Below are 55,887 nucleotides of genomic sequence, written 5' to 3'. Positions count from 1 at the left end.
GGTAGAATCGATTTGTACCCGCTTCAACAATGGCGACAGGTCGGTGACCGATCCAGGTCGAGAAGCCAGTCTCCGCAGTGCCTGTACGCCACTGAGCAACTATTTCAATATCCGCAATAGCCGCGTCAAATCGAGCGTAGCTGCCGAAATCATCCAAGTCGGTGCCCGTTCCGTTCGCGGCAACCAAAATACCTGTAGTGCCAGCAACCCCAATATTGCCACCTTCCCCAATCCGCCTTACTCCGCCAATCAGTATGATTCAGCCCTCTCCCTTTACCTGAGATCGACTCTCGCTGCTGGCAAGTTTCCCCAACTGACGACGCACTTTATCCTCGACACTTTCGATCCAGAAGGACATTGCGATCCGCGCTGTTTCAATCTCAACAAGCTCTACAATACGATCGCGTCTACGATGGGACACGCTCAGGGTAGTAGTTATGGGATCGCGCCTAGTTATGGTACGCGATCGGGTACCAATAATATCTGGTGGCACGATCGGATCTGTCACGGTTCGGCACCCTCATAGTTAGCCAGAGTTGCAACCTAGAGATGCCTACGATTAAAATCGTGGCCAATGTTGCAAAGTCCGCCTTCGCAGACTGATTAACTAGTCCGCGAAGGCGGACTTTGTACTATGAGCAGCGGTTTCTAACCGCTGAGGTTATAGGTAGCAACTTGGGTTAGTTAGCTGTAATCAGACCAACCTACTGTAAGATCTTTCCAGCGATATTAGATAGTATATGGACCCCCAATTAATTGTAAATGGCATTGCCCTGGGTAGTATCATCGCTCTGGGCGCAGTTGGTTTGACGCTGACGTATGGCATTTTGCGCCTGTCCAACTTTGCTCACGGTGACTATATGACGATCGGGGCATTTGTCGCCTGGACGCTAAATATGAGTCCGATCCCAGTATTGAACAATATCTGGGTATCGATGGTAATCGGGATTGTCGCCACTGTCGGGGTAGCCTTGCTAGCGGAAACTGTTTTATGGAACCGAATGCGCCGCGTCCGCGCTACCGCCACGACGCTGGTGATTATTTCGATCGGATTGGCGTTATTCCTCCGCAATGGGATTCTGCTCGTTTTCGGTGGTGATGCCAAGCGGTATAATTTGCCAGTGAGTGAAGCGATCGATCTATTTGGGATCAAGATTAAGTTCTATAATTTGGTTGTATTAGGGCTGGCAATTGTCGCGATCGCCGGATTGCATTTTCTGCTCCAAAATACCAAAATTGGTAAAGCTATGCGCGCGGTAGCTGATGATATCGATCTCGCACGCGTGACGGGCATCAATGTCGAAGAAGTAGTGCTGTGGACGTGGATTATCGCCGCGAGTTTGACTGGATTGGGTGGTCAAATGTATGGTTTAGTGACCAATGTTCGCCCCGATATGGGTTGGTTTCTGATTATGCCGATGTTTGCGGCGGTGACTTTGGGCGGGATTGGTAATCCGTACGGGGCGATCGCGGGAGCCTTTATTATCGGCATCGCTCAAGAAGTTTCCGTCCCAATTGTCGGCTCTCAATACAAACTCGCGATCGCACTTATTTTAATGGTATTAACGCTGTTATTCCGTCCCCAAGGATTATTTAAAGGTACGGCTTAAATTAATTGATAATTGGGTTGTTAGGCTAGGATTCCAACCTTTCAACCCCTGTTCTTAGTTAATTGAGATCGTGTTCGACAAAAGCAAATCTCACACCCCTAGTTTCGAGATCGGTGAGAATGCGATCGTATGCTTCGAGATCCCAGAGCATCCACTTGGCAGTATCTTGAGGATCTTTGCCTGGAAAGATGTACGGATTGGTGGCTAGGAACTCCTTCAAGCTGTGGATTGTTTGACGCGCGATCGTCGGTTCGTGCCAGCGCGGTTGTGCGGCGAGGGTGGAGATTTCGGCGCGCATGGCAGATGCGAGGACGGCATTGCCTTCGGCTTCGGCTTCTTTGAGCAAACGGCGATAGCCTGTGGTGTCTTTGTAGATAAAGTTTTCGAGCCGCGCTACTCCCAGTTTTTGGGTGATGCGATCGAGTTGTGTCAATAGTTGTGGTACTGTGGTGCCGTAGACCAATCCTGCCGATTCGGTATCCATGGTGGCGGGGAGTGGAGCGATCCAGCCATGTTCGAGTTCGATTGTCAGCCAGTATGCCATAAGAGTCGCTATCTATTGCTATATGGTTTAGGTTACCCAGAGATAGATCTGAATTATCCTTGCCACAATATCCGCCGCCATCAACTGGCTAGCCGTTCGAGAAATATGGTGGTGGGTAAAAGAGTGGTGATTAAGACTTACTCTCAATCATAACTAAGTAGACTGGGAAAGATCGGCGATCGTTCCCGATATCGCTCTATTAAGCCAGTGGTGATGATGACTATTGATGGTGGTGGGGAGACATCTAGTTAGCAATCGGATCGTCCCAATATTGATGCAATTATTCACTGCTGCATATTTTGCTACAGGTGCCTAGCGATACTCGTGCTGAAATCGGATCTTGACGCTCATCAGTCGGTATATTTGTACTTAAATACTGTCAGCGTTAGACTAGTAGGGATCGAACCAAATCTAAACAAGTATGCACCTGCTATGGTTTCGCCGTGACTTACGATTGACTGACAACGAGAGCGTCACTCTAGCGACTGCCAACAACACCCCAGTTTTACCGTTCTTCATCATCGATCCCTGGTTTTATACTTGGGAAGATGTCGGCACAGCCAGGGTCAGATTTTTATTTGAATCGTTGCTAGATTTAGATCGTCAACTGCAAGAGCGAGGGAGTCGCCTATTCATATTTGAGGGCAACTCCACTCAAATCATCCAAGACCTCACCACACAGCTCATCGGGCAAGGAGATCGACCCCAGCTATTTTTCAACCGTGATGTCCAAGTAGAATATGGGATTAGTCGCGATCGAGAAATAGTGGAGTTTTACCAGGAATTAAACCTCGATTGCCATCTGGGGTTAAATAACTTTCTGCAAACGTCAGATCGCCGCCAGGAGTGGTTTGGCGAGTACTATACCTATCAGCGGCAACCTCAATACCAGCCGCCACAATCGATCGATTTACCCACACTGGCAATTGACATCCCCCAACTGACTTTTGCAGAACTCACCCAAAAATACTCACAGTTTTGGAACGTCGAGAAGGTTTATTTTCCTGGGGGCGAAACCAATGCCCACGATACATTAGACTCATTTCTCGCCCATAGATTCCACGGTTATCACTGGAAACTGTCGCGCCCGTGGTTGACTCAACAGGGAGCAACTTCTCACCTATCGCCACATCTGACTTTTGGGACGATTTCGACTCGGACTGTCTATCAGGCTACCAAAGCCAAAGTAGCCGCACTTGCAAGTCAACCTAAAGCTGAATTCTCGCTCAAAGCCTTTCGCGACAGATTGCGGTGGCACGATAGTTTTGCCCAACGGTTGTACTTCCATCCTGAAGTAGCTTACCAGAATCGCTACCCTGAATTTGATGATTGGTACAATTGGGACGAACTCAGCCCGAACCAGCTCGAACTGTATCAAGCTTGGCAGGAAGGGATGACGGGTTTTCCCCTCATTGATGCGAGTATGCGGCAGCTTCAAACGATGGGCTGGATGAACTTTCGGATGCGGGCAATGTGCGCGACTTTCTTGACTATCAATTGTGGTGTGTCTTGGCATCATGGAGCCAAGCATTATATGAACTATCTAGTTGATGGGGATCTCGCAATTGATAACTGGCAATGGCAGATGCAAGCAGGTATCACCAATCCCCTGAGCGAAACGTTTCGGATCTATAACCCCAACAAGAATATTACCGAAAAAGACCCCGATCTGAGTTTTATTCACCACTGGATACCGGAATTACAAGGTTATAGTCTGGGCGAAGTAAGCGCAGGTCAATATACAGACAGTTATTATCCACAGCCAATTCTAGATTGGTCGCAGACGCGCAAGGTCAATGGCAAGATCGTTTCAGACCTGCGCAAGCAAGTTCGAGCCAGACTAGTCGCTCAAGGTGGTGCTGAGTATGATAATGCGATCGCTGCAAAGGAGACTGTGGAGAAGTATTGGGAGTACAAGAATCGGGAATATCTTAAAAAGTTGACAGTTGACAGTTGACAGTTGCGGATGCAATCACGCGGAGGATACCTGGCGCATGTGTTGCACCAGCGGCTCGCGTTCCTCGGCTCTGCCGAGGGTTTAGCGAGACAAGACAAGCAGACAGTTGACAGCAATTCGCGATACGTAGGCTCTGCCGAGGGTTTAGCGAATCAAGAGAGCGAAGTTTTTAGGATGGGGATTTAGCACGCGCAGCCACTAACTCTACTGCCAGTTGGATTGCCGCTCTCATACTGCGATCGTCCGCAATTCCCAGTCCTGCAATATCAAACGCCGTGCCATGATCCGGTGAAGTCCGTACGAATGGTAACCCAATCGTCGTATTGGTCGCCCGATCGAATGCCATCAACTTCACTGGAATCAACCCCTGATCGTGATACAAAGCCAAATAAGCATCGGCGGCTTGCGGCTGGGGATGAGTCCCAAACCAAGCTTGTCCAGGTTTTACCCACATCGTATCTGGCGGCAATAGTCCCAGCAATTGATAATCGGGATAGTCATCTCGCGCAGTTTGGAGCCAATCCTCCATCCACTGCACTTCTTCTATGCCCAATTGTCCCCCTTCGCCACTATGTGGATTGAGTCCCGCGATCGCGATTGTCCCCGACTGCAACCCAAAATCCGCCCGTAAACACTCAACTAATAACCCTAACTTGAGACTGAGCAATGCTGGTGTCAGAGCTGAGGAGACTTCAGCTAGGGGAATATGCGTCGTCGCCAACAAGGCTCTCAACGTCCAGCCAGTATGTGGCGACACCCCCACAAATAACATCCCAAAGCGGTCTACATTCGCCTTGGAGGCGAGCAACTCGGTTTGTCCTGGAAAATGATGTCCCGCTGCCTTCCAAGCCGATTTGGCAATGGGTGCAGTGACGATCGCGTCAAACTCCCCTGCCAATGTGAAATCGATCGCTAGATCCAAATATCCAAAACTCGCTGCCCCACTAGCAGCATTACCCTGCCCAATTTTGATGCCAGTGCGGATCGCTGGGGAGAGTGGGACATCGATAATATCTAAGTTTGCGGGATTGGCAAGCTCGATTGTGGTGGGGATTTGTTGGCGCAAGTACTGATAGCGATCGATTAATAAGTCACGATTGCCGATGAGAGTGAGCTTGTCAGTTGCCAGAGAGCGATCGCTCAACGCCTTGAGGATGACTTCGGTACCAATTCCGGCTGGATCGCCTATAGCGATCGCGAGTCTCGGTTTACTCATGATTTTTCCAACTTGTCAGCATCCTGGCTGCGCCACTCCTGACGGAGCAGAGCATACACATCATGGTCTACAAATCGATCGTAGAGCCATTCCGCTTCCCGAGCAACACCTTCATGGGTAAAACCCAGCCGGAGGGGAATCGCTCGACTCCGCTCATTTTCTGTGGCGCAAGTGATTACCAAGCGATTGAGGTGACGGATTTTGAAGGCGTATTTGATGAGGCTTTGACACGAAGCCGTCATGATGCCATGTCCTTGGTGGGATCGTGCCAACCAATAACCGATATAACCGACGCGATTGTGTCGATCGATCCGATTAAAACCGATCGCCCCCACGATCCGGCGATTGTCACAAATAGCGGCAACCAACCCCTGTCGATCGGTAAACTGTTCCAGCGCAGACTCGATAAAGTTGTGCGTATTGGCAACCTCGGCGATCGAGTCTAGCCACGGCAACCATTGGCGCAGATGAGTCCGATTGAGATTGGTAAGTGCAAACAATTCTGGAGCATCAGCCGTCTGCAACAAGCGCAACTCATGTCTGTCGCTCAATTTGTCATAAAACATCGATTTTGTCCCGGCTTGATGTCTCTCGCTGCTGGCAGCGGACACTGGACTAAAAACATTGCCGATCCTCAGCTATCCTGGCGATCGCCCATACCCGATAACTGTTACGATACACTAGGCGATCCCGACAGTTTTGGATACCATAAGTTTACCATTTAACCATTTTTAAGGAGTATATCCGTCATGGCTGGCGAAATTTTTAACGCTGCGATTTTATCTTCAAGCTTGATTCTGGTCGGTTTGAGCCTGGGATTCCTCTTTCTCAAGATTCAAGGTCCAGAAGAAGAATAATCCTAACGTGGCGGATCGGGTGGCAAGCTGGCTCCGACATCCACCCGCTGGTGTAAATTTTTGTGAACGAACATGAGACATTTCTGCTAATATTTTAAAAAATAGCTTTAATAATTTTTAATTATTCTTGATAAATGACAATTTTAATTGTTGGTGCCACAGGTACCTTGGGTAGACAGATCGCACGCCGCGCCTTGGATGAAGGCTACAAAGTCCGCTGTCTAGTTAGAAATCCGCGCAAGGCGACTTTTCTGAAAGAATGGGGAGCTGAGGTAGTTGTAGGCAACATCTGCACTCCGAGTACCCTGGCACCCGCACTAGAAGGTGTGACAGCAGTGATCGATGCTGCGACCGCACGAGCGGCTGATATCTCCAGCTTCGAGCGAGTTGATTGGAACGGCAAAGTTAATCTGATTCAAGCTGCTGTCACAGCGAAGGTCGATCGATTTATCTTTTTCTCGATTTTGGGTGCGGAAGACTATCCCGAAGTGCCGCTGATGGAAATCAAAAGATGTGCAGAACTATTTTTGAAAGAATCTGGACTAAACTACACGATTTTACGTCCCTGCGGATTTATGCAAGGCATCATTAGTCAATTTGCGATTCCGATTTTGGAAGGGCAACCCGTATGGTTGACAGGTGATTCTTCACCGATTGCCTACATGGATACTCAAGATATTGCCAAGTTTGCGATTCGCGCCTTGGCTGTCCCAGCAACCAGCAATCGCAGCTTTCCGATCGCCGGACATCGCGCTTGGAGCGGGCGAGAAATTGTCAGTCTGTGCGAACGTCAGTCGAGTAAAGATGCGAAAGTCACTACTTTACCAATTGGCGTAATTCGGGCGATCCGCCAAACATTTCGCTTTTTTGAGTGGAGTTGGAATGCGGCAGACAGGCTCGCCTTTACCGAAGTATTGGCGACAGGGAAACCACTGACCGCCAACATGGATGAAGTATACCAAGTCTTTGGCATCGAGCCTCAAGAAATTGGGACCTTGGAAGCGTACTTACAAGAATACTTCAGTCGCATTCTGCGGAAGATCAAAGAACTCAATTATGAGAAAGACAAGCAGAAAGAAGCCCAAGCAGCAAAACAGAAAAAGAAAAAAATCATGTACTAGCACCGCACTGGGTAAAGATTGTTATCTTTGGTAGCCATCCCCCAGCCCTCAAGCCAATCGCATCCAGCTAGTATGCGATAATGGTCGGCATCATCAAAAATCTGGCTTGAATCCCCCACTGCTAGATCCTGATGTTCTAGCGGCCGCCGCGATCGCATCGCCCAGCGCGTTAAATCACACCCGCGATCGGCGGAAAGTTGTCACCCGAGCAAATTTGAAGTAGGACTGCATTTGTGCCAAAAATCGGCATTATTTACAATGAGGGCAAACCTGTCGCTTGTCGGATTGCCCAAGAAATCGATGACAAGTTGACAGCTCTAGGATGGGAAGTTGGCTCCGCCGCAGCCAAAGGTGGTATTTTGGGCTACTGTCATGACGATCGACCGATTACCTATCGCCCGATCGATTCGCTGTGCCCTCCTGGTTTTGAAGACATGAGTTTGGCGATCGTCTTGGGTGGTGATGGCACAGTCTTGGCAGCTTTTCGGCAGGTGGCACCCTATGGTATCCCCCTGCTGACGGTAAATACTGGGCACATGGGCTTTTTGACCGAAACTTATCTCAACCAGTTGCCAGAAGCGATCGATCGCGCGATCGCTGGTGAATATCAGATCGAGCAGCGGGCGATGCTGAGTGTCCGAGTTTGGGAAGGAGATCGACTATTATGGGAAGCATTGTGTCTCAATGAAATGGTGATCCATCGCGAACCACTCACCAGCATGTGCCACTTTGAAGTCACAGTCGGCAGACATGCGCCTGTAGACATCGCCGCTGATGGCGTGATCCTCTCTACGCCGACAGGCTCTACCGCCTATTCGCTCAGTGCTGGCGGCCCCGTAGTTGCGCCGGGAGTAGATGCCCTCCAACTAGTCCCGATCTGTCCGCATTCACTCGCATCCCGCGCCCTAGTGTTCTCCGACACCGAACCCGTCATCATCAACTCCGCCAACCCCAATCGCCTCGTTATGGTAGTAGATGGCAATGGTGGCTGTTATATCCTCCCCGAATTTACACTCCAGATCGAGCGATCGCCCCATTCAGCCAAATTTGTCCGGTTGCATCCGCCAGAATACTTCAAGGTCTTGCGCGAAAAGCTCGGCTGGGGGCTACCACACATCGCCAAACCCACATCAGTAGAGTTACCGTAGATCCAAGCGGAGCGATTCTTTATCCCCTATCCCTAAGATTATGGCTGAAAATACCCCAATCATCCTCGTCGAAAACGATGCCGTCTTAGCCGAGCGTATGAGCCTCGATCTGACCAAAGCTGGTTATCAAGTAGCGATCGCCGAAACTGCCCGCATCGGCTTAGAACACGCCAAAAAAATGCACCCATCACTGATCGCGATCGATCGCTCTCTACCTGGAGAATCAGCACTGGCACTGGTACCACAATTGCGGGAAGTGGGATGTGTCGCCCCGATTTTGTTGCTCATGTCACATGATTCGATCGCCGATCGGATTATTTGCCTAGAGTCAGGAGCCAATGACTACTTCCTCAAACCCTATCACGCTCCCAATTTTTTGCACACGATCGGGTTGTATCTCCACTCCAATGTCAATGCTGGGGAACAACTACGGTTTGGCGATCTCAGCTTGGATCTAGTCACTCACCGCGTATTGCGGCACGAGCGCGCGATCGAATTGACAGTCAAAGAGTTTGAACTGCTCCGCTATCTGATGTCTCATCCCGAAATCGAACTCACTAGAGAGCAAATTTTGGAAAACGTGTGGGGATATGATTTCTTGGGCGAGTCCAATGTGATCGAGGTGTATATCCGCTATCTCCGCCTCAAATTGGAAAAAGACGGCGGTAAGCGGATCGTGCAAACAGTCCGTAGTGTCGGCTATGTATTGCGTGACTAGTGCCCAGCAATTTGGCTGGGGAAAGTGAATGGAAAACTGACCATCAGAGGGCAACTATCAATTATCAACTATCAACTAATTATCATCCCTGTCTGAGCATCGTGAATCAAAACTACCTGAAATTTGGCATAGTCGGGATTTTGCTGCTCGGCTGTTCCATGCCCGTTGTGTCCGTACCACCAGTCCAGTCACCCAACTCACGATCGCCGTCTGGATCGGAGCCGATCGTCCCACAAGGGCAAAAACTGCCTGTAAGTGCCCAAACTACCATCAATGGTCAAACGATCCTCTTGGAGGTCGCCCGCACCCCTGAGGAGCAATCTATGGGGCTGATGTATCGCCCGAATTTAGCTGCCGATCGCGGCATGTTATTTGTGTTTTCGCCCGCCCGCCCAGTCGGCTTCTGGATGAAAAACACCCTCATGCCACTGGATATGGTGTTTATGTCCAATGGCGTAGTCAGATACATCAGTAAGCAAGTCCCGCCTTGCACAGCCGATCCTTGTCCGAGTTATGGTCCAGACTCCAAAATTGCCATCGATGGGGTCATCGAACTACGTAGTGGTAGAGCCACAGAGCTGCGCCTCAAAGTTGGCGATCGGATCGAAATCCGCAATTACTCAGCCAAAAGGCTTAAATAATTGGAGTTTTACTCAGAAGCGGCGATAGCGGTGTTATAATCCATTCCTAATAATAAAAATACCAAAATTTACGGATCTTTCGATCTCAACTTTGATAAAACCCCGTGTTTACACGGATTTCAAACAGCCATTAACAAGGTTAAATGTTTGTTACTGCCATCATCCAATTTCCTCATTTGGACAATTGAGATTACTGAATTTATACCAACATAAATATTCTGGGCACCGATCGGTAAGTCATCGCTGAATTGAAACACAGCACATCCTGTCGATTTTATGGTCATCACACTCACTTTTTCTCGATCTGTCTCGATCGGTAGATGACTTAAAACGTCACTCAATTTAAATTTAACTAGAACCTTTCTGTAATCTAAATCAGAGCTGGTGAAGCTCTAGATTGAAGTTTGCCGTCGTCAATTTTTGACTGAGGCTGAATGGCTCGGTGCAGATTGGCAGCTCGATTAGATAACTACTTTTTTTACTTTTTTTAAACATTTAGCCGGAGGTACGGCAGTGATCGCATCTACTCATTTAACAAAATTAATTCGATTCTTACAAGACGATCTAGCGATCTCTGCTTCATCGATGGCGATCGCGCTCAAGCAAGTAGAGCACAACCCTGGCCCCTTGCCCATGATTTTGTGGCAATATGGACTAGTGACGATCGAACAACTCGACCGGATTTATGATTGGATGGAAGCTCCTTAGAATTAGTTGACAGTTGACAGTTGACAGTTATGGCTGGCATTTGTGGCGGTTTGCTCCAGGTCGAGAAAGACAGCGCAGTTTGAGGATGTATAGCCTTAGCTCTCGCGGGTGAGCAGTGCCCACCCGCGAGACGATGGGAGCAGAGCCTCACATCCAAACTTGAACTCGGATCTTTTTGCTAGGTTTTTAAAAATGAATCGACCTCAAACCCACATTATTCGTGCGATCTTTGCCAGATTTACACGGTGATTAATCTCGCCAAAAGTGGTAGATCGACATAGGTGGAGCCTTGAGTATCCCCTCGGAGAATTTGACAAGGACGATCGGGTTCGCCGAGATCGGATAATACTAGTTTGGCGCGATCGAAATTGTGAAGTTGAGTATAGTCATTAATCGTCACAATCGTCAGAATTCCGGCATCCACCGCTGAGATCGTACCATTTTCCGAATCTTCAAATGCCAGACAATTTGCTGCTGGCAAATCCATCTGAGCGAGGACATAATTATAGATATCAGCCGCTGGTTTCTTCTTGGGGGCGATATCGCCAGCCGCGATGACCTCAAACCAGCTAGCATCGATATTGCCAGCCAACAGTGCGAAGACATTTTCAGGCGTAGTAGTAGTCGAGATCGCCAGCCGGAGATTGGCGGCTCTGGCAGCCGCTAGCAGCCGTCTGACGCCAGGACGGAGCGGAATACCACCTTGGGCTAGCAACTGAGCGTAATATTGATTCTTGGCTTTGTGGAGATCGGCAATCGCGGCATCGTCCATCCGCACATCGGGACGGTAAGTATCTAGATAAAAGCGCATCCGCTCCTTCCCCCCAGTGACAGCCAAGAGTTTGCCATACAACTCGACCGACCAATCCCAGTCTAGTCCCGCACTCACAAAAGCTTGATTGAAGGCGACCCGATGTCCATCGCGCTCGGTATCGGCTAAAGTCCCATCGACATCAAAAATTAGTGCTTGTAATTCGCTCATCTTGATAACCCCATTGTTTCACGCTCGTATTAGTGATGTTATCACTCATATCAGTGGCGCGATCGCGGCGATCGGATAGATGTAGAGCAGAGCACCAGTGTCATTGACTCCTGCCTGCGATCGGTGTCAAACCCTTATAATATAAGAAGAGGCATCCGTGGCAAATACTGATGCTCCGCCGTCTGTGGCAAGCTCTAGTAATTAGTAATAGTTCATTTCAAAACGCGATCGCAACCAGAGATTATGGCACAACTCGAAACTAGAACCGAACCGATGGTGCTGAACATGGGGCCGCACCACCCATCGATGCACGGGGTCATGCGGCTAATCGTCACCCTCGATGGTGAAGATGTCGTCGATTGTGAGCCTGTCATCGGCTATCTGCACCGAGGGATGGAAAAAATCGCTGAAAACCGCACGAATATCATGTTTGTGCCCTATGTCAGCCGCTGGGACTACGCAGCAGGGATGTTTAATGAAGCCATCACCGTCAATGCGGTTGAAAAATTAGCCAATATCCCCGTTCCCAAACGTGCGAGTCACATCCGCGTGATCATGCTGGAACTCAATCGGATTGCCAACCACCTGCTCTGGCTCGGTCCATTTATGGCAGATGTCGGCGCACAGACGCCCTTCTTCTACATCTTCCGCGAACGGGAGATGATCTACGATCTGTGGGAAGCCGCGACTGGCTATCGGATGGTGAATAACAACTACTTCCGCATCGGTGGCGTAGCCGTTGATTTGCCCTACGGGTGGATCGATAAATGTCTAGATTTCTGCGACTACTTCGACCCCAAGGTGGACGAGTACGAGCAACTGATTACCAATAACCCGATCTTCCGCCGTCGCGTCGAAGGTGTTGGGACGATTAGCCGCGAGGAAGCGATTAATTGGGGCTTGTCTGGCCCGATGCTGCGTGGTTCTGGTGTGAAGTGGGATCTGCGGAAGGTAGATAAGTACGAGTGCTACGATGATTTTGAATGGGATGTCCATTATGAGACGGCGGGTGACTGTCTAGCGCGGTATTTCGTCCGCATTCGCGAGATGCGCGAGTCGGTGAAGATCCTGCGTCAAGCCATCGCGGCTCTACCAGGCGGCTCCTACGAAAATCTTGAAGCCAAACGCCTCGCCGCTGGGCCAAAATCTGAGTGGGATGCGATGGAATATCAATATATCAGCAAGAAAGTCGCCCCGACATTCAAGATCCCCAAAGGTGAAAACTATGTGCGGATTGAGAGTGGTAAAGGTGAGCTAGGGATCTTCATCATGGGTGAGGACAATATCTTCCCGTGGCGATGGAAGATTCGCGCTGCTGATTTTAATAACGTCCAAATTTTGCCCCATCTGTTACGTGGTGTGAAGGTAGCCGATATCGTGACGATTTTGGGTAGTGTGGATATTATTATGGGTTCTGTCGATCGCTAAATTCGATCTGTTATTTTTGTGGTTATCGATCGACTAATTCGAGGTTACGTTGGATTAGTCGATCGATGATTCTAGGATTAACCAGCATGAGAAGCTAATTATGCAAACAAAGATCGACTACGAGCAAATCATCCTAAGGAATTTAAGACAGCTATCACCTACTCAACAGCAGGAGGTTTTAAACTTTACGGAATTTCTGCGCCAGAAATTTGCTTTGACAACGACGGCATCTGTATTATCACTTCAACAGCTTGCCAAACTCTCGATTGCAGAGCGGCATCAATATCTTAAAGCATTTATTCCGGCAACTGTCGATGATTTTTTGACAGATCCAGAGCTGACAGAATTCTCCATGCTCGATAACGAAGATTGGGAAATCGAGTATGACTAATGCAAAACGTGGCGAAGTCTGGTTAGTCGATCTCAATCCAACAAGAGGACAAGAACTTCAGAAAACTCGCCCTGTTATCATCATTAGTTCGGATTTATTCGATCTCATTTCTTTAAAAATTGCTATTCCGGTTACAAGCTGGCAAGATAAATTTAGAGAACGCCCTTTTATGGTACGAATTGATGCCAATCCAGACAATAGACTCGATCGAGATTCGGCAGGAAATATTCTCCAAGTTCGTAGTCTCTCGACAGATAGATTTGTGAAGCGATTGGGGCAGATGTCTACAGAAGTTTTACAAGAACTTTTATCGGGATTGATTGTTCGTACTGATTACGAATTAAAGTCCTAAATATCGATACGTATCTGTTAACTGCCTACTGATTCAATGCTTCCTACAGTTATTTTACCTGGCTATCTCGAAAGTGCGGATGTCTATCTGCCGCTTCAGCAAGCTCTAACCGCACTGGGAACGCCCACAATGACAGTACCACTCCGCAAACGAGATTGGCTACCGACACTCGGCGGTCGATCGATGATTCCGATTTTGCGACAACTCGACATCACTGTTAATTTAGCTTTAAATCATAACCAAGCTACCCAAATAAATCTGATCGGACATTCCGCTGGCGGCTGGATTAGTCGGATTTATATTGGGGAGATACCGTATATTATTCATGGCGATGTTACTGAAACTGAAGAACTATGGAACGCTAAATCCAAAGTTGCAAACTTGATTACACTGGGAACTCCACACATTAGTGGCGAACGCTGGACGAAGAAAAATCTTGATTTTGTGAACGATAATTATCCTGGCGCGATGTACCCAGATGTCAAGTATATTTGTGTGGCAGGTAAATCGATCTATGGCGCGCAAAAGCTCGGGCAATGGTTGGCATATAGTAGTTATCAGCAGACTTGTGGCGAGGGAAATACTTGGGGTGATGGGATTACCGCGATCTCAGCGGCGCATTTGGCTGGTGCGACTAATCTTACGATTGAAGGGGTGAAACATTCACCACGTACTGCGGGACTGTGGTATGGTTCGCCAGATATTTTAGCTCAGTGGGTTGGTTACCTGACTTGACTCAGGAGTATGAATTAAATTAAATGCTTACTTTTGGAGCTGGGTCGAGTACACCAAAACCCACTATTTATAGAGTACTATGGTGAGATTAATTACACAAAAAGTCACCTCTAACCCACCCGATCGCACCATAGAAATTCACTTTTTGCCAGGTATAATTGCCAACGACTCTAGTATTGCCAATCAAAACAACTTCCCTGCCAGGTGGAACTCTTCTGACTACTTGAAATTGTTGTCCGGCACGAGCGCGCAGATTGATCGGATCGCCATCACGACTACAACTATAGACTCTGCTAACGTTGCCATAGCCACCAGGACCGCTTTGGGCAAAGCTAGGGGTGACGAGCATCAACATTGAGGAAGTCAACATTGTCAAACAGATGAGGCGATCGATTGTGGGAAATTTCATGGTTTTCTCCTGTTAATTTAATTATGCTCGATGCGTACTTCTAGAGAGCGAGGACGATATTTCAAAACAAAATCTCTGACTCGATGATAATCGCCCTTAGTGGTAAGTGCGATACAACCAGAGGTACCATCCTCCTTTTTGTCTTTATTAAAACTAGGGTCCCAGTGAATACCGAGTGCAGTTCGTCTCATCCGCGCATCGAAACCAGGCTTGGGGAAGATCGGTACCATCGTACCGCCAACCTCCCAGATCGTTCCGACAACTGTTCTGGCTGAGACACTATAAGATCCATCTGGTAGAGGAGCCTCTGTATTGCTCTGATAGCGATTCCTAGCTTGAGTAAATCCTCTGCCAGCCACGGCATCGAGCTGAAACAAATAATCCGATGTCCGATCTCGATACGCAGTCAATTTATAAGTAGGGTTGTTAAATCTATTGTGAGCATGGCTGGGATCTAAGCTCAAAATCAGACAGGGGAAAGCCCGACAGATACTCGATCGCGATCTCGGATGATTCACCACTTGAGGATCTTGTCGAGTTAGTGCTACCGCCTTGTGTGGCTGTGATGATAAAATGTTGCCATCAGCGTTTGGATGAATTTGAGGCGTTGGGCTGGTGATTGGGGGTGATGAGGGATGAGCTTGAGCACCGACACTACACATTAAGAGCACAATTGCGCTCCAGCCGCTAAATCGAACAGTAATTGGCACCGTTGACATCTATTGGTTGAATCAGCGATGTAATAACTACTTACGATCGCTAGTGGGATGACTTAATCTACAATAGCCCTCAGTATTTTCCGCACACTTAACTGACTTTTTGGCGAAAAGTGCGGATCGTCATGCCACGAGGATCGCTTGATGAGATTGTCACCTCATTACGCTCACAGAGCCAGTAGGGTTGTTCCCCTATTGTAGCAAACTCAGCCAACTTCACAAGTCATCGCCAAACCAGTCGCCAACTCCAAAACCCATGCTCCGACTCAATTGTAGACTTGATGCCAATCGTAAGGCAGCGGTGGCTCCGATGTTGGTTTCCATCACCGATGAAAAAACTACGTCGAGCTGATGTCGAGTAATAAATGCTACCAATCGCCAGGGAAAACCTGCAATTCCAGGTTTGATAATATAGATACCACGCCAACCGCGATCGTAAACAAGCTGGAGCCGATCGAATGTCGCTACAGATTCATCAAGAGCGATCGGGGTATGATATTTCTGAGCCAACTCGATCGTGCGATCGATCGCATCTGGTGCCAGCGGTTGCTCGATAAATTCGATCCGGATCTCTCCACTACAAAGTTCCAGCCACTGCTCGGCGGCTGGCTCAGTCAACCCGCCATTCGCATCGAGTCGGAGCTGGGCACTATGAGGAAGAGCCATCATTAATTGTGTCCAGATTGCCATCTCCTGGGCGATCGGTAGCACTCCAATCTTCCATTTGAAGGTAGAGTATCCCTGAGCGGATAACGCCTGTATTCGCTCGATCGCGGCTGCACCTGAAGGTAAGAGCGCGCTGATATCGATCGGAGATCGATCGCTAGTCGCAGAATCGGCGTCGAAAGCTATCAAAGCACTTCCAAATCCAAATTGACAGGCGGGTAAATCGTCGGGAATCTGGTAGATTTGGGCGGTGGTAATCTGCTCTCCGACTTGTTGACAGCATGATATTGCGCGATCGATCGCTTCTGAGCCAAACCAGGGGATCGGGGCGATTTCTCCTTGTTGCGATCTACCCGCACTATCTGTGAGTTTGATGATGATTCCTTCCCGAATTTTCCACGCACCATGACTAGTTTTGAGTGGTTGTCGAAATGGCCGTTGGTAAATTGAATAGTTAAATTGATAGGTGTTCATGTTTGTCAGAGTTCCTAGAGTTTCAGCGGTTAAAACCGCTGCTGGTGATGCAAAGTCCGCCTACGCAGACTAATATTAGCTCTGTAGCATCGATCGCGTGGTGCGTTACGGCTGTCGCCTAACACACCCTACATCAACTAAGAAATTGACAACCCACTTAGCAATATTTGCTGTTCTGCTGGTGTCAACCCTTGACTTTGAATTAATATCCCAAACTTACCCAATCCCATCGGCTCGATTAATTGATGTAGATTTTGACGACGCTGGAGTAAAGACTGGATATCGCCGCCACTAGTCGAAATTGCGGCTATTCGCTCACCCAACCCCAACGCCATGAGGAATATTCCTTGCTGAGTAAATCCGACTGTCTGTAGACCCAATAACTCGCCCTGGTTTTGAAGTGCGGTAAAATCGACATGTGCGGTGAGATCTTGGTTGCCGATATTGATGTAAGGGTTGTTGTGATGGGCGTGCTGGTAGTAACATTGCAACGTCCCCTGGCGCATCGGATTGTAGTAGCGATCGGCATGATAGCCGTAATCGATCGAGATAATATAACCCCGCTGCAACTTTTTAAAAACTAGTTCCAACCACTCTAAGGCTGCTAAATTTACTTCAGTACGATATCGATCTGGATATTTGCCACTAAGTAAATCGATATTATTTAGTTGCCAATAAGTTTCTAGTTTCGCTGTAGATAGTTCGGCGATCGTCTCTCTAAATACTAGCTCATCGCGATCGAATACGAGATAAACTTCTTGTAATTTTCGCTCGGTAACTACGACTTGATGGACTGGGAAAGCATCGATCAATTCGTTCGATAAAAAGCAACCGCAGATCGATCCATCGGGTATTTCTGCCCAATTGCACCAGCGCACGGGTAAATCCGCCAATCTCCGCTGTTGTGCTACAATCATCGCGGGTGCAGTTTCGATGATGATGTAATCGATCGATCGCCAGAAGTCGGGATATTCTCGATGTGAGTAATCTAAAATTTGAGCGGCTAATAAACCTTGCCCAGCACCCATTTCTACAATCGTAAATTGCTGTTGCTCACCTAAGATCTGCCAAATTTGGTATAACTGAATTGTCAGCATCTCCCCAAAATCAGCGGCTAAATGCGGCGATGTCAAAAAGTCACCGCGTGTGCCGATCTGCTCGGCTTTGCTGGCATAATAACCATACTGTGGGTGATACAATACCAAGTCCATGTATTCAGCAAAAGTAATCTGTTGCTGCGGGCAATTATCGATCCGATCGCGGATGACTGCGAGTAACTCTATATTATAATTCATACTTAACTACTAACCGCTCTCACCTACTCATCATACCTAAATTAATGGAACTGCATCGGACGACAGGTAATTGGCGGTTGGGATTGGGATTGTCGCTAATCACGGTAACTTTATGGGGCATCTTACCAATTGCTCTAGCTATTATCTTAAAAAAGCTTGATATTTATACAATCAATTGGTTCCGATTTGTCACTGCCTTTATCTTGTTAAGTTGTTACTTATTGAAGCAAGGAAATATTCCTAAACTTTCGCAACTAAGATCGGTACCTCTATATCTATTCGCGATCGCCATCCTCGGCTTGACTGCCAATTATATTTTCTTTGTGATGGGTTTAAAAGCAACTTCTCCTTCTCATGCGGAAGTATTGATTCAGTCAGCGGGCTTATGTTTGAGCTTGGGGGGATTAGCAATCTTTAAAGAACGCTACACGCGCTATCAATGGATGGGTGTCAGCATTCTAATTGCTGGATTTATGGGTTTCTTTTACGAACAATTAAAAGTATTAGCCACTGAAAGCGTTGGCGGAGCCTCTCCTTTGGAGAATCGCTACATCAACGGTAGCATCATCTTACTCTTGGCTGGAATTACTTGGGCAATCTATGCACTGGCTCAAAAACAATTATTAACTCAATTGGACTCCACACACATCATGTGGACGATCTATGGTGCGTGCGGCTTAATTTTTTGGACTGTGGCTAAACCCCAAACCTTAATCGATCTTAACGCGATCGAGTGGATCGCATTGATTTTTTGTGGCTTGAATACCGTCATCGCCTATGGAGCTTTTGCCGAATCTTTACAACATTGGGAAGCTTCTAGAGTCAGTGCGATTTTAGCTCTAGCTCCAATTTTTACGATCGTTTCGATGAGTATCACCGCTTGGTTAGCACCTGGATTAGTCACACCCGAACATCTCACCAGCTTCGGCTTATTCGGTGCAATCCTCGTTGTGGCTGGCTCGATGTCTATCTCTTTAGGTAAGAGTTAGGCTTTAGGCTTTAGGCTTTAGGCTTTAGGGATGGAAATGTATTTAAAGCAGCAACTGTCAACTGTCAACTGTCTTCTTCGATATCAATTTCTGGTTTAACTCGCTTGGAAAAAAGCTTACCTGCATCCCAAGGGTATGTAGTGAAATTGGGTAAGATTTCTTGAGCGAAAGCTTCAGCCGCTTTGGAACGATAGCGATTGGGATTGACGATCACAGAGAGCATCCGATCGATCGCCACACCATCGATATATACGCGACTGAGCGTACCATTTTCGACCTCACGTTCGATCGCCGATGAAGATACAAAAGCTGCGCCCAAACCTGCTTGGACGGCATTTTTGATCGCCTCGATCGAATTGAGTTCCATCTCGATTTTCAGCCGATTGGGATCGATACCGCAGCGAGTCAAAACGCGATCGATTACTTTGCGAATTGTCGATTGGGAATCTAGTGAAATAAAGTGCAATTTGTACAGATCTTCTTTCGGGATACTTTTCATCCCCGCGAAATTATGCGTAGTCGGTAAAATTAGGGCAAATTCATCCTCAGCATAGGGCAAAATATCGAGAGATTCTTGTAACTCTGCTGGAATCTCACCGCCGATAATCGCCAGATCTACCTGTCCATTAGCGACACTCCAAGCCGTGCGCCGCGTCGAGTGGACGTGTAACTGAACGGAGACATCAGGATATTTTTGTCGAAATACCCCAATCATCCGAGGCAATAAATACGTCCCTGTAGTTTGAGATGCCCCCACGATCAGCGTACCACCTTGGAGATTTTGGAGATCCTCGATCGCCCGACAGGTTTCTTGACACAGGGTGATAATTTTTTCGCCATAACTGAGCAACAGATGTCCGGCTTCAGTCAGTTGCGCCCGTCGCCCACCGCGATCGAACAACGGCACATCCAATTGACGTTCGAGATTCTGTACCTGTAAACTGACCGCAGGCTGAGAGACATACAAACTATCCGCAGCGCGCTTGAAACTTCCCTCCGCAGCAATTGCCTTGAGAATCCGTAACTGATCCAGGGTGAAAGGCAGGTCAGACATAGCAATGAGCTGGTAAGAATTAGTAGCGATAGACTATCGACTCACATTGACCTTACCATATACTGCTAATACTTAGGCTCCAGCCTCGTAATTATTGATGTTAGGGATTGGGTATTAGGCTTTAGGGTGAATGGTGGATGGTGAATGGTGAATGGTGAATGAACGACTCCCCGTCTCCCCAGCTAAAATTGTAGGGTGGGCACTGCCCACCAGCTAGGTTATAGGCTGATATGAGGCGAGAAAGACTTGATTCGACCTACTTTTGGTGATGCTGAGATCGTCACACACATTATCTCTGTCCCCACACTAGATTTGACGGCACAAAAATTGCATCATCGGGGCCTTCATCTGGGCGTACCAATGCTCCTGGGGATAGTGCGCGGCAGTAGGTAAGGTAACTAATTCCCCTTGTTGCATAGATTTCACACAAGCTTCTGCCTGAGCGAGATCCAGCCACGGATCTGCGGCTCCCCAAATTACCTGAATCGGGATATCTAGCGTAGGAAGTCCAGCCGCGATCTCTGGCAAAACTTCGCCCAATCTGAGATTGCGGATTGTCGCGAGTAACGCGCGTCCAGGGGCGGAGCTTTTGAGATATGGTTTGCGGTAAGCTTCTAGATACTGGTCTTCGATGACTTGCTTGCAGCCAGCTTCCAGGGTGCGCTCCACCGAGAGCGGATCTTGCACGAGCATCTCACCCGCCACAGGTAAGCCCAATTGCCGCAACTGCCAAGGTAGTTTGATGCCAGTCGTCAGTGGTGCATTGAGAATGACTAATCTGTCCACGCGATCGGAATTACGCAAGGCATATTGAATGCCAGCCGTACCCAGAAAGCCCTGCACGACTAGCGAAAAGCGATCGACCTTCAAACTATTCACCAGCTCGCTCAAAGCAGTCACAAAGGCATCTGGAGTGTAGTCAAAATCCCGCTGGTCAGGCTTACTAGAATTACCAAACCCAATCCAATCAGGCGCGATCGATCGTATCCCCTGTTCGGCTAGAGGTGGCATCAGCCCCGTCCAAGTCAAACTTTGAGCTGGCAATCCATGTAAAAAAATTACCGTTCGCAGACTGTCCCCGCCGACGGGCGCGAGTTCGCCATAAAACCACTCTAGAGCACCCACTTTAATCGTATTTTTAGTAATTTTAGCCACAAGTCAGATTTATAAAATAAGCCATTCTCAGTCTAGACTGGGACTGCGATCGTCTAACGCCGCTGGTGACGATCGAGTCAGTTCTGGTGATGCTAAGGTCTACAAGGTTGGTAAGATCGGTGGGTAGGTGACAGGAACCTTGGTGCTTATGCGGCGATTACCTCTCGGCGCGGCTCCGCCAACGCCTCACACACCCTACACTCTGCCAAAAAATTGAGTGATGACTGCATTAGCATCCCTGACCACCAATAATTTTATTTAAAGTCAAATCAATGGAAACTAAACCACCACTGCCGCCATTTACCCTCGAAACTGCCCTTGCCAAAGTGCAAGCGGCTGAAGATGCTTGGAATACCCGCAATCCCGAACGGGTAGCACTTGCCTACACCGAAGATTCCGAGTGGCGCAACCGATCGGAATTCTTGAATGGACGCGCCGCAATTGCTCAATTCTTGACCCGTAAGTGGGCAAAAGAGCTAGATTACCGCCTGAAGAAAGAACTCTGGTGCTTTATGGACAATAAGATTGCCGTGCGATTTGAGTATGAGTATCACAATCAGGCTGGTGACTGGTATCGGGCTTATGGAAATGAGAACTGGGAATTTGCACCCAATGGGCTGATGATGCGACGGTTTGCTAGTATCAATGATGTGCCAATCACTGAAAGCGATCGCCAGTTTCGCTGGGAAAGAATTTAATTGATAAGTTGCCCCTACCTGGGGATAGATGAAGAAGCGTAAAAATTGGGGACAAATTCGATCGAGAACTCGATCGATCGGTAATAGTAGGTAGAGATACTCGCGATTGTGCTTGGCACAGGCAGCGCGAACGACGTATATCAAACCTAATTTATTCAAAATGTCTACAGCAGTCACCGAAAATCGGACAGTTTTGTCCCAACCAGTATTAGGTTCGCGCCGTTTTAGTAACTTCTTTTGGGCGATAGTCGTCTCGATTGGGGGGATTGGATTTTTACTGGCTGGACTCTCTAGCTATTTCAAAGTCAACTTGCTACCTGTGAGCAATCCACTGGCATTAGCATTCATCCCCCAAGGGATCGCGCTGACTTTTTATGGTGTCGCTGGTACCTTACTCGCCACCTATCTGTGGGTGGCAATTAGTCTCGATATTGGGGGCGGGTACAATAAATTCGATCGCGAGGCTGGTGAGATTACGATTTTTCGGAATGGTTTCCCAGGTAAGAATCGCCGGATCGAACTCAAAAGTCAACTCGCTGATGCCCAAGCTGTCCGCGTCGATATCAAAGATGGACTCAGCCCCCGCCGTACTCTCTATGTGCGGATCAAAGGTCGTCGAGAAATCCCCCTCACTCGTGTGGGCGAACCGATTTCATTGACTGAGCTAGAAACTCAAGGTGCAGATTTGGCACGGTTTTTAGGAGTACCGTTGGAAGGGTTGTAAATTAGTGGATAGTGGATGGGGTTTAGTACAACTTAGGTGTGGATGTGGTTGAATGAAGATAAAGTCCAAAATCCCCAAAATTTAACCGTCAACTCTCTTTTTCCATTCACCACCCACCATCCACTGTCTCGATTCGCTGCTTGGTGCGCTTCCATGGTCGGGTTCCCCGACCGGAGCGCATCCGCTAAACCCTCGGGGAACCCGAGGAGCGCGAATCGCCATCCACCTTTCACCATTGAGGAGTTGAATCCGATGCAAGTTGCGCTCGAAACCGTCATCAGCGATCCGCAGGTAGATATCAGTCAAGGTAGTACGCAGCGACAGCTATCGATCGAGGTATCAGCTCTCGCCGAACCTCAAGATGGCCAATTACCGCTGAATTTATGTTTGATTTTAGACCATAGCGGCTCGATGAAGGGTACGCCATTGAGTACTGTCAAAGAAGCGGCGCGAGAATTGATTAAAGGACTAAAACCGGAAGATCGGTTGTCAGTAGTAGCATTCGATCATCAGGCGGAAGTGATTGTCCCCTGTCAGCAAGTCACCGATCCTACTGAGATTTTTGCCAAAATCGATAAATTGCAAGCCGCTGGCGGTACGGCGATCGATGCGGGGATTAAACTTGGAATTACACAGCTCATTGAAGGACGCCAAGATCGCGTCTCTCACGCCTTTATCCTCACCGATGGCGAAAACGAACACGGTGATGACGACAGGTGTATCAAACTAGCAGGATTTGCCACGGAGAGCAATATTACGCTCAATACGCTGGGGTTTGGTGAGAATTGGAACCAAAATATCCTCGAAAAAATTGCGGATACTGCCGCAGGTACTCTCGCCTATATCGAAGCAGCATCCCAAGCCGTGAGCGAATTCGGACGGATCTTCAACCGGATGCAAGCAGTCGGCTTAACCAATGCTTATCTCCAGCTCGAACTCAAGCCCAAAGTCCGACTCGCCGAACTCAAACCCGTCGCGCAAGTGGCTCCAGAGACGATCGAGTTAGCGATTGAAGATGCGGGCAATCTCCAGATCGTCCGCCTTGGCGACTTGATGAAAGATCTCTCGCGAGTGATCCTGGTGAATACTTATATCGGACAACTAGCCGAAGGCGAGCAGGCGATCGCGACTCTCCAAATCCGCTATGATGACCCTGCCAAAGGTTTGACCGATCTGCTGACGCCGCCTGTGACTGTCAATGTCAATGTCACTCGCAATCATCAGCCATCCGTCGATAGTAACGTCCAGCAACAGACACTCGCGTTGGCAAAATATCGACAAACGCAACTCGCCGAGCAAAAACTCCAACAAGGCGATCGCGCAGGTGCCGCCACTCTCCTCCAAACCGCCGCCAAAACCGCGCTCCAAATGGGTGATACCAATGCAGCAACAGTGCTGCAATCCAACGCTACCATCCTCCAAGGTGGCGAAGATCTCTCGGAAGCGGAGAAGAAAAAAACGCGGATGGTATCTAAAACAATTTTACAATAACAACTCGATCGCGAATCTAACAGCTCCATCCCAATACCACCACCGATTAAAATCGGGGCTTATGATGCAAAGTCCGCCTACGCGGACTGAATCTTCTAGTCCGCGTAGGCGGACTTTGCATCATGAGCAGAGACTTTAGTCTCTAGGCTCTTCTTATCCCGAACTGATGTTACTGTTAGGTTTATTTAGATGTTTGTAATTCGGCAATTTTATTCAGGGTTTGTTGATATTTTTGAGTATCTTGGAGATCGAGATATAACTTAGCCGCTACTTCCAAATCGACGATCGCGTCCTGTTTATTTCCCACTGCTGCTTGAATAAAACCTCGGGCATAATGCGCCTGGGGCAGATAGCGATCGAGGCTGATGGCGGTATTTTGGTCGCGCAAAGCCTGTGGATAGCGTTTGAGTTGGTAGTATACCGCACCGCGCGAACTGTAATGAACTGCATTCTTAGAGCTGAGTTGAATCGCGCGATCGCAATCGGCAACAGCATCGGCAAATTTGCCGAGTTGGAATCTGAGCGCGCACCGATTGCTGTAGCTAAAATCTGACTGTGGACTGAGACTGACAGCTCGATCTAGATCGCTTGTTGCATTGATATTATTGCCCAATTTGGCGTAGGCAGCACCTCGATACATGTAGGCTTCTACCTTTTGAGGATTGAGGGCGATTGCCGCATTCAGATCGGCAATTGCGCCCCGAGCATCGCCAAGCAATAACTTACAAGTTCCCCGCCAGAACTTGGCTGTCAACGATCTGGGATTGAGTGCGATCGCTTTGGTAAATTCGACTACCGAACCAGGAAAATCAGATTTGGAGACGCGCTCGAACCCGCTCAGGATATAATCATCAGCTTTAACAGGTCTATTGCTCGCAACGAGTGTATTCGTACCGCTATTCAAACCAATTTTTACCGCTAGTTGCTGAAAAGTATTAATCGGAATTCCTAAATTAAATCCGGTTTTAACTCTGATGTTAGGATTGATTTCTGAAATCTGAATTTTGGTATCGACATCACCGCGACCGTGGATGGCAACCAATTCACCTCGATCGTTGAATACACCGCCGCCGCTCATTCCTGGCAAGGTATTATTACTATAGATGAGTGAATAACCATCCTTTAATGGTCTGCTACTATTCGCCGTAATTTTGCCATCGGTAAAACTAAAAATCGACAGATCGATCGCTGCGGTACCACTAGGAAATCCCGATACATAGGCAGTAGTCCCCTCGGTGGAAGTATTAGCATCTCCCATTTTTGGCACCAGATAGCGACGATCGCTATTAAATCTCACGATTGCCAGATCGACTCCAGGTAGGATTTGAATCTCATCTGGTTGTAATTGATAGCGACGATTGTCAGTGGCGATCGCGGTATAGTTGACTTGACGATCGCGGACGACATGAGCCGCAGTCAGGACGATATATTGTCCCGCTTGTTGTCGCACGATCTGCCCCGAACCTTGGGATGTATCGCTTTCGATCCTAACTGTTGCCGCTTTGGCAATCCGGGCAACTTCTGTCGCTGAGAGTCCCCAACTAGCCTGAGCGTAAACAACGATCGTACCACTGAAGGCGAGCGAGATTAACTGTGTCAAGTGAGGCATACAACGGTTCTACGTGAGCTAGATCGGGATGTGCTTGCCCAATTCTAAGCCGTTGCGGTAGATAGATCTGATAACTGAATTGAAAAGTTACGATTTAGCGATCGATCGATAATCGTTACAATGCAAGCATCAGTGGCTGTTATCGATGACAAAAGCAATGCAACGATTTAATTTCAACGTATTTAAACAGTTTTGGACGATCGCCAAATCTTACTGGTCGAGCGAGGACAAATGGCGCGCGCGGGGGTTGCTACTGTCAGTCATTATCCTGTCATTGGGATATACCGGATTGAGCGTATTGCTCAACAACAAGCGTGGTGTACTTATTTCGGCACTATCCGCCCGCGATGAAGCGAGATTTTGGCAGACGATTTGGGTGTTTACAGGGACGCTAGTGGTGTATGCACCGTTATTTGCTGGCTATGTGTATTTGCGCGACAGGTTGGGCGTAGAGTGGCGCAAATGGCTGACTACTTCGTTTCTCGATCGCTACTTTCAAAATCGCGCATTTTACAATCTCAACTATGCCGAGGCTAATATCGACAACCCCGATCAGCGGATCGCTGAAGATGTCAAAAGTTTCACCCAGGAGTCACTCACGCTGCTGCTAGCAGTCGTTGACTCAGTTTTGGCGATCGTCGCATTTGCCAGCGTCCTGTGGGGTATTTCGCAGCCACTGATCTTGTTTTTGGTTGTCTATGCTGTCATCGGTACCTTAGCAACTGTTGGCATCTTCGGTCAACCCTTAATGCGGCTCAATTTCGAGCGGCTCAAAACCGAGGCGGATTTTCGGTTTAGTCTAGTACGAGTGCGGGAAAATGCCGAAGCGATCGCTTTTTATCAGGGAGAAGAGTACGAATCCGATCGGATTAAAGGCAAATTCAGCGAAGTTTTTGATAATTTCAAACGTTTGATTTTTTGGGAATTAAATCTCAATGTACTGACCAATGCTTACGAATTTATCCCGTTTATTTTGCCAGCGATCGTCGTTGCCCCAGGTATTTTTGCAGGTGAGTTAGAAGTTGGTAAAGTCACCGAAGCACAAGGAGCATTTATTCGGATCTTTTTCTCGCTCAATCTGATCGTGTCACGGTTTCAGTCGCTGACAACTTTTGGTGCAGGTGTCGAGCGGTTGTATACATTCATGCAATCTTTGGAAGGTACTATAGTCCCCGAGTCAACGTCAGAAGTTCCGGCTCAACAACCACAGATCGTGACAGTAGCTGCCATCGATACCGACTCACCAGCAGAGGAGCGGCTAGCCTTAATCGATCTTACGCTCCAAACCCCCAACTACGAACGCACTTTAATTACCGATTTATCAGTAAAGTTAATGCCAGGTCAAGGTTTGTTGGTTAGAGGGCCGAGTGGTTGTGGGAAAAGTTCATTACTACGAGCGATCGTCGGTTTATGGGATGCTGGTACGGGCACTATTATCCGTCCACCATTAGCGCAAATGCTATTTTTACCTCAGCGACCTTATATGGTTTTAGGTACATTACGCGATCAAATGTTGTATCCACACATGGATGTAGAAGTTGAAGATACTTACCTGAGTAAAATTTTGATTCAGGTCAATCTCCCCAATTTAGAACTACAACATGGTGGATTTCATACCGAACAAAATTGGGCGCAGGTGTTATCTTTGGGCGAACAACAGCGATTGATTTTTGCACGGTTGTTCATCAATAAACCGCGCTATGCCATCCTAGATGAGGCGACTAGTGCCCTCGATTCGCAGAATGAGCGGCAGTTATATCAACAGCTTCGCGACTCGGGGATGACATTTTTGAGTGTCGGACATCGGGATAGCTTGAACGACTATCATCAGTCAATTTTGGATCTTGCCACCGATCGATCTTGGGAGTTAACAGTTAAGGATAAAGCTTGATTCATGAGAATATCAGAGCGTGACATAAGTAAGAATGTGGGTAAAGCTGTTTTCTCCAAGTATTGGTGGCGATCGCGACCGTCCCCACATTCTGCTAGTTTATGACGATCCAAATCAGATTGCTAGGCTCCGATCTTGGTGGATTACTACATCAAATATCTCAACCTAGCGACTCATTGAAGATGGTCATAGTCGAGTTAGATTAACCGAAACGACGACCGACTTCACGACTCAATTGGACGTAGGTATTATAACCACGTCGCTCCAATCTGCGCGCAGCCTGTTCGGCTTGCCGACGATTGAGGTAAGTGTTTTCTAAGTTCCATTGTCGAGCACCACGATTGCGGTAGTAAACATTGAACTGACGATCGTTGCGACGAAATTGGGCGATGAGGTTGGTTTCACCAGTTGAATCTACTGGTGATGCTGCACTTGCCTTGAATGGCATGGTCGCTACAAAGCTAGTGCAGACTAATGACAGTAGGATGAGCTTATTCATAAGATGATTTGGTGCTAAAAAATTTAGCTGAGTTACAGATTTTGCAGAAGGCAATCGCGCTTATCGATCGACTTCATCTTCTAGAATAACTGCTGATTTCGCTAAATTTATCTCTCCAAAGACCGAACATTAGTGACGATCGTCATGTATCCGAGGATACCCCCTGCGTTGCACTCAGCCATCGCCGATCGCATCTAACGCTCTGGCTAATTCGGCGGCGGTGAGATAACGATCGCGGATGCGACGCTGAGTGACTTTATCGATCGCTGCTTGGAGTGGGGGCGTCACACTGGGGATAGAGGCGAGGTTGAAACGATAGCCATCGGGCTGAATTTCGATAAAGTCGGCGGGGTTGCGTCCGGTAAGCAGAAAAATTAGGGTGGGGCCGATCGCGTAGAGATCTGACTGAGTACAAGGTTGACCGTTATTTTGTTCGGGTGCCATGTAGTCGGGTGCGCCGATTTTGGTACCGCCGAGGGTACCGATTTCTTTGACTGCGCCAAAGTCGAGCAGGAAGATCCGCTTATCGATCGTCCGCACGAGAATATTCGCTGGTTTGACATCGCGATGAATTAGTGGCGGCTGTTGCTGATGAATATACGCCAATATTTCGCATAACTGGATCATCCAGTCGAGTGCTTGGGCGAGGCTGACTTTGCCATGCTGCATCACGTACAGCTCCAAATCCTGTCCGTGGATCAGTTCCATCGCCAGATATTTGCGCCCATCGGCGACGAAAAAGTCGTAGTATTCAGGGATGCCAGGGTAATGGAGACTTTGCAGAATTTTGGCTTCGCGTTCAAACAATTCCTGCGCTTTGGGGATTGTTGCCATGTCTGCATTCATTTCTTTGAGTACCAACATTTTGGCTGTATCCCAAGCTAGATATGTCGTACCCATCCCGCCTTGTCCCAAAGTCTTGAGGATCTGGTAGTGACGAATCCGCCGCGTAACGACGATCGGCTGTCCGCAATGCACGCAGAAGAGGGTGCCTGGGGGATTGTCGAGGTGTTGACAGGTGGGAATGACCTGGAGCGGTGCGACATTAATTTGGATGGTCAGGAGCGCGCCTGCGGGGGCTAGTTGAATCCGATCGCCATCGGTCAATACGACACGGGTGGTGGATTTGCTGTGGAGAATGCCCAGACCGTTGATGAGAGTGCCATTGGCACTATGGTTGCTAATTTCCCAGTAGCCACCACCCTGGCGGAGGCTGGTATAGAAAATCGTCGCATGTAGCCGCGAAATCGCTGGTCGATCGATGACGACTTGATGTTCTGGCGATCGCCCGATGTGAATCGGTGCGGGTGGGGTAAATTGCCACTGTTGTAAGATCTGAGTTTGGTTTTCGTCCCACACCGAAATTTGAATATTTTTCATCAAGCTGGCGACAATTTACGATCCACTAATTACTTACCGCCCGTTCGCGGGGTACCAACAGTCGCCAATCAGCGATGTATGAACGCGCATCGCGGTAAATCGGACTGCGGCGACCGATGGTAGTGGCTAATTCGATCGCTGTCAAAATTCTACCCTGACGATAGATCCCGATCGCCCGATCGAGGGTACGGCGATCGGCTATTTCCTGTAGTTCTAGTGCCCAGTAGCGCACCTCGGCTTGGGCGTGTTGATGGAGCGATCTGCCTGGGGCGATCTGAGTGGCGATCGCGATCGCTTGAGCGAGATTGCCTTGTTTGGCCATCGCAATGGCACTTGCTAAAATCGGTCGATCTTCGATCGTTTGGATTTTGTCAGTCCACTCGGCGACAGCTCCCGTAATTTCTGCACCCAGTGGGCGATCGATCCCGATCTTCCCCGTTAGGCGCACAGCCGCTTGGAGATTGGCTAGCGATTCACCCGTGCTGACTATTTGTCTAGCTTTGGCAAGGAGGACGCGATTGTCGATGGTTTCGATCTGCCGACCCCAGTCGGAGATCTCACTTTGCACTGTTTGACCGACATCGCTGTGAGCGGGCACTTGTTTTGCTGTGGCGATCGCGAGTGCGAGTGTCGCTGGTTGCTGGAAGCTAGCGAGGCTGCGCGCCCACTGGAGTTGGGTTTGCTGTTTGAGCATTCCTTGCAAGTTGGATTGCTTTGCCCGTGCCAAGGTGTAGATCGAGCTAGTTTTGGGGATTTTTTGGACTTGGGCGACGGCATCCGTCAGGGCTAGCATGTGCTGTTTCCCTGCCCAGACATGCGCTTGATTGAGTTTGACCCAATCTTGAGCTTCGGTGTAAGTCGAGACGTCCTGGGGCACTTTTTGAGCGATCGCGATCGCGTTATTAAAATTCTGAGCTTTGTAAGCACCGATACTCAATTGGACGAGATGTTTGCTCCATTTAGTCCGCAGGATCTGCCCTTGCGGGTACACATAAGTAGTCGGGTCGATCTGATTGGCGATTTGCATCGCCTTGACGATCGGTTCTGGCTGAGTGGGCAAAGGTATTTCGACGATTTTCGCTGTGTCTTTGCCTGCGCTCTTGGCAGCTTGGACGGCTAGCTTGAGCCGCTGGGCGCGTTCTGCGTAGCGATCGCCCTCCTTCTCCTCTAGCGCGTCCTTGGCTGATTGGAGCTTGTCCCAAGCATCTTGCTCGCGACTGAGCTGAGCCGCCATTCGATCGTGCTTGTAGCCGTTCCAATAGGTGCCCCGCATCCGCTGTACCGACTGGAGGATGCCAAAGGCTTGCCCCCAATTGCCGAGTTTCATCGATCGCGCGAATTTGGCATCGATCTTGGCACTAGTTTGGGATTGACTCGACCACTTGGCGATCGATTCCTGCGCGCGATCGTAGCTGGGGCTACTCGCTGGGACGATCTTGACTGTGGCGATCGCCCGATCGATGTTGCCTTCATTCACCTGCTGGCGACCGATCCGGATCAAATCCTCAGACCAGGTAGCGAGCAATCGCTGCGCCTCTCCATACAGCGGGTGTCGATCTGTCCACCCTTGGACGAGATTGACGGCACTGCGTAATTTGGGGATTTCTTGAGTATCCGCCCCGATTTGGGCGCAGTAGAGACGTTCGCTATCGGTCGAGATCGGTAAGATCCCCTGACAATTTGGTGTTGGCGGGACGGCAATCAACAATAAATAACTGACAATCCCCGTCCCACCGACCATTGCTGCGAGGATTGCCCAAAATGCCGATCGCGGATCGACCTCGATCCGAGGGAGATTGAGCTTACTGATCGAGTCGATCGTCTCACTAAACAGATCTGGATCGGTGATTTTGGTCAGCGTCGATTTGATGATATTGGTGCCACTCGGCTCTGAGTGTGGATTGCCATCAGCTTCACTGGAGCTTGGTGGCTCACCATCTGTCACGCTTTCCCTACCCAATCTGTTGCTAGTTGAGTGCCGATGCTGCAACTTTTTCCAGACAGTATTCAACTGATTCCCGATCGCTTGCCGTCTACTATGTTCCATGGAGACCTCTGCCTAATAATCTGAATTAAATTAATTGTAAAAATATATGTTTTATAGTTTAGGACTAGCCTGTTACTCTACCAGTATTGGTATTAGCTAGATTGGTATCGCGATCGAGCCGATCGCTTGGTTAAGTACTGCGGATTAAAGTATCTAAATTTACACTACATCCATTGCTCACAGTCATAGCATTGATTTGCATAGATATTGGTTTTACTTAGATTATCTTTATAACTGCTCGATCGCCCGATCGCTACTTGCCAAAATGCTGGACGATTTGGGCACTCGCAGCCTAAAAACTCGCGATCGGTAATAGTCGTACGACGGGGTGTCAGCCTCAATCGCGGGTTAGCGTTCAGTTCAAAGTGATGTCATGTATGCTATTTGGTTATTTTAACACCTACAACACTATTTTCAGTTACGTTGAGTGAAAGCAAACTATTTGTCAATCTTAGCCAATTTTTAGTATATGACGACTGTTAGTATTGACGATCGCGCCATCCTCAGCTTGGATCTATCGCCGATCTCTGCCCCGATCGATCGCTGGCTGGCGACAGCTCCCCAGGAATTCAATTTAGATTTGCAGCTATCAATTAACTATCCTCAAGATCCCCAAGATCCGCGAGAATTATCCGAGATTCCTGAGATCCGATTGTGGTTTATCCGCGCTGATGGCTGCTACCCTTATCTACCCCTACTCCTCGATTGGCAAGCCGGAGAACTTGCTAGATATGTTGCGATGTTGGTACCTCATCAATTTAGTCGCCAGGACGGGATTCAGTACAACCCCGAAGCTCTAGAAATTTGGGTGATGCACCGTGTTTTTGGACTGACAGATTGGCTACATACTCACAACATAGCAGATCGATCGCGCCTCAAATTCATGACCCAGATGCTAGGTTATGAACTGGATGACGGCTTATTTGAATTACTGGAGCTAAAGGGCTAGCCGATCGACTCTATAATAATTGTTGGTAAAAGCCTATAACCCTGATGGTGCAATGGGCGGGTCACCCGACAGTACCGCACTGTCCACTCTACTTTTACCAATAATCAAACCCAATCCCTAATATCCCACACCTAAAGCCTTTTACGGCATTTCCCTAACACCTAAAGCCTAAGATGAAAGCACAAGTATTTCGCGGAGTCGATCGACTCAGCTATGAAGATGTCCCCGTCCCCGAGCTAGCCGCAGATGAGGTACTCGTACAGGTAAAAGTGGTGGGTTTGTGTCAGTCAGATATCAAAAAAATCCTCTATCCACTATATGAGCCGCCACGAATATTCGGACATGAAACGGCTGGCGTCATCAGTAAAGTAGGTGCGGATGTGCGAGATTGGCAAGTGGGACAAAGGGTAGTGGTGATGCACCATATCCCCTGTATGCACTGCAAATACTGTCTGCATGAAAACTATTCGATGTGCGATGTCTACAAAAATATCACCACGACAGCGGGCTTTACGCCTAGTGGGGGCGGCTTTGCAGAATATGTCAAGGTTCCAGGACACATTGTCCGCAATGGCGGCTTAATCCCGATTCCCGATCGCGTTACGGACGAGCAAGCCAGTTTTGTAGAGCCGACGAATTGCTGTCTCAAGGCTGTCAAGAAAGCCAATATTCAAGCCGGAGATACAGTCTTAATTACCGGAGCAGGCCCGATCGGGTTAATGTTTATTATGCTCGTCCAGCATTTTGGAGCTAGAGCCATCTCTACCGATTTGATCCCCTCCCGTGTCGAAAAGGCATTATCTGTCGGGGCTGAAGCCGCCTTCAACGCCCGCGATCCCGATCTCACTGCCAAAATTCACGCCTTAACTGGTGGGATGGGTGTAGATACCGCCATCCTCGCCGTACCTAGCGATAAGGCGTTCTTTCAAGCCCTCGACTGTACCCGCAAGGGTGGGAAGATCTTGTTTTTTGCGGAGTTTCCTGATGAGTTGGAGATCCCGATTAATCCCAATGTATTGTATCGACGCGAAATCGATCTAATGGGTAGTTATAGTTCTTCGTTCAAAGTTCAAGCTTTATCAGCAGATCTAGTTTTTAATCACAAGATTGATGTTGATGCTTTGATTAGCGATCGCTATCATCTCAAAGATCTCGATCGAGCGGTGGCTCAAGCCACGAAACCAACAGCAGAAACTTATAAAATCTTGTTGTACAACGATTAAGCGATCGCAACCAAGCCGTTAGTCGATGTAGGGTGTGTTAGGCGCAAGCCGTAACGCACCTATATTCACTATATGGGTTGGTACGCTCGCGCTGTCGCTAACACACCCTACAAGATGCTTCTCACTGGGGAGAGTTCCGGTAAGTTAGTGCCATCGCTTTGAACTTTGGTAAATATAATTCAGCCTGTTTGTCGCCAACAATCCCCGTCATCAACACATATCCACCTTGCTGTGGATACAGGACGACCTGATATATTGTCAAAGGTGCTTTGGTTTGGCGATCGCGACCGTCAGCCACGATTTCCCAGCCAGTTAAGTTGTCGATCGCGATCTCGGTAGTTGATTTTACGACGGTATTCGTGAGGGGATAGCCAGCTAGCCGCCGAGTGGCAAAAGATTTTTGGTCGAGCACTGGCACCGCGCCCAAAGATGGAGCGACAATAAATAGCGGATCGGTAGGAGCGGCGGTTGGGATATTGCCATCCTTGGTAAATGCTGCTACTTTGCCCAATCCTGTTGCGGACTCAACAGGAGACAAGCCTTCTACTGCCGTTATTGTAAACGGGAGGGAGGAAGCAACAGGAGCCGAGGATGTCCGCAGCGAGACTGCTAGCACGACTTTTTTGAGTTGCGCGCCGAGCTGATTGGCAGTTGTGCTGGGAAAAGTTGCGGTAATGAGCCGAGTATTTTGCTCATCGCCAAACACGACAATCCATTTGCGAAATTTTTGACCGTAGGCTGATTGGGCGACGTTTAGCAACAAGCCTGACTGGTTCTCGATCTTGACATTTTGCTTGGAGATAAGCGAGATCCCCCGTGTTGCCAAACCAGCCTTAGTGAATCCGCCAGTTACTTGTGAATACGGGCCAGGAATTTTGGTTAAGACGATCGAGGAATTGGTTGCAGCTTGCTCGAATCCATAAAATGATGTGGCTTTGGTGAAGCCAGGAGGCTGGGCAATTGCTAACCCAACTTCTGGGAAAACTACGAGGTCTTTTTGATTTTGAGCTTGCAGCCACCGACTATGAAATTGACTTCCGGTTGGGAGAATTGTAGGTTCTGCCATGCTCGGTACATTTGTGGCGATAAGAGAGAAGATCGCGATCGAAATTGCCAACTGATATTTCATCGCAATAGGGGTGAAATAAATTATACTAGTATATAATCACGGAATGAAGCATTCTAGCAAGTTAATTTAATAGCTGTGTAAGTTCGATGATTGCTATAAGAGATAATTTCCCCAGATTTACTTCTGAAGAATACTTCGCTTGGGAGGAGCAACAACAGTGCCGTCATGAATACATCGATGGTGAAATTTATGCGCTGACGGGTGGGACTTTAAATCACGGTCGCATTGCTTTGAACTTAGGAGCTTTATTAAAAAATCATTTGCGAGGTAGTGGCTGTCAGACAGGTAACTCTGATTGTAGAGTCAATATCCAAGGATCGGATGATTATGTTTATCCCGACGTCAGTGTGACCTGCGATCGCCGCGATCGCACAGCTACTCAATTTATCACCTATCCTTACTTAATTGTTGAGGTTTTGTCTCCCAGTACGGAAGCTTACGACCGAGGAAATAAGTTTAGAATGTATCGGCGTACCTCTACCTTACAAGACTATGTGCTAGTAGATACAAATTCAGTCACGATCGATCTGTATCGCAAGGATGAAGCAGGAAATTGGCAGATTATTAATTAGCAAGCAGGGGACGCGATCGATCTACAAAGTGTTGGTCTGACATTTGCGATCGATCAAGTCTATGAAGATATAATTTTTGAGACTGAATAGTAACAAAAACTAACATCTACAGATTCGATCGACAGGCACTAATAACATTAAGGATCTGCAAACAAGGCTTCCAGATCTCTACTACCACTAACTACTCTCAATATTTCCACAATCCTTTCGCTGACGCGGTAGAAAATAATATAACCCGAAAAGGAAATACCCCTCAGATCGGGACGAATCGATCGATAGCTTTTCCCGATATTGGGAAAGCTCACTAGATATCTACATCTAGCTTCAAATTCATCGAGCAATTTCTCTCCTGCTTCAATATTATGTATTGCATAATATGTAGATATTTCTTATAAATCTCTGGCGGCATCTGGAGCAATAATATACTCAGTCAATCTACCGCGCCTCTCTTGCTACTTGTAATTTAGCTCTCAAATTGGCTATTACAGATTCACCGTCCAATCCTTCCCCTCGATCGAGTTGAGCCACCGCAATATCTATTTTTCCTCGTAGTTCTGTTGCCAATAGATCGGTAGAGTTTTTGGATTGGAGTAAGTTCAATGCTGCCTCGATCGCCTTATCAGGACTAGCATACTTGCCCGCGAGTATTTCTTATTGAATAAAATCTTCTAATTCGGGTTTGAGTGTGAGATTCATAAATTTAGAACACAATCTACAATCTCATAATATTATAGCCTAGTGCGGTAGAGTTGGAAGCTGGGTCGATCGAATATCAATCCCCATCTCCATATTCGATCGACAGAATTATTCAGTCTTTCCATACATAACCTGTAGGGGCGGGTTTATGCTAGAAATCGCGAATGTACCGATAACTATCGTACAAACCCGCCCTCACCCACAATTAACTATTCGATCGGATTTCCGTAATGTTGGAATGAAGAGATCGACAGGTTGTCGGTGGGGTTGGGCAGGTTTGTACGGAGGCTAATTGCAGGTTTGAATTAGTCGCATAAACTTGCCCCTACAGATTCTAGAGCGCGATCGACAGATATATGAATTTTATCTAATCGCTTTTAAATCAATAGAACTCAATTTGAAATAGGAATATTCCGGAATTGAATAGGTTTTATTTCTCCGAAAAAAGCAAGATTTAAAAGTTGAGCTTTAACTACTTGGCTTGGTACTTTCTCAAAAATAACACTAGTAATGATATCAGTCTTGGTATCTATACTTGCACTATTAGAACCTAAGCTTCCAAAATCTGCTTTAGAACCTGCATGAGATCTGCCCATAGAATCTATAATGGATGAGCTATATTGGTTAAACGATACTGTTCTTGTTTTTCCTTTGTTGAGTATTTTCATCTGACATCTTATATCTTCATCAACCCTCTTGCAACTTTCTAGAGTCAACAGAAAGTTATTAACTTTTTTCTGAAACCCAGCACCTTGTAACGGCTTGCTATCCACTTCTTGCGCTTGCCCTTGTGTGGCTGGTTTGAACTTGCCACAGATGATAAGTGATACAAGCCCGTTCGATTGCTGTGAGAGTGCCGCACGCAGTTTTGCCATTACTAGCAGTGACACAATACAGTGAATCTTCGGCGTGAACTGGATTGCTGTAAACGGAAAGACTAGCAAAAGTCATCCCAGCTAAAATTCTGGCTCTTTTAACGAGGCGTAATAGCGTCATGATTTTACCAAGAGAGAGGGGTTACATATTTCTAAACGCCTTACTATAGTACGAATTAGGGCAGAAATAACCGCCAAAAGTAGCCCGATCGCGTTTTTTTTGCTCCACCACAAAATTTTAACCAAACTAGTTACCTCACTTATGACTCCAATCGATGCCAACAGTCCCTTAGATATTATTTTCGTCCCCGCTCAGACAGGTACACCCATTGGCACGATCGTGGTGTTGCATGGTTGGGGTGCCAATCATGACGATCTCGGCGAACTCGTGCCGTATTTTAAGCTACCCGAATATCAATTCTTGTTTCCCAATGCCCCCTTCGACCATGAATATAGTGACACGGGGAAAATGTGGTATTCATTTACAGGTGCGGCACAGTTGAGCGATCGCAGCGTCACGCAATTGGCTACTAGTCGCGAAATTTTGACGACTTGGATCGAGTCGCTCCCTGATTCTACAGGTATCCCACTCGATCGCACTTGGATTGCGGGCTTCTCTCAAGGTGGGGCGATGACGCTGGAGATCGGGCTAGATTTGCCTGTAGCGGGTCTGATCGTCCTCAGTGGTTACTTGCATCAAAACCGAGCCAAACCACCCCAAGCGGCTCCTCTCGTCCTGCTGGTACATGGTAGACAAGATGATGTCGTCCCGATCGCCGCTGCCCACAAAAGTCGCCAAATCCTCACTCAGTGGGGCGTTGATGTCCGGTATCAAGAGTTTGACATGGGACACTCGATCGTCCCTGAAGTTTTGGATACAGTGAGAAGTTTTGTTACCAACTAGCCGAAAATCTCAGCAATTGTAAGTAATTTTGTTAATCCTGACCTGATAATCGGGTAATAATAACTAATAAGGCTAAGATAAAATGTAGCTGCTATCTGCTGTATTTGTACGGAGGTTTGACCTATGACCACGATCGAAATGTCGAAACGGAATACTATCCCCAATCTGACAACAGAAGAAGTAGAAGCATTAGCTCTGCGGTTGGAAAGCGATGACTATGGAAACCCGTTTGATGGCTTGCAAGATTGGCACTTCCTCCGCGCGATTGCTTTTCAGCGTCCAGATTTAGTCGAGCCATACATTCATCTTCTCGATCTCGAAGCCTACGACGAAGCCTAATTTAGTTGACAGTTGACAGTTGACAGTTGACAGCTAAATCGAGACATAAGGTGGGCAGTGCCCACCCTCCAAAGCGGTTAAAAACCGCTCCTCGGAATGCAAAGTCCGCCATCGCGGACTCAATCGTCAGTCCGCGAAGGCGGACTTTGCAGCACTAGCGGCGACTTTAGTCGCTGGCACTGAGTAGGTAGCTCTCAACCCGATCGCAATTCAAATCAACCCGATCGATCGCAAACAACAACCATAGCTCAGATTCAATGCGGGTTTTAATTGGTATTGGTGGCGGGATTGCGGCATACAAAGTATGTGAAATAATTTCCAGTCTATTTAAAGCCGGAATCGAGGTAAAAGTCATCCTCACCGCAGGCGGAGAGCAGTTTATCACCCCCCTGACAGTCGCCACACTATCGCGCCATCCAGCCTATACCGATCGCGATTTTTGGCAACCAATCCACTATCGTCCCCTACATATCGAATTGGGTGAATGGGCAGATTTATTCCTGATTTCGCCACTGACTGCCAATACTTTGGGTAAATTAGCCCACGGATTGGCGGATAATTTACTGACAAATACAGTGCTGGCTTCTACTTGTCCGATCCTACTGGCTCCGGCGATGAATACAGAGATGTGGGAACAGGTAGCAGTCAGGCGCAATTGGGAGTCATTGTGTCAAGATTCGCGCTATCATGCGGCGGCACCTGCGGCGGGATTGTTGGCTTGCGATCGCGTGGGGCGGGGGCGGATGGCTGAGCCAGCAGCGATTTTGCCGTATATTCATTCGCTCTTACGTACGCAGGGCAAGCTCGATCTACTTGGCAAAAATGTCTTAATCAGTACGGGGGGGACGCGCGAGTTTTTCGATCCCGTCCGGTTTATTGGCAATCCGGCTACAGGTAAAATGGGATTAGCTTTGGCACAAGCCGCCGTCCATCGTGGGGCGAATGTCACACTGGTTCATGCTACTTTGCCAGAGATTGCGATCGATGAAAGGATCGTAATTGTGCCTGTAATTAGTAGTGAAGACATGCAGCGTGAAATGCTGGCACATTTTGCAGGTGCAGATCTAGTAATCATGTCAGCCGCAGTTGCTGATGTCAAGCCTGCTGATTATAGTGCCCAAAAATTACCCAAAAAACTGCTACCCACAGAGCTAAAATTATTACCAGTACCAGATATTCTGACCGAACTCAGTCAGCTCAAACAACCGCATCAAAAATTAATTGGCTTTGCCGCTCAGACTGGTGATATTATCACCCCAGCTCTAGACAAACTGCATCGCAAACAGTTGGATGCGATCGTCACCAATCCCGTAGATTTGCCAGATAGTGGCTTCGGGAGCGATCGCAATCAAGCAATTATCTTCATCCAACATCCCAATACACCTGAGACGACACCACCCACACGGATCGATATCCTGCCATGCGCTAAACTAGAAATGGCTCACCAGATTCTCGATCGAGTCGGTTAGATTCAAGTTATCGATCGTCACGCCAATTCAGCTATCGATCGGTGCCCAGATCGCGTAACTAGAGAACAAACAGCATTTAGCACATAGGTTATGCCCGATCCATCACTCCAGAGAATATTCGATCGCTTATCCCGCGATTTAGCTAGAGACATCATTATTCAAACCACTACCGATCGCTTACGAACAGAACTAAATGCCGATCGACTGGTACTGTATTATTTTTATTATCAATGGGCGGGACGAGTCACATTTGAATCATTAAGCGATCGCCAGTTTTCGATCCTGGGTGCTAGTGGGCCAGATGAGTGCTTCAATGGTGAGTATGCCAAACTCTATGAAGATGGTCGAGTCAGAGCAATTCCCGATATCGAATCAGAGCCGATCCAACCCTGTCACCGCGATTTTTTGCGAGAACTTCAAGTCAAAGCCAATCTCGTCGTCCCAATTCTCATCGATCGCGGATTGTGGGGGTTGCTCGTCGCTCACAATTGCCGCTCTACATATCCTTGGAGTGCTGATGAAATTACTTCTATGCAGAAAGCCGCCCATAGTCTGGCGATAGTGCCTAGTATTCAGGATAGCTGATGGCTCGATCGATCTTAAATAAAACCTTGCTGTCAACTATCAACTGTCAACTGTCTACCTAAGTTTGGGACAAGCGACTGTGGCGTGGGTAGCGGTAGGACATTGCAGCTCTAGACAGGGCTGCTGGTAAGCCACGTCCGCCGCTGGCGGTGGTGGTAGTTGTCCAAAAATCATCTCGCAACTGAGATCCTCAAAATTGGGTATCATCGTCAAGGGGATGCCAAACTGTTCGGTAAAGAAGGTTTGGGTGGGGACTTTGCACATATTGACGCACATCCCGACGCAGCCGCTGTCAGCAAGATAGCGACATTTCTCGATCTGTACGCCGGAAGCTTGCGATCGCACTGTCCCATCTGCCAAATCTACCTCAGCGACTACTACTTGGCAAGGCCCAACCAACCACTCAAACATTTTGGCGGCAAACCAGGCATTGAGGGTGCAGACTAGCTGTGTAGGCGCAAAGCAGGTGCGAATCACCCATAGTACTGGTGCGGGTACTAACGATTGGAGGACGCGGGCGACAATTAGCTGTTGCTGCTCGGCATTGCGTCCCTGCACAATCTGTTTGGAGAGATCGACAAAGCCACCGTACCCGCTGACGGTGGTATCGGCACCGAGTGCCTGAGCCATTTTGCGCGAAAATAGCCAGATAAATAACCGATCGATGAGGTTATCATCATATTCTGGTGGGACGATTGGTAGTGAGGCTGGCGACGGCATGATTTTACGCGGCTCCAATCAGCATGAATTTGACGATTTTACGCTCTTCCTATTATCAAATTGGATTTCTAGGGTAGTAAGTCAATGGTGAATGGTGTGGGTTGTTGGAGGATGTGGCGATCTCATAGTATTGTAGCCGACTCTGAAAGATCGATCGCCAGATCGCACTGAAAAAGCTGGGCAGTGCCCAGCTTTGACTAGATCGTTCTAGGTTGTATCAAAAGTTACATTAATCCCAGAAAATGCAATGTACCCTGTCCAGTAACCAATTCAGTGACGAGTGCTGCGACAAAACCGATCATCGCTAGGCGTCCATTTAAAAGTTCTGCGCTAGGAGTAAAACCAAATTGTGCTTCGTCTTTTTTAACTTGCTGCATAATTCTAACTCCAGTGAATGTTGATGTTGACGATCGTTGATACGAACTGACTTAACAACTGACTTCAAAAAGTTGTAATGGCGAACCAGAGATTTTGACTACATTAATCCGAGGAAATGCAGTGTACCTTGTCCGGTGACAAATTCAGTGATAAGTGCTGCAACAAAACCGATCATCGCTAGGCGACCATTCAAAAGTTCTGCTGAAGGGGTGAAACCGAATTGTGGCTCGTCTTTCTTGATTGGTGTAGTAGTTTTGACCATGGTCGTTGTAAAGATTAGTAAACTCTTATATGTACTAATGTAACGAATAAATCTAAAAATGGCAAGTATTTGGGAATATTCGTAAACTCATCTAGTGACTCGCTCCCAATTTTGAGTTGGCAGCGGCTCTGAATCTAATGTAGGATTAGCTTTCCGCTTTCACCATCCACCCAGATCCTGCCAGCCTGTACCCCCGCTCCGGCAAGATTGCGCTGTCAACTGTCAACTGTCAACTGTTTAAACCTCCCACTATGAACCGTTCCCAGCAACTCGATCGATACTACCAGCAGATCCAAGCAATCATCCTCAGCCGCCAAAACCCGATTACGGGCTTATTTCCAGCGAGCACGGCAATTACGGCGCATGGGGATTATACCGATGCGTGGGTGCGAGACAATGTTTACACAATTTTGGCGGTGTGGGGGTTGGCTCTGGCGTATCGGAAAGTAGATGCACCACCAGGGCGATTGTTCGAGCTGGAGCAGAGCGTTGTCAAACTGATGCGAGGGCTGTTGTTTTGTATGCTGCGGCAAGCGGAGAAGGTGGAACGGTTCAAACAGACCCAATCGCCTTTGGATGCCCTTCATGCCAAGTACAGCACCCACTCTGGGGATGTGGTGGTCGGGGATGATGAGTGGGGACATCTTCAATTGGATGCGACTTCACTATATATATCGATCTTGGCGCAGATGACAGCTTCGGGGTTGCCAGTGATTTACACAGTGGATGAGGTCAATTTTGTCCAAAATTTGGTCTATTATATCGGGCGCACTTATCGGACACCTGATTTTGGGCTGTGGGAGCGCGGCGATAAGATCAATCATGGCAGTGTGGAACTAAATGCAAGTTCGATCGGGATGGCAAAAGCTGCGCTGGAGGCGATTAATGGTCTAGACTTGTTTGGGGCGCGCGGTTCGCAGGCGTCGGTGATTCATGTATTGCCAGATGAGATTGCTAGAGCGCGGTTGACGCTGGCGTCGCTGTTGCCGAGGGAGTCGAGTTCCAAGGAGACGGATGCAGCTCTGTTGAGTATTATCGGCTTTCCAGCATTTGCCGTGACAGATCCGCAATTGGTCGATCGCACTCGTACCAAGATTGTGGCTAAACTGGAGGGCAAGTATGGTTGTAAGCGATTTTTGCGGGACGGACATCAGACGGTATTAGAAGATAGTACCCGTCTCCACTACGAGCCGGAGGAGTTGCTCAAGTTTGAGGGGATTGAGTGCGAATGGCCGTTATTTTTTACTTATTTATATTTGGATGCGTTATTTAGTGGGGATGTAGCGGGGATTGAGAAGTATCGGAGCTTGCTAAAAGCTGTCGCTGTCGATGTTGATGGTATCCAACTATTGCCAGAGCTGTATTATGTACCTCAGTCCAAAATTGCCGCCGAAAGAGCCGATCCTCACTCCCAACTGCGACTACCAAATGATAATCTGCCGCTGGTATGGGCGCAGAGTTTGTATTTTTTGGGAGAGCTATTATTTGATAAGTTTTTGGCACCTGGAGATCTCGATCCGTTGGGAAGACATCTCCAGATTGGGAATAGAAGACGCAGGACTGTTCAGATTGCGCTAATCGCTGAAGATGACGATCTCCAAGCGCAATTGGCTGAGTATGGCATTGCTACCCAAATCCCCGCTCAGATCGCCCCCATCCAAGTGCGTCAATCGACAGAACTAGCAGCAGCATATGCCCAAATTGGTCGAAATGATAAATTGGGTTTGACGGGACGTCCGATTCGCCGCTTGCGAAGTTTGACGACTTCACGGATCTTTAATGTGTGTGGTGATACGATTGTCTTCTTACCAGCATTTCTCGATCGCCAGCAGTTTTATTTAACTTTTGACTATCACTTTTTGATCTCCCAAATTAAGACGGAGATTGCCTATATTAGCGAACAGTGGACGCAGTTGGGACGACCGACATTGACACTACTATTGACCAAATCTTTGTTGCAAGAAGGACAGGATGAATTTCAAGGTCAATTGTATACTTCGCCCTTATTGGAACTGATTGCGGAATTTAAGCAGGGGAAATGTAATGGGGTGCCGATTCGGTTGGGATCGCTCAATCAATTGAAGCTCACGGCAGGAACTGAAAATATCGATAACTTACATGACTTTAAGTTCGATCTAACTACTGTAAATCCCACGGTACAACAGCATTACTATCTAGCTTATACAGCCAATTTCCACCAGCCGCTCACCAACAATCAAGAATTTTTATTGGAAGCAGCAACCAATATTACGCTCCTATTGCGGCAACTAAAAGGCTCAGATAATCTCTACGAACAGATTGAAATTTTACATACCTTAACTCGGTTGAAAGGATTGGAATTTGCTACTGGTTTTGGGGGACCATTAGTGAAAGTAACTGTGTCAGATTTACTCGATGAAGTGTATTTTAAAGCAGGTAACTTTGGGATGCGCCCGCATTGGGCGATCGTCCGGTATGCCGCAGGTTTGCTCGACAAAGTAGAAATTAGTTTGTCTGATGCCGTAACCGATATCTTGATTAGTGGCAAACAGCTAACTGTCGGGATGGCATATAGTGAAGCCGCATCGATCGATCGACCGATGTCGCATACCGAAATCATTGAAAAGATCGATAAATTCTGCCGTGAAGATATTCGCGATCGCGTATTGACGCAAGAAATTATTATCTATCTGGGTTTATTAATTAAATCTGCACCAACCCTCGTCAAAGGTTTGCTCACCCTCCGGGTCGGCTATCTGATTTTATTATTAACCAGCGAACTCGCGATCGAATTGGGTAGTACTCAAGATGCCGCCTATGAAAAACTGATGGAACTGAGTCCATTTGAAATCCAAACCAGACTCCATCAAGTATTGACAGACTACCAAGGTTTAGGAAATACCGTTTTTCAACAAGAATCCTTGCACCTCAATCAATCTCAAAATCAAATCGAATGGACGACTAATGCTGTCGATACCGTTGATAATAACTCCCCCGCTGTCGCAATTAATTGGCGATATCAACGTCAAAAAGATGGTTCGATCGCGCGAGTTGGGCGAGATTTTTATCCCAATGTATGGCGACTGCTCAAACATTGTAAAGGCATCACGATCGGTGATAAATTAGAAAAACGCAACCGTCTCGATAGTGAAGTCATCCTATCAGAAATGACCCCAGGCGAGAAGAATTTTGCCCTCAGAATCGAGCATCTGCTCAACAAAATTGTTGCTCCCGAATATCGGCAATTGAATATCGAAGCACTGATGGCAATCGCCGCTCTATCCGAACGCAATCCCACACTCAATATCGCTGAGTATATCGTCCTCGATGTCGCGATCGGTCATGCCGTCCGCTTGGCATGGCTGGATACCGCATCAACAGCAGATATCGAGCCGCTGGATTACGATCGCCACAAGTCATCTGCTTGGAGTTCATTTTATCAAAGCTCTCCAGATGTGTGTGCCAGCTATATTGTTAAAGCACTACAATTCTTGAGTCAGCTAGCAGTCTGAGCAGAGAGGATCCTCTCTATCCATTGACTAGCGGCGAAAGCTCATAACTCATCCACTTGGTAGAAAGTAGGATCTAGAGCCAACTGTTAATATTTTGTCAGTAAGGACAGTCGGGTAGTGGTATTCACTCCAGGCTGTTTTTTGACATTTTGGGATCGACAGCTTAGCACCCAAGCACCACAAAATTTAGCACAGGAATTCGCTGATGGTACTCACTGAAATCAACGTTGACGATTTGAACAAGCTCATGCACCTTCGCATCGAGCGTCTGATCCACTTCTTCGCATCCAGCTTACCAAGCTGCCTCATTCATATCGATGCAGATCAAACTCTCTCGGTACATTGCCCCCACACCGAGATCGTCGATGACTTGCTTGATGAGTTAGAAGAGTTGTGCAGTCATGCTTGGCTGATCTTGGGTGTCAGCAAGATCGCCTTGTATTTCGGACAAGAAGAAATCTTGAGTACCAATACTTATTTTCGTTAATAGTAGAGATCGCTAAATCCCGAGATCGATTTGAGCGGCTCTCTATCCATCGGCGGAAAATTCAAGCGTCAAAAATGATTCATTGAGCAGATGGATTTAGCAAGCGATCCCGATATGCTGGTGCTACTTCAAAAGTTCTAAACAATAATTTTTTAAGTTACCCAAGTTAGAGGCAGCGACACCATGAGTACGAACGCAGATCGAACCAATCCAGCCCACGAGCGGGCAGCCGAAATCACCTCGCCAGCCGACCAAGAGGGTACTGAGTTATACGATTCGCCGACCCCAGATAGTTACGATCCTCACATTATCCCAGCAGAGACAGCCGCCCGCAAAGAACGTGAGGGCGACAATTTCAAACGATTGCCCAAGCATCCCCCCGGATCGGAAAGTCTCGATACAACTGGTGGTTTCACTGTCGATAAGGAAGGACTGGTAGATAATTTTGGCATCGAGCCAGAAATGTACTACGAAGAGCCTGGAGACATCCCAGAGCAACAGCAAGACAAATAACTCTACTTAGGCAAGTTGCTTGCTGCAAGTCAACTAAAGTCGATCGGTATAGTCGATAAAAACACTGCCGATCGCTTGACAATTTATCAATTTTAGGAGTGAGTAATCGTGTCACATCAACGTGCTGTCGGTACATTTTCGGATTATCAAACAACTGCAACCGCCTTGCGGGAACTCAAAGATACTGGCTTCATGATGAAGCGAGTTTCCGTTGCTGGTGCCGATCTCGATCGCCATCCCGATCTAGCTGGCGCACAAACAACTAGCTCTCAGCTTACAGGTAGCGGCACTACCACCGACCACGATCGCGACAACGAAGCAGTCGATGATGCCAAAAAAGGAGCTGTCGCTGGCGGTACCGTCGGCGGCTTGACAGGTCTGCTGGTCGGTATTGGTGCGCTAGCAATTCCTGGCGTCGGCCCCGTCATGCTGGCAGGTGCAGCCGCCACGGCGATCGCTACGGCGATTTCGGGGAGTGCGATCGGTGCTGCTGCGGGCAGTTTGGCAGGCGGACTCGTCGGCTTGAATGTACCTGAAGACCGTGCCAAAGACTACGGCGCGCGCGTCGATCGGGGTGAATATCTAGTAGTAGTTGAAGGCTCGGCAACGGAGATCGGTATGGCTCAAGCAGTCTTCACCAAGCATCATATCCACGACTGGTATGTTTACGATCTACCCGATGACACGATGCCATTAGTAGATTATCTCAAAGGTTAAGAGCATTCAAGCTGTCGATCGTTTAATCTACATCTCCCAACACCCCACACCCCATTCTCAAAATTGAATGTGTGATGTAGATGTTTGACAGCTCATTCACCATCCACCATCCACTGTCTCGATCGCGCTAAACCCTCGGGAAACCAGAGGAGCGCGAATCGCCATCCACCATTCACCATCTAATTTGTGACTGGGAAGAAAAGAAGACATCAGTCGATCGCAACTAACTATCAGTGAGGAGTAGAACATGTATCAGAAAGATCGGATCGGCTTTATTCAGCCGTTAGTCCTGAGTATCTTGCTAGCTGGGAGTCTCTCAGCTTGCAACACTCCCTCGAAAACGGCAGAAAATGCTCCCAGCTCTACTGCTACCAACGGGACGGCTCCCACAGCCGCCAATACCAACACCAGTACCAACCAGGATGATGCTCAAAGCGACATCCGCAAAAAGCAGCTCGAATCCGATATCCGCGCCCGCGAACAGCGCAACAACATCGGTGGGAATCCCGAAAAACGCGATCCAGGCGACCTATCGAGCGAAGTGAGAAGTAAGCTCGAAGCCAATATCCCCAAGAGCAAGCTCACTGTCGCTGCTAATGACGCTGATGTCACTGTATCGGGGACAGTCACAAATAAGGCGCAATTAGACAAGATTAAACCATTGGCAATGGAAATCAAAGGCGTCAAAAATGTCATCGTCAAAGCGGTAGTATCTCCATAAATAGCGGTGACGATCGCAATCGTCACTGAAGATCGTCCACTAGTAGGGATGGGTTATAAATGCGACTTGCGGGCAGATCCCAGTCAACTTTATCAATCCATCCCTACAGTTGTTGACAGGCTAAATTAGATCTCTCTCCATTGACGCCAATCGCGATCGCCCACTTCATCCACTTGAGAGAAAGGGATCGAGAGACCTAACTGGTAAATTACTAAAGCAGTCTTAAATATTAGGAATTTAGTCATGAATTTAATTGCTTGGGTGGTTTTAGGTTTATTAGCGGGAGCGATCGCCAAAGCGATCGTGCCAGGTACACAGGGCGGCGGCTGGTTGTCCACACTCATCTTAGGTGTAGTTGGTGCATTTTTGGGAGGTAGTTTGTTCACCTTCTTCCAGACAGGCACGCTGGCTTTGACTGCTCCTGGTTTGAGTATTCCCGGTGTATTCGTAGCAGTTTTGGGCGCAATTATTGCGATTTATCTCTACGGCATGATCTCACGTAGCAATGTCTAGTCGTCCCTTGTAGCGTCAGCGATCGGGTGCATCAGTTTCACAGTTTTGACCATTTATATTATCAAGAGGAGTTTGTGATGAAATATATCTCAGCAACACTAGCCAACCTACGTCCCGTGCGGACTTTACTCACTGTATTGCTTGCTGCTGTCTTGGTATTTACCAGCGGTTTGTCGGCACTAGCGGCAACGAGTTCTGTCAATAAAGGCGTCGAACAGTTGGATCAAATCGAAAAAAAATCTTTAGAGACACTAGACAATCCCGCTACCACACCTGAAGAAATCTCTGCTAGAGCCAATAGTGGTCTAAATGAAATCCAAGGTGATGCGGCGGATCGCAATAAAATGTACCGTTCCAGCGATCCGACACCGCCAGTAATCAAGCAAGTTGAAAAAGCGATCGACAAGCTCAAAGGCTAACTCTAAATTTCGAGCTGGCGCACTCATTCATTCATTACCAATTTAGGAGACTTATCATCATGGCATACACAGATAGACCCAATGATTATCTAACCGAGCAGCGCGCAATTCCGGTTGCCGCTACCAACTATCACGACCAAGTACGGTGGGGTCCCATCATCGCTGGACTGACTGTAGCTCTAAGTACCCAGCTCGTGTTGAGTGCCCTCGGTTTGGCAATCGGGGCGGGCAACGTCGGCGGCTCTGGCGCACCACGAACGATCGCTGGCGATGTCGGCGTCGGTGTCGGGATCTGGTCGATTATCAGTTTGTTGATTTCACTATTTGCAGGTGGCTGGACGGCAGCACGTACCGCAGGCAGAATGAACCGCAACACCGCGCTGCTCAACGGTGCCGTCTTGTGGGCATCGACACTCGCACTCAGTGCTTGGTTGATCTCTAGCGGTGTCTCCGGTGCCTTTGGTGTCGCTGCTTCCAATGCTGGTAGTGTCATCAACCAAGTTCAGCAAAATCCCAGCATTGTGCCTGGTACCAATGCTGGACAAACTGCTCCCCAGGCGCCGACGATCACCGCGCAACAAACCAGAGACATCGCCGCCAATACTTCCAAAGCCAGTTGGTCATTCGTCCTGGGTTCACTGCTCGGACTGGTAGCAGCACTGATCGGTTCTGCCTTGGGTGCTCGTCAGCCATCCCGCACGATGGTGATCGATCGCGACTAAGCCACCACTGAGCTAGCTGTTTGGGAAAATTGTCAACCATTACATCACAAAGGAAAACCACAAATGATTACCTTGAGTATTTTTCCGGTCATCCAGGCACAGTCTGCACGGATCAAAACACAGCTAGCTGAATTGGATCGCAGATTGGCTCTACGCTATGGCGATCGCTATCACCAATTCAAGCAACAGCTTGAGGGCACCAAAGTCTGGTATGACAAAACCAGAGCTGAGGCTCAGCGCAGCGGTACGATCCCCCTCGAGCAAAAGCAAGCCGAAACCGATCGCCAAGCCGCCACGGCTGGCTCGGCAGCAGCCCGCAAGGAAGCAGTCATCAAGCAGCAACTCAAAGACGTGTGGCAGAACCTCAAGAGTCGTCAAGGCTCTTAATAGTTGACAGTTGACAGTTGACAGTTGACAGTTAAATCTTGAGTTCCTGCGGAGATCTTTACCCCACCCCAATTCTCCCCTTGATAAGGGGGGCTTGGGGTGGGTAACACCATCTGCGCCAGCGACATTTACATCACAACAGACGGATTGAAAAACAATGAATTTAATACTTGGTATTTTGGTGCCACCACTCGGTGTTTTCCTTACTTACGGGATCGGCCCAACCCTATTTATCAATATCGGATTGACCTTACTCGGTTGGATTCCAGGTAGTATCCATGCCGTCTGGGCGATCGCCAAACAGAACGAAAATTCAGTTTAACAATAAAACTTATCCTCGTGGATCGATAAGAACATGAATAGCAATACCATTGGATATCTCGTCACTACATTAGCAACAGCATTGGGCTTACTAGTCATCGATACCGTTGTGCCCGGTGTAGACATTGCCAATTTTCCAGCAGCTCTAATCGCCGCAGTTGTGGTCGGTGGGATCAATTCGACAATTCGACCAATTCTGTCAATTTTGTCACTACCGATTAACTTCTTGAGTTTAGGTTTATTTTCGCTGGTGGTCAATGGGGTGTGCTTATGGTTAGCTGCGCTGCTAGTACCAGGCTTTGCAATCAATGGCATCATCGCCTTCATTTTAGGTCCAGTAATCTTGTCATTTGCTAGCACTTTCCTGAACAACTATTTTGATGAAAAGAATGTAGTTGGGTCGGTATTGAATAGTGAAATGACTGCTGACAAAAAAATCGCTCAATCTCCTTTATCAACTATTCCTAGTGACATGACTGTGGAGCGAAAGATCGAGCAATCTCCTGCGGGAAGTAGCAATAGCGAAATCAGTTAGTTACGCCGATCGAGTGTGCCAAATATCATCTAGATCGATTTCAATAGTTGTCTAAAAAATTGAGATATGCAGATGATGTCAGCAATCAGTAACCGGACGCAATTATTACTAGGAGCGACTTTGACGGCGATCGGAATGGTGATGATGCCAGCGATCGCCACAGCACCGTCACCGCCGCAACTGGTGTTCGGCAAACTCAACGGTCGATCGACCCACATTCTCTATCTCACTCGTAGCAAAGATCGCGTCTTGGTGCGCTGTTATCCAGGACTGCAACCGCGTATTGTCGTCAGACAGCAAGCTGCTGGCACCAAAGAAGGAATTTTAACCTGCGGCAAGTAGCCAACCACATTACTGGGGTTGACACTCAGCAAGTCCAGGAGCCGAACCGAAAATAATTATTTAGTGGGGAAAGACAATGTTTTCCAGTTTAGAACTCTCAGGAGCTTTAAATCTTCAGTTATGCCAACTGGCACAAATTAGAATCGAGCCAGGGGCCTTCGTATTAGACAATCCTACGACTACTAGCCCGAACCTGTTTATCTCATTGCTATCAGGAATCGTGATGGCATTTGCTTTCCAGCTATTGCTCACCAATCTTGGTGTCGCGATTCTCTCGTCTCCAGGTACGCCAGACGTAGATTATGATGATGACTCAGATGATGAGGGTCTGATGTCCACGATGCGCGGCATCGAGACCAAAATCGGCATCGCCGCGCTAGTGACAGTGACGATCGCCTTATTTGCCGCTTGTTATTTGGCAGTAAGATTTAGCTTATTGAATGATGCGTTTGATGGGGCAATTATCGGGGTCGTCATTTGGGCTACTTACTTTACAGTAGTAGTCTGGCTCGGATCTAGTGCTGTCGGCTCCCTGATCGGATCGATCGTCAGCACGGCGACATCCGGTCTTCAGGGGATTATGGGCACCGCCACGACGGCACTAGGGGCAAATGCCGCCAAAAACCAAGTCGTATCGACAGCCGAAGAAGTTACTGCTGCCGTCCGCCGCGAACTGACATCAGGATTCGATCCCAGCAGCATTCAAAAGACATTGCAAAGCTCTCTGGGTAACTTACAATTACCTGGCGTAGATGTAGATAAAATCGGCTCTCAGTTCGAGCAACTGCTCAAAGAGTCCGACCTGAAAGATATTGCCGACAGTGACTTGCTCAAAAATATCGATCGCCAAAGTTTTGTAGACTTAATCAGCAATCGCACTGACTTTTCCAAACAAGATATCAACAACATCGCCGATCGACTCGAAAGCACCTGGAAACAGCTTTCCAACAAAGGTGGTAACAGTGATGTCGCCACTCAGCTTACCGATCTGCTCAAATCAGCAACACCCGAAGATCTCAACACTGACGAATTAGCTGGCAAACTTCAGCAACTAGTCAAAGGCTCGAACCTCAGCGATGGTAATGGCGGTAGCTTTACCAATCGAGCATTGCAACTGGGTTTGAGTTCGCTCCTCGGTCGGGTACTCCAAAATGCAAATATTTCCGACCTCGATGTCGAGAAAGTTTCCGGTCAGATAAATAAGCTCAAAGCATCAGTATTGGGCGGTCAATCCGAGCAACACGCACAATCATCAGCCGACACCAACACCAAACCATTTAGTGTCATCCGTGCCGATCTAGAAAACTACCTGCTGTTTGCACCACCGTGGGAACTCAGTCAAACAGCAGTCAAGCAACAATTCAAGGATGTGGTGTACGACCCACAAGCAGATCCAGCCACTATCCGCCAAGAATTGGAGCAGATCGATCGCAACTACTTCGTTGAAAAACTCTCACTGCGGGACGATCTCCAACCAACCAGTATTGAGAACCTCTCCAACTATCTCGAAGCAGCTCGGACTGAGGTGTTGAATACCAACACCGCTGAGTCAGCATCCCCCGCGCCAGATCTTCAACAACAAGCTCAAGATCTCCGCACTAAGGTCGAAACCTACCTCCGCGAAACCAATAAAGAAGAGTTGAACCCAGACGGTATCCAGCGCGACCTCAAAGCCTTATTTGAAGATCCCAAAGCCGGAATCGGTGCCCTCAAAGACCGACTCGGACAATTCGATCGCGAGACGCTCGTCCAGCTCCTGAGCCAACGTCAAGACCTAGACGAAGCTCAAGTCAACCAGGTACTCGACCAAGTGGAATCAGTCCGCACCAAAATCCTGGAAACACCCAAACAAGTCACCGAGCAAGCCAAAGCTCAGTACGAAAAAACCACTGCTGCGCTGACCGAATACCTGCGGAACACCAACCTTGAAGAACTCGATCCAGACGGCATCCAGCGCGACCTCAAAACGCTGCTCGATGACCCCAAAGCAGGTGCAGGTGCCTTGCGCGATCGCTTATCCCAAGTCGATCGGGAAACACTGGTCGCACTACTCACCCAGCAAGGTAACCTGACTGAAGAGCAGGTGAATCAAGCAGTAGATCGCGTCCAATCAGCGATCGGATCGATCGTCAAAGCACCCCGCCGCCTCGCCAGTCGCGCTCAAAAACAAGCAGTAGACTTTGAAGCAAATCTCGAAAACTACCTCCGCAACACCAATAAAGAGGAATTAAATCCTGATGGGATTAAACGTGACTTGCAACTGTTGCTCCAAGATCCTGGTGCTGGATTTGGTAGTCTGGGCGATCGCGTCAGCCAATTCGATCGTGGGACCCTCGTCTCGCTCCTCTCCCAACGCGAAGATATCAGCGAAGAAGAAGCCAATCGGATCGCCGACCAGGTAGAATCGACCTATAAATCGATCGCCGACCAAATCAAAAAAGTCCAGGAAACCTTCCAATCGACTGTCGATAGCCTCTTTGGTAAAGTCCGCGACTATCTCAACGCCCTCGATCGTCCCGAACTCAATTACGAAGGTTTGCAAGCCGACTTTAGTAAAGTGTTTGACGACCCCCAAGCGGGATTTGAAGCCCTCGGCGAACGACTAGGACAATTCGATCGCCAAACCCTAGTTGCCGTCCTCAGCTCCCGCGAGGATATCTCCGAAGCCGACGCCAACCGGATTATCGACAAGATTGAAGAAACCCGCGATGGCGTCCTCAGCCAAGCCCAACGCGTCCAGCAAGAAGTCAAAAAACGCTACAAAGCCGTCAAAAAGCAAGCCAAACAACAAGCGATCGAAACTCAAAAGATCGCCGCAGGTGCCGCTTGGTGGCTATTTAGTACCGCGCTGACCTCCTTGGTTGCCTCTGCTGCTGCTGGGACGATCGCAGTCAATGGACTGGGTTGGCTGTAACCCTTTGAGGCTCTGACGATCGTCAATAACTCTAGATTAAATCGCTCCCGATCTCTACCATCGGGGGCGATTTGGCGATCGTCCACAATGTTGGTGCGGATACTCATACCAAATTAAATTGAATAAATGACAGATTAGCTCCTCCCCTTTCCACGGGGAGGTTGTCTTGACTCGCTGTCTTGACCCAAACACATGCGGAGGGAACCTCCGCGTGATTTGGGTCGCTAAACCCTCGGGAAACCCTACGTATCGCGCGTCGCTGGGTGGGATAAACATCTGTCGTGTTAATTCTTTAAATTGGTATAAAGTCGAGGACGTATTATTTCGGTGGCAACAGATCGGAGACGATCGTTATTTTTAAAAACTCAACAATCATCTTCATCCCCTAACTTCAGTCAGAAGTCCATCCACCTTTTGATAGAAAGTTTCCCACGAGCTAAATGATAATCTAACTTTAAAGGTTTGACGAACGGTGGTAGTAACTTAAACTTTTAATCATAGTTCGTGCAGCTAATCTGCACAGGAGATCTAACATGAACAAAATATTGCATTCGATCGAGCAGCTATTTATTAAGAGCTTGTGGACATTTGGTTTAGCGAGTGTCATCTTTGCTGCAAGTTCGATCCTACCCCAGTCTAGTTATGCAGCGACTCCAGTCAAACAAGTTGCCCCAGATGTCATCCAACCATTTGAATTGACCAATCCCGCAGCAACTCGATCGGAAGCCTATGATGAAATTGCCAGACTCAATAAAGATCCTAAAGCACTAATCGCTGCTGAAAACAAAGAAGAGCAAGCAGAAGAAAAAGCCTACGAACAAGAACAAAAAGCCATTGAAAATACTGCTAAATAAATAACTGAATATAGCAATTGCCGCGCAGTGCGAGATAGATTCCCGACTTCTTGAAGAAGTCGGGGATCTATCGTCATAGGCGAAATATCTTCACCATTCTGGCGACTATTCGCATCCAACGTTGCTAATGTTGGGTTGTTTCGTTCCGAAAGGCTCCGCAAACGCAGGCTGCTACCCAACCTACCTGTGTTTAATATTTAATTGCACTTGTCTACTTTATCCGCAACAGGTCGATCGCGATCTAAAATGGAATACCTAGATCGCTTATAGGTATTCTTCCTGCGGCGATCGATTACAGCACCAAGATGTCCAGATGTTAGCCAAAAGAATCTTACCGTGTCTAGATGTCAAAGCCGGACGCGTCGTCAAAGGAGTCAACTTTGTCGAGCTACGGGATGCCGGAGATCCGGTAGAACTTGCCCAAATCTATAACGACGCCGGAGCCGACGAGCTAGTATTTCTCGATATCACCGCCAGCCACGAAGATCGCGACACGATGATCGATGTGGTTTATCGTACCGCCGATCGGATCTTCATCCCCCTCACCGTCGGCGGTGGTATCCAATCCCCAGCCAATATCAAAGACTTACTCCGCGCTGGAGCCGATAAAGTCAGCCTCAACTCAGCCGCAGTGCGAAATCCAGACTTGATCGACGATGCTAGCGACCTCTTTGGCAATCAATGTATTGTAGTCGCGATCGATGCCAAACGCCGCAACGATCCCACTAATCCAGGTTGGGATGTCTATGTCAAAGGCGGACGCGAAAACACTGGATTAGATGCCGTCAAATGGGCACAAGAAGTCACCAAACGCGGTGCAGGTGAGCTTCTGGTCACGAGTATGGATGCCGACGGCACCAAGGCAGGATACGACCTCGATCTGACAAGATCGATCGCCCAATCCGTGCAGGTGCCAGTGATTGCCTCTGGTGGTGCTGGCAATTGCGAACACATCTATCAAGCCCTCACCACTGGACACGCGCAAGCTGCATTATTAGCTTCCTTGCTCCACTATGGCGAACTCACCGTCGCTGAGATTAAGGACTACCTCCATCGCCAACAAGTGACGGTCAGGATTTAAACTAGTGCGATCGATTTAGTGCAGCAACTACCAAAATTTAGATCCCAAAAACTGTAGGGATTTGGCAGACGATTTCATTGTAGGTATTGTTTTGTTAAATTGTATAACTTTTGAGATTGTCATGTATGATTGGGATATTAATTTAGATCTAAATTAATGTCCTAATCGAGGTAAATAAGCAAGATGACATTTCCAAGTAAAAATTATAACCTAGCAATTGCTACAATTGTCAGTATTTCAACGATCGCGATCGCCGCTGTAGCT

General features: G+C 48.0%; 62 protein-coding genes (1 of these 62 only partly in view). 41 read left to right on the top strand and 21 right to left on the bottom strand.

Annotation, left to right across the window (positions count from 1 at the left end; all coding sequences use genetic code 11):
* Together ACEW9I_RS19555 and ACEW9I_RS19550 are read left to right on the top strand one after the other, a co-directional pair.
* Window positions 1-526 carry the end of a hypothetical protein gene (locus ACEW9I_RS19555; protein ID WP_373542004.1) on the top strand. It extends 821 nt beyond the left edge of the window, so the window shows 526 of its 1,347 coding nt (coding positions 822-1,347); the start codon falls outside the window, past its left edge; the stop codon is at window positions 524-526.
* 214 nt (window positions 527-740) lie between these two features.
* The gene (locus ACEW9I_RS19550; protein ID WP_373542003.1) at window positions 741-1,610 is read left to right on the top strand and encodes a branched-chain amino acid ABC transporter permease; all 870 of its coding nucleotides are present in this window, start codon (window positions 741-743) and stop codon (window positions 1,608-1,610) included.
* 58 nt (window positions 1,611-1,668) lie between these two features.
* Here ACEW9I_RS19550 and ACEW9I_RS19545 read toward each other — a convergent pair whose 3' ends face one another.
* Window positions 1,669-2,154 (bottom strand): hypothetical protein, encoded by a 486-nt coding sequence (locus tag ACEW9I_RS19545; protein ID WP_373542002.1) that lies wholly within the window; start codon window positions 2,152-2,154, stop codon window positions 1,669-1,671.
* A 421-nt stretch (window positions 2,155-2,575) separates the two neighbouring features.
* On the opposite strand from ACEW9I_RS19545, the gene ACEW9I_RS19540 reads away from it, so the two are divergent.
* The gene (locus ACEW9I_RS19540; RefSeq protein ID WP_373542001.1) at window positions 2,576-4,111 is read left to right on the top strand and encodes an FAD-binding domain-containing protein; all 1,536 of its coding nucleotides are present in this window, start codon (window positions 2,576-2,578) and stop codon (window positions 4,109-4,111) included.
* A 169-nt stretch (window positions 4,112-4,280) separates the two neighbouring features.
* Here ACEW9I_RS19540 and pdxA read toward each other — a convergent pair whose 3' ends face one another.
* Together pdxA and ACEW9I_RS19530 are read right to left on the bottom strand one after the other, a co-directional pair.
* Complete coding sequence (gene pdxA / locus ACEW9I_RS19535) at window positions 4,281-5,327, bottom strand: 4-hydroxythreonine-4-phosphate dehydrogenase PdxA (protein ID WP_373542000.1); 1,047 nt, start codon at window positions 5,325-5,327, stop codon at window positions 4,281-4,283.
* On the bottom strand, window positions 5,324-5,893 hold the full coding sequence (locus ACEW9I_RS19530) for a GNAT family N-acetyltransferase (protein ID WP_373541999.1): 570 nt from the start codon (window positions 5,891-5,893) through the stop codon (window positions 5,324-5,326). Before ACEW9I_RS19530 ends, pdxA begins: the two co-directional genes overlap by 4 nt.
* Window positions 5,894-6,076: 183 nt before the next feature.
* Here ACEW9I_RS19530 and ACEW9I_RS19525 point away from each other — a divergent pair, with 183 nt between their 5' ends.
* The 6 genes from ACEW9I_RS19525 to ACEW9I_RS19500 all read left to right on the top strand — a co-directional run bounded on the left by ACEW9I_RS19525 (window position 6,077) and on the right by ACEW9I_RS19500 (window position 10,520).
* Complete coding sequence (locus ACEW9I_RS19525; RefSeq protein ID WP_309736810.1) at window positions 6,077-6,184, top strand: PetM family cytochrome b6-f complex subunit 7; 108 nt, start codon at window positions 6,077-6,079, stop codon at window positions 6,182-6,184.
* Between the two features lie 134 nt (window positions 6,185-6,318).
* Window positions 6,319-7,305, top strand: coding sequence for an SDR family oxidoreductase (locus tag ACEW9I_RS19520; protein ID WP_373541998.1), 987 nt, complete (start codon window positions 6,319-6,321; stop codon window positions 7,303-7,305).
* Between the two features lie 233 nt (window positions 7,306-7,538).
* Window positions 7,539-8,453 carry an NAD(+) kinase gene (locus ACEW9I_RS19515; protein WP_373541997.1) on the top strand — a complete coding sequence of 305 codons (915 nt, stop codon included), beginning with the start codon at window positions 7,539-7,541 and terminating at the stop codon, window positions 8,451-8,453.
* Window positions 8,454-8,493: 40 nt separating this feature from the next.
* A complete protein-coding gene (gene nblR, locus ACEW9I_RS19510; protein WP_373541996.1) occupies window positions 8,494-9,171 on the top strand; it encodes a response regulator transcription factor NblR in 678 nt (225 codons plus the stop codon).
* Window positions 9,172-9,272: 101 nt separating this feature from the next.
* The gene (locus tag ACEW9I_RS19505; protein ID WP_373541995.1) at window positions 9,273-9,812 is read left to right on the top strand and encodes a DUF192 domain-containing protein; all 540 of its coding nucleotides are present in this window, start codon (window positions 9,273-9,275) and stop codon (window positions 9,810-9,812) included.
* A gap of 513 nt (window positions 9,813-10,325) precedes the next feature.
* On the top strand, window positions 10,326-10,520 hold the full coding sequence (locus ACEW9I_RS19500) for a DUF2949 domain-containing protein (protein WP_373541994.1): 195 nt from the start codon (window positions 10,326-10,328) through the stop codon (window positions 10,518-10,520).
* Between the two features lie 238 nt (window positions 10,521-10,758).
* On the opposite strand, the gene ACEW9I_RS19495 is transcribed toward ACEW9I_RS19500, so the two are convergent.
* Window positions 10,759-11,502 carry an HAD-IA family hydrolase gene (locus ACEW9I_RS19495; RefSeq protein WP_373541993.1) on the bottom strand — a complete coding sequence of 248 codons (744 nt, stop codon included), beginning with the start codon at window positions 11,500-11,502 and terminating at the stop codon, window positions 10,759-10,761.
* Window positions 11,503-11,745: 243 nt separating this feature from the next.
* Between ACEW9I_RS19495 and ACEW9I_RS19490 the strand changes: the two genes are divergently transcribed.
* The 4 genes from ACEW9I_RS19490 to ACEW9I_RS19475 all read left to right on the top strand — a co-directional run bounded on the left by ACEW9I_RS19490 (window position 11,746) and on the right by ACEW9I_RS19475 (window position 14,408).
* On the top strand, window positions 11,746-12,930 hold the full coding sequence (locus ACEW9I_RS19490) for a photosynthetic/respiratory NAD(P)H-quinone oxidoreductase subunit H (protein WP_373541992.1): 1,185 nt from the start codon (window positions 11,746-11,748) through the stop codon (window positions 12,928-12,930).
* A gap of 100 nt (window positions 12,931-13,030) precedes the next feature.
* Window positions 13,031-13,321: a hypothetical protein gene (locus ACEW9I_RS19485; RefSeq protein ID WP_373541991.1), complete on the top strand. Its 291-nt coding sequence runs from the start codon at window positions 13,031-13,033 to the stop codon at window positions 13,319-13,321.
* Window positions 13,314-13,673: a type II toxin-antitoxin system PemK/MazF family toxin gene (locus ACEW9I_RS19480; RefSeq protein ID WP_373541990.1), complete on the top strand. Its 360-nt coding sequence runs from the start codon at window positions 13,314-13,316 to the stop codon at window positions 13,671-13,673. Before ACEW9I_RS19485 ends, ACEW9I_RS19480 begins: the two co-directional genes overlap by 8 nt.
* Before the next feature lie 36 nt (window positions 13,674-13,709).
* Window positions 13,710-14,408, top strand: coding sequence for an esterase/lipase family protein (locus ACEW9I_RS19475; protein WP_373541989.1), 699 nt, complete (start codon window positions 13,710-13,712; stop codon window positions 14,406-14,408).
* Between the two features lie 88 nt (window positions 14,409-14,496).
* Here ACEW9I_RS19475 and ACEW9I_RS19470 read toward each other — a convergent pair whose 3' ends face one another.
* From ACEW9I_RS19470 to ACEW9I_RS19455, 4 genes are all read right to left on the bottom strand, one after another.
* Window positions 14,497-14,817 carry an SH3 domain-containing protein gene (locus ACEW9I_RS19470; RefSeq protein ID WP_373541988.1) on the bottom strand — a complete coding sequence of 107 codons (321 nt, stop codon included), beginning with the start codon at window positions 14,815-14,817 and terminating at the stop codon, window positions 14,497-14,499.
* Window positions 14,818-14,834: 17 nt separating this feature from the next.
* Entirely contained in the window at window positions 14,835-15,527 is a 693-nt protein-coding gene (locus tag ACEW9I_RS19465) for a L,D-transpeptidase (RefSeq protein ID WP_373541987.1), read from the bottom strand.
* 222 nt (window positions 15,528-15,749) lie between these two features.
* Window positions 15,750-16,673, bottom strand: coding sequence for an o-succinylbenzoate synthase (locus ACEW9I_RS19460; RefSeq protein WP_373541986.1), 924 nt, complete (start codon window positions 16,671-16,673; stop codon window positions 15,750-15,752).
* Window positions 16,674-16,810: 137 nt separating this feature from the next.
* A complete protein-coding gene (locus ACEW9I_RS19455; RefSeq protein ID WP_373541985.1) occupies window positions 16,811-17,968 on the bottom strand; it encodes a class I SAM-dependent methyltransferase in 1,158 nt (385 codons plus the stop codon).
* A gap of 44 nt (window positions 17,969-18,012) precedes the next feature.
* Here ACEW9I_RS19455 and ACEW9I_RS19450 point away from each other — a divergent pair, with 44 nt between their 5' ends.
* Window positions 18,013-18,957 (top strand): DMT family transporter, encoded by a 945-nt coding sequence (locus ACEW9I_RS19450; RefSeq protein ID WP_373541984.1) that lies wholly within the window; start codon window positions 18,013-18,015, stop codon window positions 18,955-18,957.
* Between the two features lie 64 nt (window positions 18,958-19,021).
* Here the strand turns inward: ACEW9I_RS19450 and ACEW9I_RS19445 are convergent, their stop codons facing one another.
* Window positions 19,022-20,011 (bottom strand): LysR family transcriptional regulator, encoded by a 990-nt coding sequence (locus ACEW9I_RS19445; RefSeq protein ID WP_373541983.1) that lies wholly within the window; start codon window positions 20,009-20,011, stop codon window positions 19,022-19,024.
* Between the two features lie 306 nt (window positions 20,012-20,317).
* Window positions 20,318-21,166, bottom strand: coding sequence for an alpha/beta fold hydrolase (locus ACEW9I_RS19440; protein ID WP_373541982.1), 849 nt, complete (start codon window positions 21,164-21,166; stop codon window positions 20,318-20,320).
* A 272-nt stretch (window positions 21,167-21,438) separates the two neighbouring features.
* Here ACEW9I_RS19440 and ACEW9I_RS19435 point away from each other — a divergent pair, with 272 nt between their 5' ends.
* From ACEW9I_RS19435 to ACEW9I_RS19425, 3 genes are all read left to right on the top strand, one after another.
* Window positions 21,439-21,864: a DUF1348 family protein gene (locus ACEW9I_RS19435; RefSeq protein WP_373541981.1), complete on the top strand. Its 426-nt coding sequence runs from the start codon at window positions 21,439-21,441 to the stop codon at window positions 21,862-21,864.
* 160 nt (window positions 21,865-22,024) lie between these two features.
* A complete protein-coding gene (locus tag ACEW9I_RS19430) occupies window positions 22,025-22,588 on the top strand; it encodes a photosystem I assembly protein Ycf4 (protein WP_373541980.1) in 564 nt (187 codons plus the stop codon).
* Window positions 22,589-22,840: 252 nt separating this feature from the next.
* The gene (locus ACEW9I_RS19425; RefSeq protein WP_373541979.1) at window positions 22,841-24,079 is read left to right on the top strand and encodes a VWA domain-containing protein; all 1,239 of its coding nucleotides are present in this window, start codon (window positions 22,841-22,843) and stop codon (window positions 24,077-24,079) included.
* Between the two features lie 181 nt (window positions 24,080-24,260).
* Here ACEW9I_RS19425 and ACEW9I_RS19420 read toward each other — a convergent pair whose 3' ends face one another.
* The gene (locus ACEW9I_RS19420) at window positions 24,261-25,688 is read right to left on the bottom strand and encodes a tetratricopeptide repeat-containing serine protease family protein (protein ID WP_373541978.1); all 1,428 of its coding nucleotides are present in this window, start codon (window positions 25,686-25,688) and stop codon (window positions 24,261-24,263) included.
* Window positions 25,689-25,845: 157 nt separating this feature from the next.
* Between ACEW9I_RS19420 and ACEW9I_RS19415 the strand changes: the two genes are divergently transcribed.
* Window positions 25,846-27,579 (top strand): ABC transporter ATP-binding protein/permease, encoded by a 1,734-nt coding sequence (locus ACEW9I_RS19415; protein WP_373542031.1) that lies wholly within the window; start codon window positions 25,846-25,848, stop codon window positions 27,577-27,579.
* A 202-nt stretch (window positions 27,580-27,781) separates the two neighbouring features.
* Here the strand turns inward: ACEW9I_RS19415 and ACEW9I_RS19410 are convergent, their stop codons facing one another.
* The 3 genes from ACEW9I_RS19410 to ACEW9I_RS19400 all read right to left on the bottom strand — a co-directional run bounded on the left by ACEW9I_RS19410 (window position 27,782) and on the right by ACEW9I_RS19400 (window position 31,505).
* Entirely contained in the window at window positions 27,782-28,078 is a 297-nt protein-coding gene (locus tag ACEW9I_RS19410) for a hypothetical protein (protein WP_373541977.1), read from the bottom strand.
* A 174-nt stretch (window positions 28,079-28,252) separates the two neighbouring features.
* Window positions 28,253-29,458, bottom strand: a complete 1,206-nt coding sequence (locus ACEW9I_RS19405) for a protein kinase (RefSeq protein WP_373541976.1) — start codon at window positions 29,456-29,458, stop codon at window positions 28,253-28,255.
* Window positions 29,459-29,483: 25 nt separating this feature from the next.
* Window positions 29,484-31,505 (bottom strand): hypothetical protein, encoded by a 2,022-nt coding sequence (locus ACEW9I_RS19400; RefSeq protein WP_373541975.1) that lies wholly within the window; start codon window positions 31,503-31,505, stop codon window positions 29,484-29,486.
* 469 nt (window positions 31,506-31,974) lie between these two features.
* Between ACEW9I_RS19400 and ACEW9I_RS19395 the strand changes: the two genes are divergently transcribed.
* Complete coding sequence (locus tag ACEW9I_RS19395; protein WP_373541974.1) at window positions 31,975-32,454, top strand: CRR6 family NdhI maturation factor; 480 nt, start codon at window positions 31,975-31,977, stop codon at window positions 32,452-32,454.
* Window positions 32,455-32,627: 173 nt separating this feature from the next.
* Window positions 32,628-33,677 (top strand): zinc-dependent dehydrogenase, encoded by a 1,050-nt coding sequence (locus ACEW9I_RS19390; RefSeq protein ID WP_373541973.1) that lies wholly within the window; start codon window positions 32,628-32,630, stop codon window positions 33,675-33,677.
* A gap of 121 nt (window positions 33,678-33,798) precedes the next feature.
* Here ACEW9I_RS19390 and ACEW9I_RS19385 read toward each other — a convergent pair whose 3' ends face one another.
* Window positions 33,799-34,806: a hypothetical protein gene (locus ACEW9I_RS19385; protein WP_373541972.1), complete on the bottom strand. Its 1,008-nt coding sequence runs from the start codon at window positions 34,804-34,806 to the stop codon at window positions 33,799-33,801.
* An 86-nt stretch (window positions 34,807-34,892) separates the two neighbouring features.
* Here ACEW9I_RS19385 and ACEW9I_RS19380 point away from each other — a divergent pair, with 86 nt between their 5' ends.
* Entirely contained in the window at window positions 34,893-35,378 is a 486-nt protein-coding gene (locus tag ACEW9I_RS19380) for a Uma2 family endonuclease (protein WP_373541971.1), read from the top strand.
* Between the two features lie 137 nt (window positions 35,379-35,515).
* Here the strand turns inward: ACEW9I_RS19380 and ACEW9I_RS19375 are convergent, their stop codons facing one another.
* From ACEW9I_RS19375 to ACEW9I_RS19365, 3 genes are all read right to left on the bottom strand, one after another.
* Window positions 35,516-35,764, bottom strand: coding sequence for a type II toxin-antitoxin system RelE/ParE family toxin (locus ACEW9I_RS19375; protein ID WP_373542030.1), 249 nt, complete (start codon window positions 35,762-35,764; stop codon window positions 35,516-35,518).
* 49 nt (window positions 35,765-35,813) lie between these two features.
* Window positions 35,814-35,978 carry a hypothetical protein gene (locus tag ACEW9I_RS19370; protein ID WP_373541970.1) on the bottom strand — a complete coding sequence of 55 codons (165 nt, stop codon included), beginning with the start codon at window positions 35,976-35,978 and terminating at the stop codon, window positions 35,814-35,816.
* Window positions 35,979-36,466: 488 nt separating this feature from the next.
* On the bottom strand, window positions 36,467-36,949 hold the full coding sequence (locus ACEW9I_RS19365) for a hypothetical protein (protein WP_373541969.1): 483 nt from the start codon (window positions 36,947-36,949) through the stop codon (window positions 36,467-36,469).
* 262 nt (window positions 36,950-37,211) lie between these two features.
* On the opposite strand from ACEW9I_RS19365, the gene ACEW9I_RS19360 reads away from it, so the two are divergent.
* From ACEW9I_RS19360 to ACEW9I_RS19345, 4 genes are all read left to right on the top strand, one after another.
* Entirely contained in the window at window positions 37,212-37,853 is a 642-nt protein-coding gene (locus tag ACEW9I_RS19360) for an alpha/beta hydrolase (protein ID WP_373541968.1), read from the top strand.
* A gap of 123 nt (window positions 37,854-37,976) precedes the next feature.
* Window positions 37,977-38,192 (top strand): DUF2555 domain-containing protein, encoded by a 216-nt coding sequence (locus ACEW9I_RS19355; protein WP_373541967.1) that lies wholly within the window; start codon window positions 37,977-37,979, stop codon window positions 38,190-38,192.
* Between the two features lie 257 nt (window positions 38,193-38,449).
* On the top strand, window positions 38,450-39,661 hold the full coding sequence (gene coaBC / locus ACEW9I_RS19350) for a bifunctional phosphopantothenoylcysteine decarboxylase/phosphopantothenate--cysteine ligase CoaBC (RefSeq protein ID WP_373541966.1): 1,212 nt from the start codon (window positions 38,450-38,452) through the stop codon (window positions 39,659-39,661).
* Between the two features lie 90 nt (window positions 39,662-39,751).
* Entirely contained in the window at window positions 39,752-40,246 is a 495-nt protein-coding gene (locus ACEW9I_RS19345) for a GAF domain-containing protein (protein WP_373541965.1), read from the top strand.
* 54 nt (window positions 40,247-40,300) lie between these two features.
* Here ACEW9I_RS19345 and ACEW9I_RS19340 read toward each other — a convergent pair whose 3' ends face one another.
* The 3 genes from ACEW9I_RS19340 to ACEW9I_RS19330 form a co-directional block, all read right to left on the bottom strand.
* Window positions 40,301-40,966: a DUF4033 domain-containing protein gene (locus ACEW9I_RS19340; RefSeq protein ID WP_373541964.1), complete on the bottom strand. Its 666-nt coding sequence runs from the start codon at window positions 40,964-40,966 to the stop codon at window positions 40,301-40,303.
* A 224-nt stretch (window positions 40,967-41,190) separates the two neighbouring features.
* On the bottom strand, window positions 41,191-41,343 hold the full coding sequence (locus ACEW9I_RS19335) for a chlorophyll a/b-binding protein (RefSeq protein WP_373541963.1): 153 nt from the start codon (window positions 41,341-41,343) through the stop codon (window positions 41,191-41,193).
* A 98-nt stretch (window positions 41,344-41,441) separates the two neighbouring features.
* A complete protein-coding gene (locus ACEW9I_RS19330) occupies window positions 41,442-41,606 on the bottom strand; it encodes a chlorophyll a/b-binding protein (protein ID WP_373541962.1) in 165 nt (54 codons plus the stop codon).
* 251 nt (window positions 41,607-41,857) lie between these two features.
* On the opposite strand from ACEW9I_RS19330, the gene ACEW9I_RS19325 reads away from it, so the two are divergent.
* The 16 genes from ACEW9I_RS19325 (at window position 41,858) to hisF (ending at window position 55,623) form a co-directional block, all read left to right on the top strand.
* Window positions 41,858-45,097, top strand: coding sequence for a glycoside hydrolase family 15 protein (locus ACEW9I_RS19325; protein WP_373541961.1), 3,240 nt, complete (start codon window positions 41,858-41,860; stop codon window positions 45,095-45,097).
* A gap of 205 nt (window positions 45,098-45,302) precedes the next feature.
* On the top strand, window positions 45,303-45,584 hold the full coding sequence (locus ACEW9I_RS19320; RefSeq protein ID WP_373541960.1) for a hypothetical protein: 282 nt from the start codon (window positions 45,303-45,305) through the stop codon (window positions 45,582-45,584).
* Between the two features lie 183 nt (window positions 45,585-45,767).
* A complete protein-coding gene (locus tag ACEW9I_RS19315) occupies window positions 45,768-46,097 on the top strand; it encodes a hypothetical protein (RefSeq protein WP_373541959.1) in 330 nt (109 codons plus the stop codon).
* A gap of 108 nt (window positions 46,098-46,205) precedes the next feature.
* Complete coding sequence (locus tag ACEW9I_RS19310; protein ID WP_373541958.1) at window positions 46,206-46,814, top strand: general stress protein; 609 nt, start codon at window positions 46,206-46,208, stop codon at window positions 46,812-46,814.
* 247 nt (window positions 46,815-47,061) lie between these two features.
* Window positions 47,062-47,535: a BON domain-containing protein gene (locus ACEW9I_RS19305; RefSeq protein ID WP_373541957.1), complete on the top strand. Its 474-nt coding sequence runs from the start codon at window positions 47,062-47,064 to the stop codon at window positions 47,533-47,535.
* Window positions 47,536-47,541: 6 nt separating this feature from the next.
* The gene (locus ACEW9I_RS19300) at window positions 47,542-47,664 is read left to right on the top strand and encodes a hypothetical protein (protein WP_373541956.1); all 123 of its coding nucleotides are present in this window, start codon (window positions 47,542-47,544) and stop codon (window positions 47,662-47,664) included.
* Window positions 47,665-47,778: 114 nt separating this feature from the next.
* Window positions 47,779-48,048, top strand: coding sequence for a GlsB/YeaQ/YmgE family stress response membrane protein (locus ACEW9I_RS19295; protein WP_373541955.1), 270 nt, complete (start codon window positions 47,779-47,781; stop codon window positions 48,046-48,048).
* A 77-nt stretch (window positions 48,049-48,125) separates the two neighbouring features.
* A complete protein-coding gene (locus ACEW9I_RS19290; protein ID WP_373541954.1) occupies window positions 48,126-48,467 on the top strand; it encodes a hypothetical protein in 342 nt (113 codons plus the stop codon).
* 59 nt (window positions 48,468-48,526) lie between these two features.
* Window positions 48,527-49,189, top strand: coding sequence for a hypothetical protein (locus tag ACEW9I_RS19285; protein ID WP_373541953.1), 663 nt, complete (start codon window positions 48,527-48,529; stop codon window positions 49,187-49,189).
* Window positions 49,190-49,252: 63 nt separating this feature from the next.
* A complete protein-coding gene (locus tag ACEW9I_RS19280) occupies window positions 49,253-49,576 on the top strand; it encodes a hypothetical protein (RefSeq protein WP_373541952.1) in 324 nt (107 codons plus the stop codon).
* A 157-nt stretch (window positions 49,577-49,733) separates the two neighbouring features.
* Window positions 49,734-49,898: a YqaE/Pmp3 family membrane protein gene (locus ACEW9I_RS19275; RefSeq protein WP_373541951.1), complete on the top strand. Its 165-nt coding sequence runs from the start codon at window positions 49,734-49,736 to the stop codon at window positions 49,896-49,898.
* Window positions 49,899-49,931: 33 nt separating this feature from the next.
* On the top strand, window positions 49,932-50,432 hold the full coding sequence (locus ACEW9I_RS19270) for a phage holin family protein (RefSeq protein WP_373541950.1): 501 nt from the start codon (window positions 49,932-49,934) through the stop codon (window positions 50,430-50,432).
* A 72-nt stretch (window positions 50,433-50,504) separates the two neighbouring features.
* The gene (locus ACEW9I_RS19265; protein ID WP_373541949.1) at window positions 50,505-50,774 is read left to right on the top strand and encodes a hypothetical protein; all 270 of its coding nucleotides are present in this window, start codon (window positions 50,505-50,507) and stop codon (window positions 50,772-50,774) included.
* A gap of 76 nt (window positions 50,775-50,850) precedes the next feature.
* Window positions 50,851-53,688, top strand: a complete 2,838-nt coding sequence (locus tag ACEW9I_RS19260) for an MFS transporter (RefSeq protein ID WP_373541948.1) — start codon at window positions 50,851-50,853, stop codon at window positions 53,686-53,688.
* A gap of 533 nt (window positions 53,689-54,221) precedes the next feature.
* On the top strand, window positions 54,222-54,542 hold the full coding sequence (locus tag ACEW9I_RS19255; RefSeq protein WP_373541947.1) for a hypothetical protein: 321 nt from the start codon (window positions 54,222-54,224) through the stop codon (window positions 54,540-54,542).
* 313 nt (window positions 54,543-54,855) lie between these two features.
* Window positions 54,856-55,623: an imidazole glycerol phosphate synthase subunit HisF gene (hisF, locus tag ACEW9I_RS19250; RefSeq protein ID WP_373541946.1), complete on the top strand. Its 768-nt coding sequence runs from the start codon at window positions 54,856-54,858 to the stop codon at window positions 55,621-55,623.
* Window positions 55,624-55,887: the final 264 nt, after the last annotated feature.

This window comes from Chamaesiphon sp. (assembly GCF_041738855.1).
Classification (GTDB): Bacteria; Cyanobacteriota; Cyanobacteriia; order Cyanobacteriales; family Chamaesiphonaceae; genus Chamaesiphon.
This window is presented reverse-complemented; position numbering and strand designations above follow the sequence as displayed.

What these genes read in the sequence shown, in the direction of transcription:
- ACEW9I_RS19550 (WP_373542003.1), top strand. Translation starts at nt 741, where the DNA reads ATGGACCCCCAATTAATTGTAAATGGCATTGCCCTGGGTAGTATCATC.
- ACEW9I_RS19545 (WP_373542002.1), bottom strand. Translation starts at nt 2,154, where the DNA reads ATGGCATACTGGCTGACAATCGAACTCGAACATGGCTGGATCGCTCCA.
- ACEW9I_RS19540 (WP_373542001.1), top strand. Translation starts at nt 2,576, where the DNA reads ATGCACCTGCTATGGTTTCGCCGTGACTTACGATTGACTGACAACGAG.
- pdxA (WP_373542000.1), bottom strand. Translation starts at nt 5,327, where the DNA reads ATGAGTAAACCGAGACTCGCGATCGCTATAGGCGATCCAGCCGGAATT.
- ACEW9I_RS19530 (WP_373541999.1), bottom strand. Translation starts at nt 5,893, where the DNA reads ATGTTTTATGACAAATTGAGCGACAGACATGAGTTGCGCTTGTTGCAG.
- ACEW9I_RS19525 (WP_309736810.1), top strand. Translation starts at nt 6,077, where the DNA reads ATGGCTGGCGAAATTTTTAACGCTGCGATTTTATCTTCAAGCTTGATT.
- ACEW9I_RS19520 (WP_373541998.1), top strand. Translation starts at nt 6,319, where the DNA reads ATGACAATTTTAATTGTTGGTGCCACAGGTACCTTGGGTAGACAGATC.
- nblR (WP_373541996.1), top strand. Translation starts at nt 8,494, where the DNA reads ATGGCTGAAAATACCCCAATCATCCTCGTCGAAAACGATGCCGTCTTA.
- ACEW9I_RS19495 (WP_373541993.1), bottom strand. Translation starts at nt 11,502, where the DNA reads ATGAGCGAATTACAAGCACTAATTTTTGATGTCGATGGGACTTTAGCC.
- ACEW9I_RS19490 (WP_373541992.1), top strand. Translation starts at nt 11,746, where the DNA reads ATGGCACAACTCGAAACTAGAACCGAACCGATGGTGCTGAACATGGGG.
- ACEW9I_RS19485 (WP_373541991.1), top strand. Translation starts at nt 13,031, where the DNA reads ATGCAAACAAAGATCGACTACGAGCAAATCATCCTAAGGAATTTAAGA.
- ACEW9I_RS19480 (WP_373541990.1), top strand. Translation starts at nt 13,314, where the DNA reads ATGACTAATGCAAAACGTGGCGAAGTCTGGTTAGTCGATCTCAATCCA.
- ACEW9I_RS19475 (WP_373541989.1), top strand. Translation starts at nt 13,710, where the DNA reads ATGCTTCCTACAGTTATTTTACCTGGCTATCTCGAAAGTGCGGATGTC.
- ACEW9I_RS19470 (WP_373541988.1), bottom strand. Translation starts at nt 14,817, where the DNA reads ATGAAATTTCCCACAATCGATCGCCTCATCTGTTTGACAATGTTGACT.
- ACEW9I_RS19460 (WP_373541986.1), bottom strand. Translation starts at nt 16,673, where the DNA reads ATGAACACCTATCAATTTAACTATTCAATTTACCAACGGCCATTTCGA.
- ACEW9I_RS19455 (WP_373541985.1), bottom strand. Translation starts at nt 17,968, where the DNA reads ATGAATTATAATATAGAGTTACTCGCAGTCATCCGCGATCGGATCGAT.
- ACEW9I_RS19450 (WP_373541984.1), top strand. Translation starts at nt 18,013, where the DNA reads ATGGAACTGCATCGGACGACAGGTAATTGGCGGTTGGGATTGGGATTG.
- ACEW9I_RS19445 (WP_373541983.1), bottom strand. Translation starts at nt 20,011, where the DNA reads ATGTCTGACCTGCCTTTCACCCTGGATCAGTTACGGATTCTCAAGGCA.
- ACEW9I_RS19435 (WP_373541981.1), top strand. Translation starts at nt 21,439, where the DNA reads ATGGAAACTAAACCACCACTGCCGCCATTTACCCTCGAAACTGCCCTT.
- ACEW9I_RS19430 (WP_373541980.1), top strand. Translation starts at nt 22,025, where the DNA reads ATGTCTACAGCAGTCACCGAAAATCGGACAGTTTTGTCCCAACCAGTA.
- ACEW9I_RS19425 (WP_373541979.1), top strand. Translation starts at nt 22,841, where the DNA reads ATGCAAGTTGCGCTCGAAACCGTCATCAGCGATCCGCAGGTAGATATC.
- ACEW9I_RS19420 (WP_373541978.1), bottom strand. Translation starts at nt 25,688, where the DNA reads ATGCCTCACTTGACACAGTTAATCTCGCTCGCCTTCAGTGGTACGATC.
- ACEW9I_RS19415 (WP_373542031.1), top strand. Translation starts at nt 25,846, where the DNA reads ATGCAACGATTTAATTTCAACGTATTTAAACAGTTTTGGACGATCGCC.
- ACEW9I_RS19410 (WP_373541977.1), bottom strand. Translation starts at nt 28,078, where the DNA reads ATGAATAAGCTCATCCTACTGTCATTAGTCTGCACTAGCTTTGTAGCG.
- ACEW9I_RS19405 (WP_373541976.1), bottom strand. Translation starts at nt 29,458, where the DNA reads ATGAAAAATATTCAAATTTCGGTGTGGGACGAAAACCAAACTCAGATC.
- ACEW9I_RS19400 (WP_373541975.1), bottom strand. Translation starts at nt 31,505, where the DNA reads ATGGAACATAGTAGACGGCAAGCGATCGGGAATCAGTTGAATACTGTC.
- ACEW9I_RS19395 (WP_373541974.1), top strand. Translation starts at nt 31,975, where the DNA reads ATGACGACTGTTAGTATTGACGATCGCGCCATCCTCAGCTTGGATCTA.
- ACEW9I_RS19390 (WP_373541973.1), top strand. Translation starts at nt 32,628, where the DNA reads ATGAAAGCACAAGTATTTCGCGGAGTCGATCGACTCAGCTATGAAGAT.
- ACEW9I_RS19385 (WP_373541972.1), bottom strand. Translation starts at nt 34,806, where the DNA reads ATGAAATATCAGTTGGCAATTTCGATCGCGATCTTCTCTCTTATCGCC.
- ACEW9I_RS19380 (WP_373541971.1), top strand. Translation starts at nt 34,893, where the DNA reads ATGATTGCTATAAGAGATAATTTCCCCAGATTTACTTCTGAAGAATAC.
- ACEW9I_RS19365 (WP_373541969.1), bottom strand. Translation starts at nt 36,949, where the DNA reads ATGGCAAAACTGCGTGCGGCACTCTCACAGCAATCGAACGGGCTTGTA.
- ACEW9I_RS19360 (WP_373541968.1), top strand. Translation starts at nt 37,212, where the DNA reads ATGACTCCAATCGATGCCAACAGTCCCTTAGATATTATTTTCGTCCCC.
- ACEW9I_RS19355 (WP_373541967.1), top strand. Translation starts at nt 37,977, where the DNA reads ATGACCACGATCGAAATGTCGAAACGGAATACTATCCCCAATCTGACA.
- coaBC (WP_373541966.1), top strand. Translation starts at nt 38,450, where the DNA reads ATGCGGGTTTTAATTGGTATTGGTGGCGGGATTGCGGCATACAAAGTA.
- ACEW9I_RS19345 (WP_373541965.1), top strand. Translation starts at nt 39,752, where the DNA reads ATGCCCGATCCATCACTCCAGAGAATATTCGATCGCTTATCCCGCGAT.
- ACEW9I_RS19340 (WP_373541964.1), bottom strand. Translation starts at nt 40,966, where the DNA reads ATGCCGTCGCCAGCCTCACTACCAATCGTCCCACCAGAATATGATGAT.
- ACEW9I_RS19335 (WP_373541963.1), bottom strand. Translation starts at nt 41,343, where the DNA reads ATGCAGCAAGTTAAAAAAGACGAAGCACAATTTGGTTTTACTCCTAGC.
- ACEW9I_RS19330 (WP_373541962.1), bottom strand. Translation starts at nt 41,606, where the DNA reads ATGGTCAAAACTACTACACCAATCAAGAAAGACGAGCCACAATTCGGT.
- ACEW9I_RS19325 (WP_373541961.1), top strand. Translation starts at nt 41,858, where the DNA reads ATGAACCGTTCCCAGCAACTCGATCGATACTACCAGCAGATCCAAGCA.
- ACEW9I_RS19320 (WP_373541960.1), top strand. Translation starts at nt 45,303, where the DNA reads ATGGTACTCACTGAAATCAACGTTGACGATTTGAACAAGCTCATGCAC.
- ACEW9I_RS19315 (WP_373541959.1), top strand. Translation starts at nt 45,768, where the DNA reads ATGAGTACGAACGCAGATCGAACCAATCCAGCCCACGAGCGGGCAGCC.
- ACEW9I_RS19305 (WP_373541957.1), top strand. Translation starts at nt 47,062, where the DNA reads ATGTATCAGAAAGATCGGATCGGCTTTATTCAGCCGTTAGTCCTGAGT.
- ACEW9I_RS19295 (WP_373541955.1), top strand. Translation starts at nt 47,779, where the DNA reads ATGAATTTAATTGCTTGGGTGGTTTTAGGTTTATTAGCGGGAGCGATC.
- ACEW9I_RS19290 (WP_373541954.1), top strand. Translation starts at nt 48,126, where the DNA reads ATGAAATATATCTCAGCAACACTAGCCAACCTACGTCCCGTGCGGACT.
- ACEW9I_RS19285 (WP_373541953.1), top strand. Translation starts at nt 48,527, where the DNA reads ATGGCATACACAGATAGACCCAATGATTATCTAACCGAGCAGCGCGCA.
- ACEW9I_RS19280 (WP_373541952.1), top strand. Translation starts at nt 49,253, where the DNA reads ATGATTACCTTGAGTATTTTTCCGGTCATCCAGGCACAGTCTGCACGG.
- ACEW9I_RS19275 (WP_373541951.1), top strand. Translation starts at nt 49,734, where the DNA reads ATGAATTTAATACTTGGTATTTTGGTGCCACCACTCGGTGTTTTCCTT.
- ACEW9I_RS19270 (WP_373541950.1), top strand. Translation starts at nt 49,932, where the DNA reads ATGAATAGCAATACCATTGGATATCTCGTCACTACATTAGCAACAGCA.
- ACEW9I_RS19265 (WP_373541949.1), top strand. Translation starts at nt 50,505, where the DNA reads ATGATGTCAGCAATCAGTAACCGGACGCAATTATTACTAGGAGCGACT.
- ACEW9I_RS19260 (WP_373541948.1), top strand. Translation starts at nt 50,851, where the DNA reads ATGTTTTCCAGTTTAGAACTCTCAGGAGCTTTAAATCTTCAGTTATGC.
- ACEW9I_RS19255 (WP_373541947.1), top strand. Translation starts at nt 54,222, where the DNA reads ATGAACAAAATATTGCATTCGATCGAGCAGCTATTTATTAAGAGCTTG.
- hisF (WP_373541946.1), top strand. Translation starts at nt 54,856, where the DNA reads ATGTTAGCCAAAAGAATCTTACCGTGTCTAGATGTCAAAGCCGGACGC.